This is a genomic window from uncultured Brevundimonas sp. (assembly GCF_963974615.1).
Lineage (GTDB): Bacteria > Pseudomonadota > Alphaproteobacteria > Caulobacterales > Caulobacteraceae > Brevundimonas.
Window position 1 is genome coordinate 111,932 of record NZ_CAXBDH010000009.1, and the last position, 43,160, is coordinate 155,091.

41 protein-coding genes and 1 pseudogene (1 of these 42 cut by a window edge) are annotated in these 43,160 nt (G+C 66.9%); 13 read left to right on the forward strand and 29 right to left on the reverse strand.

From position 1 onward, the window contains the following. The 3 genes in view from AAC050_RS07910 to AAC050_RS07920 are tightly spaced (each overlapping or abutting the next) and all read left to right on the forward strand, a layout consistent with a single transcriptional unit that may run on beyond the window. On the forward strand, positions 1-618 hold the 3' portion of the coding sequence (locus AAC050_RS07910) for a DNA polymerase III subunit delta' (protein ID WP_339914525.1). It extends 369 nt beyond the left edge of the window; 618 of the gene's 987 nt are visible here — the last part of the coding sequence; its start codon lies off the left edge, out of view; it ends in the stop codon at positions 616-618. Continuing rightward, positions 612-1,400 carry a TatD family hydrolase gene (locus AAC050_RS07915; RefSeq protein ID WP_339914526.1) on the forward strand — a complete coding sequence of 263 codons (789 nt, stop codon included), beginning with the start codon at positions 612-614 and terminating at the stop codon, positions 1,398-1,400. Before AAC050_RS07910 ends, AAC050_RS07915 begins: the two co-directional genes overlap by 7 nt. Next, complete coding sequence (locus AAC050_RS07920; protein ID WP_339914527.1) at positions 1,397-2,206, forward strand: MBL fold metallo-hydrolase; 810 nt, start codon at positions 1,397-1,399, stop codon at positions 2,204-2,206. The genes AAC050_RS07915 and AAC050_RS07920 overlap by 4 nt, the downstream gene beginning before the upstream one ends. 65 nt (positions 2,207-2,271) lie before the next feature. Here the strand turns inward: AAC050_RS07920 and AAC050_RS07925 are convergent, their stop codons facing one another. From AAC050_RS07925 to lipA, 15 genes are all read right to left on the reverse strand, one after another. Continuing rightward, positions 2,272-2,973: a VIT family protein gene (locus AAC050_RS07925; RefSeq protein WP_339914528.1), complete on the reverse strand. Its 702-nt coding sequence runs from the start codon at positions 2,971-2,973 to the stop codon at positions 2,272-2,274. Between the two features lie 49 nt (positions 2,974-3,022). Next, complete coding sequence (lpdA, locus tag AAC050_RS07930) at positions 3,023-4,426, reverse strand: dihydrolipoyl dehydrogenase (RefSeq protein WP_339914529.1); 1,404 nt, start codon at positions 4,424-4,426, stop codon at positions 3,023-3,025. A gap of 10 nt (positions 4,427-4,436) precedes the next feature. Beyond that, positions 4,437-5,714: a pyruvate dehydrogenase complex dihydrolipoamide acetyltransferase gene (locus AAC050_RS07935; protein ID WP_339914530.1), complete on the reverse strand. Its 1,278-nt coding sequence runs from the start codon at positions 5,712-5,714 to the stop codon at positions 4,437-4,439. Continuing rightward, positions 5,711-6,046: a DUF5076 domain-containing protein gene (locus AAC050_RS07940; RefSeq protein WP_339914531.1), complete on the reverse strand. Its 336-nt coding sequence runs from the start codon at positions 6,044-6,046 to the stop codon at positions 5,711-5,713. The genes AAC050_RS07935 and AAC050_RS07940 overlap by 4 nt, the downstream gene beginning before the upstream one ends. Beyond that, positions 6,043-7,404: a pyruvate dehydrogenase complex E1 component subunit beta gene (locus tag AAC050_RS07945; protein ID WP_339914532.1), complete on the reverse strand. Its 1,362-nt coding sequence runs from the start codon at positions 7,402-7,404 to the stop codon at positions 6,043-6,045. The genes AAC050_RS07940 and AAC050_RS07945 overlap by 4 nt, the downstream gene beginning before the upstream one ends. Continuing rightward, on the reverse strand, positions 7,401-8,432 hold the full coding sequence (pdhA, locus tag AAC050_RS07950; RefSeq protein WP_339914533.1) for a pyruvate dehydrogenase (acetyl-transferring) E1 component subunit alpha: 1,032 nt from the start codon (positions 8,430-8,432) through the stop codon (positions 7,401-7,403). Before pdhA ends, AAC050_RS07945 begins: the two co-directional genes overlap by 4 nt. 114 nt (positions 8,433-8,546) lie before the next feature. Continuing rightward, positions 8,547-8,864: a septum formation initiator family protein gene (locus AAC050_RS07955; RefSeq protein WP_339914572.1), complete on the reverse strand. Its 318-nt coding sequence runs from the start codon at positions 8,862-8,864 to the stop codon at positions 8,547-8,549. A 103-nt stretch (positions 8,865-8,967) separates the two neighbouring features. Continuing rightward, the gene (gene eno / locus AAC050_RS07960; RefSeq protein WP_339914534.1) at positions 8,968-10,245 is read right to left on the reverse strand and encodes a phosphopyruvate hydratase; all 1,278 of its coding nucleotides are present in this window, start codon (positions 10,243-10,245) and stop codon (positions 8,968-8,970) included. Between the two features lie 66 nt (positions 10,246-10,311). Continuing rightward, on the reverse strand, positions 10,312-10,896 hold the full coding sequence (locus AAC050_RS07965) for a hypothetical protein (protein ID WP_339914535.1): 585 nt from the start codon (positions 10,894-10,896) through the stop codon (positions 10,312-10,314). 96 nt (positions 10,897-10,992) lie between these two features. Beyond that, a complete protein-coding gene (gene rpmF, locus AAC050_RS07970) occupies positions 10,993-11,175 on the reverse strand; it encodes a 50S ribosomal protein L32 (protein ID WP_300445374.1) in 183 nt (60 codons plus the stop codon). 112 nt (positions 11,176-11,287) lie between these two features. Continuing rightward, on the reverse strand, positions 11,288-11,803 hold the full coding sequence (locus AAC050_RS07975; protein ID WP_339914536.1) for a GNAT family N-acetyltransferase: 516 nt from the start codon (positions 11,801-11,803) through the stop codon (positions 11,288-11,290). A 31-nt stretch (positions 11,804-11,834) separates the two neighbouring features. Next, a complete protein-coding gene (locus AAC050_RS07980; protein ID WP_339914537.1) occupies positions 11,835-12,368 on the reverse strand; it encodes a GNAT family N-acetyltransferase in 534 nt (177 codons plus the stop codon). After that, positions 12,361-13,473: an NAD(P)/FAD-dependent oxidoreductase gene (locus AAC050_RS07985; RefSeq protein WP_339914538.1), complete on the reverse strand. Its 1,113-nt coding sequence runs from the start codon at positions 13,471-13,473 to the stop codon at positions 12,361-12,363. The genes AAC050_RS07980 and AAC050_RS07985 overlap by 8 nt, the downstream gene beginning before the upstream one ends. After that, positions 13,470-13,925: a type II toxin-antitoxin system RatA family toxin gene (locus tag AAC050_RS07990; RefSeq protein WP_339914539.1), complete on the reverse strand. Its 456-nt coding sequence runs from the start codon at positions 13,923-13,925 to the stop codon at positions 13,470-13,472. Before AAC050_RS07990 ends, AAC050_RS07985 begins: the two co-directional genes overlap by 4 nt. A gap of 7 nt (positions 13,926-13,932) precedes the next feature. Continuing rightward, positions 13,933-14,895, reverse strand: a complete 963-nt coding sequence (gene lipA, locus AAC050_RS07995) for a lipoyl synthase (protein WP_339914540.1) — start codon at positions 14,893-14,895, stop codon at positions 13,933-13,935. A 183-nt stretch (positions 14,896-15,078) separates the two neighbouring features. Between lipA and AAC050_RS08000 the strand changes: the two genes are divergently transcribed. Together AAC050_RS08000 and AAC050_RS08005 are read left to right on the forward strand one after the other, a co-directional pair. Further along, complete coding sequence (locus tag AAC050_RS08000) at positions 15,079-16,635, forward strand: AMP-binding protein (RefSeq protein WP_339914541.1); 1,557 nt, start codon at positions 15,079-15,081, stop codon at positions 16,633-16,635. 27 nt (positions 16,636-16,662) lie between these two features. Continuing rightward, complete coding sequence (locus tag AAC050_RS08005) at positions 16,663-17,094, forward strand: DoxX family protein (protein ID WP_339914542.1); 432 nt, start codon at positions 16,663-16,665, stop codon at positions 17,092-17,094. On the opposite strand, the gene ygiD is transcribed toward AAC050_RS08005, so the two are convergent. The 4 genes and pseudogenes from ygiD to AAC050_RS08025 form a co-directional block, all read right to left on the reverse strand. Then, a complete protein-coding gene (gene ygiD, locus AAC050_RS08010; RefSeq protein WP_339914543.1) occupies positions 17,095-17,853 on the reverse strand; it encodes a 4,5-DOPA dioxygenase extradiol in 759 nt (252 codons plus the stop codon). Further along, a pseudogene (wrbA, locus tag AAC050_RS08015) lies at positions 17,850-18,454 on the reverse strand (NAD(P)H:quinone oxidoreductase). The gene ygiD and the pseudogene wrbA overlap by 4 nt, the downstream one beginning before the upstream one ends. 89 nt (positions 18,455-18,543) lie before the next feature. Continuing rightward, a complete protein-coding gene (locus tag AAC050_RS08020) occupies positions 18,544-19,011 on the reverse strand; it encodes a hypothetical protein (protein WP_339914544.1) in 468 nt (155 codons plus the stop codon). Continuing rightward, entirely contained in the window at positions 19,008-19,925 is a 918-nt protein-coding gene (locus AAC050_RS08025) for a D-alanyl-D-alanine carboxypeptidase family protein (RefSeq protein ID WP_339914545.1), read from the reverse strand. The genes AAC050_RS08020 and AAC050_RS08025 overlap by 4 nt, the downstream gene beginning before the upstream one ends. 94 nt (positions 19,926-20,019) lie before the next feature. Between AAC050_RS08025 and AAC050_RS08030 the strand changes: the two genes are divergently transcribed. From AAC050_RS08030 to AAC050_RS08040, 3 genes are read left to right on the forward strand one after another with little or no spacing between them, the layout of a single operon-like run. Beyond that, positions 20,020-21,390, forward strand: a complete 1,371-nt coding sequence (locus AAC050_RS08030; protein WP_339914546.1) for an MFS transporter — start codon at positions 20,020-20,022, stop codon at positions 21,388-21,390. After that, positions 21,387-22,172 (forward strand): nucleoside triphosphate pyrophosphohydrolase, encoded by a 786-nt coding sequence (gene mazG / locus AAC050_RS08035; protein WP_339914547.1) that lies wholly within the window; start codon positions 21,387-21,389, stop codon positions 22,170-22,172. Before AAC050_RS08030 ends, mazG begins: the two co-directional genes overlap by 4 nt. Beyond that, positions 22,169-22,834 (forward strand): HAD family phosphatase, encoded by a 666-nt coding sequence (locus tag AAC050_RS08040; RefSeq protein ID WP_339914548.1) that lies wholly within the window; start codon positions 22,169-22,171, stop codon positions 22,832-22,834. The genes mazG and AAC050_RS08040 overlap by 4 nt, the downstream gene beginning before the upstream one ends. Before the next feature lie 181 nt (positions 22,835-23,015). On the opposite strand, the gene hflX is transcribed toward AAC050_RS08040, so the two are convergent. The 6 genes from hflX to dusB form a co-directional block, all read right to left on the reverse strand. Further along, positions 23,016-24,344 carry a GTPase HflX gene (gene hflX, locus AAC050_RS08045; protein ID WP_339914549.1) on the reverse strand — a complete coding sequence of 443 codons (1,329 nt, stop codon included), beginning with the start codon at positions 24,342-24,344 and terminating at the stop codon, positions 23,016-23,018. Beyond that, the gene (hfq, locus tag AAC050_RS08050; protein WP_339914550.1) at positions 24,345-24,590 is read right to left on the reverse strand and encodes an RNA chaperone Hfq; all 246 of its coding nucleotides are present in this window, start codon (positions 24,588-24,590) and stop codon (positions 24,345-24,347) included. Between the two features lie 114 nt (positions 24,591-24,704). After that, the gene (locus AAC050_RS08055) at positions 24,705-25,568 is read right to left on the reverse strand and encodes a D-amino-acid transaminase (RefSeq protein WP_339914551.1); all 864 of its coding nucleotides are present in this window, start codon (positions 25,566-25,568) and stop codon (positions 24,705-24,707) included. After that, positions 25,565-26,980, reverse strand: a complete 1,416-nt coding sequence (locus AAC050_RS08060) for a sigma-54 dependent transcriptional regulator (protein WP_339914552.1) — start codon at positions 26,978-26,980, stop codon at positions 25,565-25,567. The genes AAC050_RS08055 and AAC050_RS08060 overlap by 4 nt, the downstream gene beginning before the upstream one ends. Positions 26,981-26,989: 9 nt before the next feature. Continuing rightward, positions 26,990-29,254: a PAS domain-containing sensor histidine kinase gene (locus tag AAC050_RS08065; RefSeq protein ID WP_339914553.1), complete on the reverse strand. Its 2,265-nt coding sequence runs from the start codon at positions 29,252-29,254 to the stop codon at positions 26,990-26,992. 17 nt (positions 29,255-29,271) lie between these two features. Beyond that, on the reverse strand, positions 29,272-30,327 hold the full coding sequence (dusB, locus tag AAC050_RS08070) for a tRNA dihydrouridine synthase DusB (RefSeq protein WP_339914554.1): 1,056 nt from the start codon (positions 30,325-30,327) through the stop codon (positions 29,272-29,274). Between the two features lie 64 nt (positions 30,328-30,391). Here dusB and AAC050_RS08075 point away from each other — a divergent pair, with 64 nt between their 5' ends. After that, positions 30,392-31,534 (forward strand): bifunctional 2-C-methyl-D-erythritol 4-phosphate cytidylyltransferase/2-C-methyl-D-erythritol 2,4-cyclodiphosphate synthase, encoded by a 1,143-nt coding sequence (locus AAC050_RS08075; RefSeq protein ID WP_339914555.1) that lies wholly within the window; start codon positions 30,392-30,394, stop codon positions 31,532-31,534. Between the two features lie 109 nt (positions 31,535-31,643). On the opposite strand, the gene AAC050_RS08080 is transcribed toward AAC050_RS08075, so the two are convergent. Then, positions 31,644-33,965, reverse strand: a complete 2,322-nt coding sequence (locus AAC050_RS08080; protein ID WP_339914556.1) for a fused MFS/spermidine synthase — start codon at positions 33,963-33,965, stop codon at positions 31,644-31,646. Between the two features lie 53 nt (positions 33,966-34,018). Here AAC050_RS08080 and AAC050_RS08085 point away from each other — a divergent pair, with 53 nt between their 5' ends. Beyond that, positions 34,019-34,513, forward strand: a complete 495-nt coding sequence (locus AAC050_RS08085) for a CinA family protein (protein ID WP_339914557.1) — start codon at positions 34,019-34,021, stop codon at positions 34,511-34,513. Beyond that, positions 34,510-34,758 (forward strand): sulfurtransferase TusA family protein, encoded by a 249-nt coding sequence (locus AAC050_RS08090; protein WP_339914558.1) that lies wholly within the window; start codon positions 34,510-34,512, stop codon positions 34,756-34,758. Before AAC050_RS08085 ends, AAC050_RS08090 begins: the two co-directional genes overlap by 4 nt. On the opposite strand, the gene AAC050_RS08095 is transcribed toward AAC050_RS08090, so the two are convergent. Continuing rightward, on the reverse strand, positions 34,724-35,674 hold the full coding sequence (locus AAC050_RS08095) for a YihY/virulence factor BrkB family protein (RefSeq protein ID WP_339914559.1): 951 nt from the start codon (positions 35,672-35,674) through the stop codon (positions 34,724-34,726). The two genes, AAC050_RS08090 and AAC050_RS08095, sit on opposite strands and share 35 nt — an antisense overlap. A gap of 180 nt (positions 35,675-35,854) precedes the next feature. Between AAC050_RS08095 and AAC050_RS08100 the strand changes: the two genes are divergently transcribed. Continuing rightward, positions 35,855-37,168 carry a diguanylate cyclase gene (locus AAC050_RS08100; RefSeq protein ID WP_339914560.1) on the forward strand — a complete coding sequence of 438 codons (1,314 nt, stop codon included), beginning with the start codon at positions 35,855-35,857 and terminating at the stop codon, positions 37,166-37,168. A gap of 15 nt (positions 37,169-37,183) precedes the next feature. Here AAC050_RS08100 and mfd read toward each other — a convergent pair whose 3' ends face one another. Together mfd and AAC050_RS08110 are read right to left on the reverse strand one after the other, a co-directional pair. Then, complete coding sequence (gene mfd / locus AAC050_RS08105; protein WP_339914561.1) at positions 37,184-40,633, reverse strand: transcription-repair coupling factor; 3,450 nt, start codon at positions 40,631-40,633, stop codon at positions 37,184-37,186. Further along, positions 40,633-40,935, reverse strand: a complete 303-nt coding sequence (locus AAC050_RS08110) for a succinate dehydrogenase assembly factor 2 (protein ID WP_339914562.1) — start codon at positions 40,933-40,935, stop codon at positions 40,633-40,635. Before AAC050_RS08110 ends, mfd begins: the two co-directional genes overlap by 1 nt. 84 nt (positions 40,936-41,019) lie before the next feature. Here AAC050_RS08110 and recG point away from each other — a divergent pair, with 84 nt between their 5' ends. Beyond that, positions 41,020-43,110, forward strand: a complete 2,091-nt coding sequence (gene recG / locus AAC050_RS08115) for an ATP-dependent DNA helicase RecG (protein WP_339914563.1) — start codon at positions 41,020-41,022, stop codon at positions 43,108-43,110. Positions 43,111-43,160: the final 50 nt, after the last annotated feature.

Sequence of the window (43,160 nt, forward strand, 5' to 3'; positions counted from 1 at the left end):
TTCCGGGTCGCGATCATCGATGCTGCGGATGATCTGAATATCAATGCAGCCAATGCCTTGCTGAAGGTTCTTGAGGAACCACCCGAGCGTGGAGTGCTGTTGCTGGTGACCCATGCGCCGGGTCGGCTGCTGGCTACGATCCGCTCGCGCTGCCGGCGTCTGGCCTTTCCGGTCTGGACGGTCCCGGCGCTGGAAACCCTGGTGCGCAACCGCACCGGCCTTGATCCCGAAGAGGCGGGCCGTATCGCCCGGCTGGCCAATGGCTCGCCCGGCGCGGCGCTGGATCTGGCCTCGGGCTCGACGCTGGAGGCTGACCGTCAGGCCCATGAGTGGGTCGCCGCCGCCAGCGTCGACCGGGCCGAAGTGCTGGCTGTGGCCGACCGCTTTCGCGGAGCCGAGGGGCAGGTGCGGTTCGAGGTGCTGATGGAGCGGTTGATCGCGGCGGTGAAGACCCGCGCGCTCAGCGAGGGTGTGGGGCAGGGGGCCCGCTGGGCCGAGCTGTGGACCCGGCTGTCGGAGTTGCCGGACCGGACCGCCGGGCTCAATCTGGATCGTGGTGACGTGCTGGCCGGGGCCATGGCCGATCTGGCGCGGACCAAGGCGGCCGGCGGATGCTGATCGACAGCCACGTTAACCTGCACGCGCCGCAGTTCGACGAGGACCGCGACGCAGTGATCGCCCGGGCCCGCGCCGCCGGTGTGGGTCTGATGGTCGAGATCTCGGACCGGTTGACCACTTTTGAGGCCACCCACGCGCTGGCGATGGCCCATGACGATATCTGGTGCACGGTCGGGGTCCATCCGCATGAGGCGAAGGATGCGGCTGATCTGACGGCGCAGACCCTGATCGATCTGGCGGCGCGGCCCCGGGTGGTCGGGATCGGCGAGTGCGGGCTGGACTTCCACTATGACCTGAGCCCGCGCGACATTCAGGCGGCGGTGTTCCGCCGGCATATCGCCGCCGCGCGCGAGACCGGCCTGCCGCTGGTGGTGCACACGCGCGAGGCTGACGCCGTCATGGCCGACATCCTGACCGAGGAACACGCGCGCGGGCCGTTCCGCATCCTCATGCATTGCTTCACCAGCGGTCTGGAACTGGCCGAGACGGTGGCCGGTCTCGGGGCGTGGTTCTCGGTATCCGGCATCGCCACCTTCAAGGCGGCCGAGGACGTGCGCACGGTGATCCGGGCCATGCCCGCCGACCGCATCATCGTCGAGACCGACTGTCCCTATCTGGCCCCGATGCCGCATCGCGGGCGACGCAACGAACCGGCCTATGTCAGCCACGTGCTGGACAAGCTGGCCGAGATCCGCGGCTGGAGTGCCGAAGAAGCCGACCGGCACACCACGGACGCCTTTTTCGCCCTGTTCGACCGCATTCCAAGGCCGGTGGCGGCATGAGCGGGGCCGGCGCGCTGGAGGTGGTCATCCTCGGCTGCGGCTCGTCGGGTGGCGTGCCGCGCGGTGACGGCGACTGGGGGAGTTGTGACCCGGCCGAGCCGAAAAACCGCCGCAGCCGCTGTTCGCTGCTGCTGCGCCGTCACGGACCTGACGGGGTGACCACGGTGCTGATCGACAGCTCACCGGATCTGCGCAGCCAGATGCTGGCGGCGGGCGTGACCCATGTCGACGCCGTGCTCTACACCCACGACCACGCTGACCAGACTCACGGCATCGACGATTTGCGGGTGTTCGCCATGCGGGCGCGACGGCGGCTGCCGGCCTGGATGGACACGGCGACCCACGGTGCCCTGACCGGGCGGTTTCCCTATATATTCGACAGCGTCGAGGGCTATCCGGCCATTCTGGAGGCCCGGGCGATTCCGGCGCACGGCCAGCGCTGGAGTGTCGACGGCGCGGGCGGCGAGATCCCGGTTGTGACTTTCGATCAGGCGCACGGACCGATCCGCTCGGTGGGCTACCGTATCGGGCCGGTGGCCTATTCCAGCGATGTGTCGGGTCTGGATGCCGCCGGGTTTGAGGCGGTGCGCGGGGCCGACCTCTGGATCGTCGACGCCCTGCGCTGGACGCCACACCCGACCCACGCCCATGTTGACCGAACGCTGGAGTGGATCGCGCGGTCCAGTGTGCCAAAAGCGGTTCTAACGAACCTGCATATCGATCTGGATTACAGGGTGTTGTCGGAAGTTGTTCCGGGCGGTGTCGAGGTTGCATTCGACGGCTGGAATGGCCGTTTCCAACTGTAATTCCCGGGGAAACCCGATATACAATTTCGCATAATATATCTTAGGCGATAAATAGGCCGCCGTGTTCAGGTCACGATTCCGAACAATTTACCGATGCCGGCGGTGACGCCCAGGGCCACAGCCCCCCAGAACACCACCCGCCCTACCGGACGCGCCAGTGTGGCCCCGCCGGCGCGGGCTCCGGCGGCCCCCAGCAGCGCCAGGAAGATCAGGGTGGCGACGCTGACGACCGGGATCGTCAGATCCGGCGAAGTCAGGCTAACGACGATCAGCGGGGCCGCCGCGCCCACGGCGAAGGTCGCGGCCGAGGTCCAGGCGGCCTGGATCGGCCGCGCCGTGATGATTTCCGAAATCCCCAGCTCGTCCCGCGCATGGGCCCCGAGCGCATCGGTGGCCATCAGCTGGGCCGCCACCTGGTCGGCCAGGTCCGGAGTCAGGCCGCGCATGACATAGATGCCGGCCAGTTCATGGTGCTCGGCCACGGGATCGGCAGCCAATTCCTCGGCCTCGCGGGCCAGATCGGCCTTTTCGGTGTCAGACTGGGAGCTGACCGAGACATATTCCCCGGCCGCCATTGACAGGGCCCCGGCGACCAGACCGGCGCCACCGGCGATCAGGATGGCGCTCTTGCCGGATCCGGCGGCGGCGACGCCGACAATCAGACTGGCGGTCGAGACGAGGCCGTCATTGGCCCCCAGCACTGCGGCGCGCATCCAGCCGATGCGCGACAGGAAATGGGACTCACCATGGGTATGCAGACGGCTCATGCGGGTATTCGACGTCCTGCGGCCATTTAAGGCAAGGCTTGAGGTGGCCCTAGAGGTGGATCATCCGTCCATAGGCGTCGAGCGCGGACTCATGCATCGCTTCCGACATGGTCGGGTGCGGATAGACGGTGCCGTGCAGGTCTTCCTCGGTCGCCTCCATGGTGATGGCGGTGACATAGCCCTGGATCATCTCGGTGACCTCGGCCCCGATCATATGGGCCCCGATCAGGGCCCCGGTCTTCGCGTCGAAGATGGTCTTGACGAAGCCGTCGGTGTCGCCGGCCGCGATGGCCTTGCCGTTCACCTTGAAGGGGAAGCGGCCGACCTTGACCTCGCGTTTGGCCTCGCGGGCCCCCTGCTCCGTGATCCCGACCGAGGCGATCTGGGGCTGGGAATAGGTGCAGCCGGCGATCGGCGAATGGACGTTGGGCGTCTTGAAGGCGGCGATGTGCTCGGCAGCGTGGATGCCCTCGTGCGAGGCCTTGTGCGCCAGCCACGGGGCTCCGGCGCAGTCACCGATGGCGTACAGGCCTTTGACGTTGGTCTGGCAGTGGCCGTCGATGGTGATGTGACCGCGGTCCATGGTCACGCCCAGCGCTTCCAGGCCGATGCCGTCGGTATTGGCGGTGATGCCGACCGCCGAGATGCAGACCTCGGCCTCGAGGGTCTCGGTCTTGCCGCCGGCTTCAATGGCGACCTGGACGCCCTTGCCGTTCTTCGACACCTTGGTGACCTTGGCGTCGACGCGGAATTTGAAACCACGTTTCTCGAATGATTTCTGCGCAGCTTTGGACACTTCCTCATCTTCGACAGGAAGAATGCGTGGCAGGGCCTCGACCACGGTGACGTCGACGCCGAGGGCACGATAGAAGCTGCCGAACTCGATGCCGATGGCCCCTGAACCGATAACGATGATCGATTTGGGCAGGCTCTTGGGGGCCATGGCCTCGCGATAGGCCCAGATACGCTCGCCGTCGGCCTCGAGGCCGATCTGCGGCAGGGCCCGGGCCCGGGCTCCGACCGCCAGCATGACTGTCTTCGCCTCGACCGTGCGGCTGCCACCGGCCTTGAGGGCAATGACCACCTTCGGCGCGGCGCTGCCTTTTTCAAGCTTCGCGGTCCCTTCGATGACCTCGATCTTGTTCTTCTTCATCAGATAGCCGACGCCGGCGTTCAGCTGTTTGGCCACGCCGCGCGAACGGGCGATGATGGCGTCGAAATCGAAGCCGATCTTGTCGGCCGACAGACCGAATTCCTTCAGGTGCGACAGGCTCTCGAACTTCTCGCCCGACTTGAGCAGGGCCTTGGTCGGGATACAGCCCCAGTTCAGGCAGATGCCGCCGAGGTTCTCGCGCTCGACGATGGCGACCTTCAGGCCCAGCTGGGTGGCGCGGATGGCGGCGACATAGCCGCCCGGTCCCGAGCCGATGACGATGAGATCGAATTCAGCCACGGTGTCGTCCTTACGCCAGCATCGTCACAGGGTTCTCGATCATCGCCTTGAACACCTGCAGGAATTTCGCACCGATCACCCCGTCGACGACGCGGTGATCGCAGGTCAGGGTCACGGTCATGACCGTGGCCACGGCCAGCTGCCCGTCCTTGACGATCGGGCGGGCCTCCCCTGCCCCGACGCTCATGATCGCGCCCTGCGGCTCGTTGATAATCGAGGCGAAGGATTTGATGCCGAACATGCCCAGGTTGGAGACCGAGAAGGTGCCGCCCTGGAACTCGTCCGGCTTCAGCTTGCGGTCGCGGGCCCGTTTGGCGAGGTCCTTCGACTCCGTGGCGATCTGCGACAGGGTCTTGGTCTCGGCCTTGCGGATGATCGGGGTGATCAGGCCACCGTCGATGGCCACGGCCATGGCCACATCGGCATGATGATGCAGGGCGATGCCCTCGGGCGAATAGCTGGCATTGGCTTCCGGTACGGCCTTCAGGGCCATGGCCGAGGCCTTGATGACGAAGTCGTTGACCGAGACCTTGATGCCCTCGGCTTCCAGCAGGACGTTGACCTGGACCCGGGAGGCCAGCAGGCCGTCGATGTTGCAATCGATGGTCAGGGGGAAGTGCGGCACGTCGCGGAAACTGTCGGTCAGGCGCCGGGCGATGGCCTTGCGCATGCCGTCCAGCGGCACGAGGTCGTAGCTGCCGTCCGGGATGCCCATCTGGGCCAGGGACTGGACCTTGCGCGGCTCGGCGGCCGTTGCTGAAGCTGCGGCGGGCCGGGCCCCACCCTTGCCGGCGGTCTCGACGTCGCGTTTGACGACCCGGCCGTGCGGACCGGTTCCAGTGACGGTGTTGAGGTCCAGACCGGCCTGTTCAGCCAAGCGACGGGCCAGGGGCGAGGCGAAGACGCGCGCGCCGTCGGCCCGTTTGGCGGCCGGTGCGGCCGGGGCGGCCTTGGCAGGCTCGGCCTTCGTGGGTGCCGCCTCGGTCTTTTTAGCTTTTGAGATCTCAGCCTTGGGCGCTTCGGCTTTCGGTGCCGGCGCAGCGGTTTCGCCGTCCTGCTTGAGCCGGGCGATCGGGGTGTTGACCTTCACCCCCTCGGTGCCTTCGGCCACGAGGATCTCGGTGATCTCGCCCTCGTCGACAGCCTCGACCTCCATGGTCGCCTTGTCGGTCTCGATCTCGGCCATGACGTCACCCGCCTTGACCGTGTCGCCGACCTTGACGTGCCATTTGGCCAGAACGCCCTCCTCCATGGTCGGAGACAGGGCGGGCATCAGGATGTCGGTCATTGGGTCTCCCCGGATGCCTCGACCTTGTCACCGGCCGCGGCGGCGGCGCGGATGCCGGCCGAGCGGTCGTGGGCGTCGGTCCAGGACTGACGGATGGTATTCAGCACCTCTTCCTGGTCCAGGCCGCGGCGCTCGGCATAGGCGCGCGAGAAATGCCAGGCGGCCTCGGCCAGCACGCTGCCGACCATGCGTTCATCGTTCAGGACAGGACGCAGGATCATCTGCGGGCGATCACCGCCCCACCAGATGCGGATCAGTTCGGAGACATCGTCGGTCCGGCCGCTTTCCAGCAGCTCGGGCGGGATCGGAAGGGCCTTGCTTTCAACGGTCATCGCATAACGTCCTTCACAGCCTTGATGATCTTGTCCGCGCCCGGCAGGGACAGCACTTCCAGATTGGCGGCATAGGGCAGCGGCACATCTTCCTGATGCACGCGCAGCGGCGGGGCGTCGAGATAGTCGAACGCATGTTCGATGACCCGGGCCACGACTTCGGCCCCGACGCCCATTGGACCCCAGCCTTCTTCGGCGCTGACCAGTCGGCTGGTTTTCTTGATGCTCTCGACGATGGTCTCGTGATCCAGCGGGCGCAGGGTACGCAGGTCGATGACCTCGCAGCTGATGCCTTCCCCGGCCAGGGTCTCGGCGGCCTGGAGGGCAAAGCCGACCATGCGGCTGTGGGCGGTGATGGTGACGTCGGTGCCCTCACGGCGCACCTTGGCCTTGCCGATCGGCACGACCCAGTCCTCAATCTCGGGCACGTCGAACTCGGTGCCGTACATCATCTCATGCTCGAGGAAGACGACCGGGTTGGGATCGCGGATCGCGGCCTTCAGCAGGCCCTTGGCATCTGCGGCATCATAGGGGGCGATGACCTTCAGTCCGGGCACCTGGGCGTACCAGGCGGAATAGTCCTGGCTGTGCTGGGCCCCGACGCGGCTGGCCGCGCCGTTGGGACCACGGAAGACGATGTCGGCGCGGATCTGGCCACCCGACATATACAGGGTCTTGGCCGCCGAATTGATGATGTGGTCGATGGCCTGCATGGCGAAGTTGAAGGTCATGAATTCGACGATCGGCTTCAGCCCGGCCATGGCCGCGCCGACGCCCAGACCGGCGAAGCCGTGCTCGGTGATCGGGGTGTCGACGACGCGCTTGTCGCCGAACTCCTGCAGCAGTTCGCGGCTGACCTTGTAGGCCCCCTGGTACTGGGCGACCTCCTCGCCGATCAGGAAGACGGCCTCATCGCGGCGCATCTCTTCGGCCATGGCGTCGCGCAGGGCATCGCGGACCGTGGTGCGCACCATTTTGGTGCCTTCGGGGATGTCGGCGTCGCGCAGTTCGGCCTTGGGAGCCGGTGCCGGGGCGGTGGCCTTCGTATCCGGAGTCGTCGAAGTCTTCGTCGCGCCGTCTCCGGAATCGCCGGATTTTGTCGTCGAATTCTCCACGCCGTCATCACCCGCCAGACGCGCGATCGGCGTGTTGACCTTCACGTTCTCGGCCCCCTCGGCGACGAGGATTTCCAGCACCTCGCCCTCGTCGACGGCCTCGACCTCCATCGTGGCCTTGTCGGTTTCGATCTCGGCGATGACGTCACCGGCGGAGACGGTGTCCCCGGCCTTGATGTGCCATTTGGTCAGTGTGCCCTCTTCCATCGTGGGAGACAGCGCCGGCATGAGGATGTCGGTCACGCTGAGGCCTCCACATAGACGTCGGTGTAGAGCTCGGACGGGTCCGGCTCCGGGCTTTCCTGGGCAAACTGGACCGCCTCGGCGACGATGGCCTTGACCTCGGCATCGATGGCCTTGAGCTCGTCCTCGGTGGCCTTGGCGGCGGTCAGCAGCGTCTTGATATGGTCGATCGGGTCGCGGGTCTTCTTGACCTCGTCGACCTCTTCCTTGGAGCGGTATTTGGCCGGGTCCGACATCGAGTGACCGCGATAGCGATAGGTCTTCACCTCAAGGATGAAGGGACCGCCGCCTTCACGGGCGCGCTTGACCGCCCTGGCCACCGCGTCGCGCACGGCCAGCACGTCCATGCCGTCAACCTGTTCGCCGGGAATGCCGAAGCTGGCACCGCGCTGGCTCAGGTCAGTCGTGGAGGACGAGCGCTCGATGCTCGTGCCCATGGCGTACTGGTTGTTCTCGATGATGTAGATGGCCGGCAGCTTCCACAGCTGGGCCATGTTGAAGCTCTCATAGACCTGGCCCTGGTTGGCCGCGCCGTCGCCGAAATAGATGAAGGCCACGCTGTCGTCGCCGCGGTACCGGCCGCTGAAGGCCAGGCCGGTGCCGAGCGCCACCTGCGCCCCGACGATGCCGTGACCGCCGTAGAAGCCGGTGGCGGTGTCGAACATATGCATTGACCCGCCCTTGCCCTTGGATGACCCGCCGATACGGCCGGTCAGCTCGGCCATGACCTGTTTCGGGTCCATGCCGGCGGCCAGCATATGGCCGTGGTCGCGGTAGCCGGTGATGATCTTGTCATGGCCCTGGCGCACGCTTTCCTGCACCCCGACGGCGACCGCTTCCTGGCCGATGTAGAGGTGGCAGAAGCCGCCGATCAGGCCCATGCCGTACAACTGGCCTGCCCGCTCCTCGAAGCGACGGATAAGAACCATCTCGCGATAGAAGCGCAGCAGGTCCTTTTTCGAGGCCGCAGGCGTGTTTGGAATCTTCGCAGACTTTGAATCAGTCTTGGCGGCGGGGGCTTTCGCCATCCGTCATCTCCCGGCTGGACCCCCGTATGAAGGGCCTCTTGTCGTTACGGAAAGGGGCTTTAGCAGCCTTCGTTCCCCAAAGGCAAAGTACGCCGGAGCGGCTGTAACGAAAGTTCAGGATCGGCGGGTCGGAACGGACGTCGGCGCCGTGTGGCTAACGGCGATCACATAGTCCCGGGGGTCAGCGAAACCGATCACTGCCCGGGCCCGCTCTTCCAGCAGGTCGCGGGACAGGCTGTCGGTGCGCAGATAGCGGACGCGAACCTCGAGGTCGCCGCGTTCGGCCAAGATGTGATCCAGCTGCTCTTCCCTCGCCTGCAGCAGGGCGTCACGCTGACCACCACTCAACAGGCCGCGCTGACCGGTCAGAGCCTGGACGCCCAGGTAGGCGACCATCAACAACAACAGGGCGGACAGGGTGTAGGGCTTCATCCGTTCGGGCAATGCGAACGCTCCTTCTGAGCGTGATCTCACGATTACCGATTTCTGACCGGAAATGCCTAACAAACCGTAGCTTGACCGTGGATGTTCAGCCCTATTTCAGCAGCATGCCGTCGCCGAAATAGACTCCCTGATCGCCCAGCATCTCCTCGATACGCAGCAGCTGGTTGTATTTGGCCGTACGGTCCGAGCGCGCCAGCGACCCGGTCTTGATCTGCCCGCAGTTGGTGGCCACGGCCAGGTCGGCGATGGTCGAGTCCTCGGTCTCGCCCGAACGATGGCTCATGATCGCCGTATAGCCGGCACGATGGGCCATATCCACAGCATCAAGAGTCTCGGATAACGTACCAATCTGATTGACCTTGACCAGAATTGAATTGGCCAGCCCCTCGCCGATTCCGGCCGCAAGTCGCAGAGGGTTGGTCACGAACAGGTCGTCGCCGACGATCTGGACCCGGTCGCCGAGGCGGTCGGTCAGCTGTTTCCAGCCGTCGAAATCGTCCTCGGCGCAGCCGTCCTCGATCGACACGATCGGGAAACGTTCGCACAGGTCGGCCAGATAGTTGACCATACCGTCCTGGTCGAAGGTCTTGCCCTCCCCGGCCAGCACGTATTTGCCGTCCTTGAAGAATTCCGTGGCGGCGACGTCGAGGGCCAGGTGGAAATCCTCTCCGGCCAGATAACCGGCGGCCTGACCGGCGCGGGTGATGAAGGCCAGGGCCTCTTCGGCCGAGCCGAGGTTGGGGGCGAAACCGCCCTCGTCGCCGACATTGGTGTTGTGGCCAGCATCCTTGAGCTGGGTCTTGAGGGCATGGAAGATCTCGGCTCCCATGCGCAGGGCTTCCGAGAAACTGTCGGCCCCGGTCGGCAGGATCATGAACTCCTGGATGTCGATCGGATTGTCGGCATGGGCCCCGCCGTTGATGATGTTCATCATCGGCGTCGGCAACACCCGGGCCGAGACCCCGCCCAGATAGCGGTGCAGCGGCAGGTTCGAGGAAATGGCACTGGCCTTGGCGCAGGCCAGCGACACGCCGAGAATGGCATTGGCTCCCAGACGGCCCTTGTTCTCGGTGCCGTCCAGCGCGACCAGGGCCTCGTCGATGCGGCGCTGGTCCTCGGCGTCCATGCCGGACAGGGCGTCGAAGATCTCGCCGTTGACGTTGTCGACGGCCTTGCCGACGCCCTTGCCGCCCCACATATCCTTGTCGCCGTCGCGCAGTTCGACGGCCTCATGGGCTCCGGTTGAGGCCCCCGAGGGCACGGCAGCGCGGCCGAAACTGCCGTCGTCCAGGATCACATCGACCTCGACCGTGGGGTTGCCGCGGCTGTCGAGGATCTGGCGGGCGACGATTTCGGCGATGTCGGTCATGGAAGGGCTCTGTGCAGGGAAGAGGTCCCGCGCGGTTTAGCCCAAGCTCCCGCGAATCGCCAATGGTCAGGCGCAGCCTTCGACATACTGGATCGAGGGGCCACCGACGGCGATCCCCTGGACCCGTCCGTCCTCGCCGATCTCGTAGCGCAGGCCCCGCGCCGTCGGGCCGTTATGGTCGGCCGCAGACCACACGGTGATATATTCCGCCGGGGCGTCAACATATTTATGCGGGGTGACCTGGGCGGCGGTGCCATAGGCCTGTTTGACCGCCGCGGCTGTATCGCCGATGCCCAGGCCCCGGTCGGTCTTGACGGTCGTGTTGCGACCGAGGTGGATGCTGGTCAGCACGCCGTCCTCGACCATGACGAGCAGGCCCTCGGGCGCGCGGGACGGGTGGAACATGTCACAGGATGCGGGATCGGGGCCGCCGACAGCGTCGGGATTGGCGTCTTCGTCCATGGCGGTAATGATTTCGGCCCGGGTCATGCCGATCCGCAGTGGGCCATAGCCTTCAGCCGTGAGCGGGTTTGCGGGCGTGGCGCGCGGCGGCGCGGTCTCGGAAGCCGGGGCCGCCGGGGCGGGTTCCGGCGCATTGCAGGCGGACAGGCCCAGAAGGGCGGCGGATCCAAGGACGGCGATGCGGATCATGGGCGGGTCTCCAGATTGTGTTCCGGAGCTACAACGCACGAAAACGGCGCGCGAGGACATCGCGCGCCGTCAATTCGTTTAGGCTGGTGGAAAGACCTAGTCTTCCTTGGGCGTCATCACCTGGCGACCGCGATAGGTGCCGGTCTTCAGGTCGATGTGGTGCGAGCGGCGCAGCTCGCCCGTGTCCTTGTCCTCGACATAGGGGTTGGCCCCCAGGGAGTCGTGGGCGCGGCGCATATTGCGACGCGAGGGCGATACTTTGCGCTTGGGAACAGCCATGACCGTCTCGATCTCAGGGTCGGTGCGCCGGTGAAAGCGCGAAAACAGATGCGGCGGCCCTTCGCAGAGCCGCCACGTGAGCGGGGGCTTATGCCTGAACCCGTCCGGGAGTTCAAGCCTTGCGACGCGACTCCCAGACATGGCGTTGCAGGCCGTAGTAAACGCTGTCGACCCAGGTGTCGCCGACCCTCATCGTCCGTTCGGCCTGGCCGGTTTTCACGAAGCCGAGGCGGTCGAGCAGCCGAATCGATGCGGCATTGCCGGGATCGACGTCGGCCGTCAGCACATCGAACGTCTGGTCGGCGAACATATGGTCGATCGCGGCTTTCAGGGCCTCGCTCGCCAGACCCTTGCCCCAATAGTCCGGGTGCAGGATGTAGCCGATGTCGGGCGGGGCCCAGAATCCGGCCTTGCCGATCACCTGTCCGTCGAACTCGATGACGAAATCGGGATGGTCGGGCCCGTTGGCGATCATGCTGTCGAGCCAGACCCGGGTCTGATCCGGTGTCTCGTGTGGCGGCGTCGACCACCAGCGCATGGCCTCCGGGCGGCTCATGATGGCGTGAATGGCCGCCAGATCACCCGGTTGCGCCGTTCGCAATCTCAGCCGGGAGGTGACGATTTCCATGGTCTGCGAATGGGCGTCTGCTCACAGCGGGTCAAGCCAGTGGTCTCGTCAGCACGGTGAAGGCCAGATCGTCGCGACGTGGCAGGCCAAAGCGCGGGTCGGTGGCCGGAAAGGGCCGGGTCTCGCCGGTGCGCGTATAGCCGAGCCGTTCGTACCAGGCGATCAGTTCGGCGCGCTGGATGATGACCGTCATCTCCATGCGCCCTGCACCGAACTTATCGCGCGCCGCGGCCTCGGCTGCCGCCACCAGTCGTCGGCCGAGGCCACCGCCCTGACGGGCCGGATCGACTGACAACATGCCGAGATAGGCCAGACCGTCGCCGCGATCGCTGATCTGGACGCAACCGGACAGGGCCCCGTCCTGTCGCGCCAGCAGGATCAGCTGGGCCGGATCGGCCAGGGCTGCCTCAAGCGTGGGGCGGTCGATGCGCTGGCCGTCGAGCAGGTCGGCCTCATGGGTCCAGCCGCGCCGGGCACTGTCGCCGCGATAGGCCCCATGCACCAAGGTGTGCAGCGCCGGCAGGTCGTCGGCGGTCGCCTCGGCGAAGGTCAGGGTCTCAGTCATCAAGCAGTCGTGCTGCCACCGCCTCGCCGATGGCCAGAGAACTGGTCAGGCCAGGGCTTTCGATTCCGAACAGGGCCAACAATCCGTCCAGCCCGTGGGTTTCGGAGCCGTGCAGCTGGAAGTCAGGCTGGGTCTCCCCGGCTCCGTGCAGCTTGGGCCGGATCCCGGCATAGTCGGGGCTGAGCGCCCCGTCCGGCAGACCGGGCCAGAAGCGACGGATATAGTGGGCGAAGACCTCGGCCTTGGCCGGGTCGACCGAATAGTCCTCGGTCTCGACGAACTCGAGATCGGGGCCGAACACGGCCTGACCGCCCAGGTCCTTGCGATAATGGGTGCCCAGGGCCCCGGCGATCGGTGGCGGATAGATCAGTCGCTCGAATGGCGCTTTGCCGGTCAGGCGGAAATAGACGCCCTTGCCGAAATGGCCGGCCGGAATGCGGTCGGCGGGATAGCCGTCGATGCGTGCGGCCACGGCCTGGGCCTGCAGGCCGGGGGCCGTGACCAGCAATCGGGTCGTCAGGGTCGCGCCGCCCTCTCCGCCCGCGGTGATGCGGAAGCCGCCGTCCGGCAGAGGCTCGGCTCGTTCGAATGGGGTCGAGACCACGACCGAACCACCTGCGTCCTCGATCTCGCCCTCCAGGGCCGACATATAGCCGTGGCTGTCGAACACGCCGCTTTCGGGCGACAGGATGGCGGCATGGGCATTCAGCCCCGGTTCCAGCGCCTGGGCCTGGGCTCCGCTCAGATGTTCCAGCCCCTCGACGCCATTGATCGTGGCTTGCTGGAAGATGGCCTCGATGCGGGCGACCTCGTCTTCCTGTGTTGCCACGACCAGCTTGCCGCATTTGCGATAGTCGACCTTGCGACTCTCGAGGAAATCATAGAGGGCGCGGCGACCCGCGACGCAGAACTGCGCCTTCAGTGATCCGGTCGGGTAGTAGAGACCGCCGTGGATGACTTCGGAATTACGTGAGGACACGCCCTGACCTATGTGCGGGGCCTGTTCCAGCACGAGGACGGTCAGACCCCGTTTTGCGAGGGCCCGGCCGCAGGCCAGACCGACGGCCCCGGCTCCGACCACGGTGGCATCGAAATCGAAACTCATGTCTTCGGCCCGTAGCGACGGCGGGCTTCGGCCTCGAAACTGCCGATCAGGGCCGAGACGGCGCGATTGAAATTGGCCTCGAGCATGGCGTTCAGGATCGGGGATTTGAAGGCGAAGTCGATCATGAATTCCAGCCGTGTGCCCCCGGGGTCGGCATGGAAGGTCCAGCGATTCTTCAGATACCGGAACGGGCCGCGGATCAGGCCGACCTCGACGGACGGCACGGTCCGGTCATGGCGCACCCAGGTCGAGAACCGCTCCTTCAGGAACGAAAATCCCACCTGGGCCTCGGCGTCCAGCACGGTGACCCCGGGGGCCTCTTCCCGCAAGTTCCAGACCCGCATGGCTGTGACCCAGCGCACGAAGTCGGGATAGGCACGGACGTCAGCGACCAGTCCGGCCAGCTGCTCCGGCGTATAGGGCAGGATTTTGGTGACGCGGTGGACGGCCAAGTCCGGTTCAGCGTCCGGTCTGCGCCAGACGCGCCGCCCTCAGCCGGGCGAAGTCGTTGCCGGCATGGTGCGAACTGCGGGTCAGGGGCGAGGACGACACCATCAGGAAGCCCTTGGCCCGGGCGATGGCCTCATAGGCCTTGAACTCGTCCGGGGTGACGAAACGGTCGATAGCGGCGTGTTTGCGCGTCGGCTGCAGATACTGGCCGATGGTGATGAAATCGACGCCGGCCGAGCGCATGTCGTCCATCACCTGCATCACCTCTTCGCGGGTCTCGCCGAGGCCGACCATGATGCCGGACTTGGTGAACTGGTTCGGGTCGCGTTCCTTGACCATCTGCAGCAGGCGCAGGGAGTGGAAGTAGCGGGCTCCGGGCCGGATCTTCAGATACAGCCGCGGCACGGTCTCGAGGTTGTGATTGAACACATCGGGGGTGGCGTCGATCATCACCGCGGCAGCCCCGTCCTTGCGCAGGAAGTCGGGCGTCAGGATCTCGATCGTGGTGTTCGGGGCCTGCAGCCGGATCTGGCGCACGACTTCGGCGAAATGGGCGGCCCCGCCGTCGGCGAGGTCATCCCGGTCGACGCTGGTGATGACGACATGGTTCAGACCCAGCTGGGCTACGGCCAAACCGACCTTGCCCGGCTCTTCCGGATCGAGCGGCTGCGGCAGGCCGGTCTTGACGTTGCAGAAGGCGCAGGCCCGCGTGCAGGTGTCGCCCATGATCATCAGGGTGGCGTGCTTCTGGCTCCAGCACTCGCCGATGTTGGGACAGGCCGCCTCTTCGCAGACGGTAACCAGCCCCTTGTCCTTCACGATGGCTTTGGTGGCATTGTACTGGCCCGACCCCGGGGCCTTGACCCGCAACCAGTCCGGCTTCTTCAGCACGGCGCTTTCCGGTCGGTTCTGCTTCTCCGGATGACGGAGTTCGGCAGGCGTCTTGGTCAGGGTGTCGATGAGAGTGACCATGGGTCGCGTCGATGGCTCCGGTTCCGAAGCCGCTATGTCGTCCTTCCGGCCCGCGAAGGCAAGGTATCGCCAATTTCGTGACCTCGTCCTCACGCGACGTAACAGACCTTTTCAATCCCGTGCGTCGGTTCTAGGTTCCGGACTCAACACGAGGGGACCGGAATCCCCCCAAGGAGGATGTGCTTGCGGGCAGCCCTGAACCCCGAGGCGACCGAGGAACCGATCTTCGACGCCCTCATCGCGGCGCGTGAGCGGTACGGCGATAAGGAAATTCTGGAGGACCAGGATCGCAAGCCCCTCACCTATACCGGGCTGATCCGTGCCGCCTTTGTGCTGGGACGCAAGATTGCGGCCCTGTCCGAACAGGGCGAGCGGGTCGGCATATTGCTGCCGTCCAGCATGGGTGTGGTCGTGACCTTCTACGGTCTGCATGCTTTCGGCCGGGTGCCGGTCATGCTCAATTTCACCTCGGGTGAGCGCAATCTGAAGGCGGCGATCAAGGCAGCCGGCGTCAAACGCATCCTGTCGGCCCGTCGATTTATCGCCCAGGCCAAGCTCGAGGTGCTGGTCGATGACCTGGCCACCGTGGCCGAGATCGTCTGGCTCGACGACGTTCGCGAGACCATCGGCCTGTCCGACAAGCTGTTCGGCCTGATGGCGGGGTTCTTTCCCACGCGTTTCCGGGTGCGGACCGAGGCCTCGGACCCCGGGGTGGTTCTGTTCACCTCGGGCAGTTTCGGCGCGCCCAAGGGTGTGGTGCTCAGCCAGTCCAATCTGGTGGCCAACTGCCGTCAGGTCGCCGCGCACATTCCGCTCGATCCTGACTGGGTGATGTTCAATCCCCTACCCACCTTCCACTGTTTCGGTCTGACCGGCGGGGTGCTGCTGCCCCTGCTGAACGGCATGAAGGCGTTCCAGTACCCTTCGCCGCTGCATGCCAAACAGATCGTAGAGTTGCTGCCCCAGGTGAAGACGTCGATCCTGTTCGCCACCGACACCTTCCTGAACCAGTACGCCCGCGTGGCCGGACCCGACGATTTCTCGACCCTGCAGTTCGTGGTGGCGGGAGCCGAACGTGTCCGTGACGAGACCCATCATCTGTTCAACACCAAATTCGGCGGCGTGAAGCTCCTGGAGGGTTATGGCGTGACCGAGGGATCGCCGGTCCTGGCGGTCAACCATCCCGACCGCAATCGCCCGGGTTCGGTCGGACAGATGCTGCCCGGCATTGAATGGCGCCTGGACCCTGTTGACGGCATCGATGTCGGTGGCCGGCTGTTCGTGCGGGGCCCCAATGTGATGCGGGGTTATCTGTGTCCCGACGATCCGGATACGGTCATTCCGATCGAGGGTGGCTGGCATGACACAGGCGATATCGTCGATATCGATGACGAGGGCTATGTCAGCGTGCTTGGTCGGGCCAAGCGGTTCGCCAAGATCGGCGGTGAAATGGTGTCCCTGATGGCGGTCGAGGGGCTGGCCAGCGCGGTCTGGCCCGGATCACGTCACGCGGTGGTCTCCATTCCGGACAATCGCAAGGGCGAGAAATTGGTGCTGGTCACTGATCGCCAGGAAGCCGAGAGCGGACAGCTGGTCGACTGGGCCCGCGCCCACGGCGCCCCCGATCTGGCGGTGCCCAAGAAGATCATGATCGTTGCCGAGGTGCCCGTTCTGGGTACGGGCAAGACCGACTATGTCGCGATCCAGAAGATGGTCACCACCGAGGCCCAGGCGGCCTGATCGGCCCGAAACCAGGAAGATTAGACGATGAACATCTCTGTGTTGTCGCACGCCTCTGTGTTGTCCACCCACGCCGGCAAGGCGCTGAGTCTGCTGCGCATTGTCGCCGGGTTGATGTTCATGCAGCACGGAGCCCAGAAGCTGTTCGGCTTCCCGGCCGAGGCCATGGGCCCGTTCAATCTCCTCAGCCAGATGGGCATCGGCGGGGTGCTGGAACTGGTCGGCGGGGCCCTGATCGTGCTGGGCCTGTTCACCCGCCCGGTGGCCTTCATCCTGTCCGGGATGATGGCGGTGGCCTATTTCCAGATGCACTGGCAGTTCGGTACGGCCTCACCCTTCCCGCTGGTCAATCACGGTGAGCTGGCGGCCCTGTACTGCTGGGTCTTCCTGTATCTGGTCTTCGCCGGACCGGGCGAATGGGCCGTCGACAATCAGCTGTCACGCCGCCGCCGGTTCTGATCAGCCGATCCGGAACCCGGTCATCGAGATCGATCCACCTTCGATGACGTCGGTAAGGACGGTGACCTCGTCGCCGGGGCCACGCTGGGCGGCGACATAGAGCAGCGGCAGATAGTGTTCGTCGGTCGGGACGCTGAGCCGGGCGTCCTCGCCTGCGTCGATCCAGTCGATCAGGGTGGCGGCGTCGCCCTCGAGCAAGGCCGTTCGGACCCGGTCGTTGAAACGGGTGGCCCAGTCATAGGTAGTCCCGCCGTCGCGTTTCCAGGTGCGGAGATTGTGCACGACATCGCCGGATCCGGCCACGATCACCCCTTCGTCGCGCAGCGGCCGCAGCAGGCGCGCCAGTTCATAGTGGCCTGCCGCGTCCAGTCTGCGGTCCAGGGACAGCTGGATCACCGGGACGTCGGCCTCGGGCCAGACATGGGTCAGCACTGACCAGGTGCCGTGATCCAGCCCCCAGTCGGTGTCGGCGCGGGCACCGGTCAGGGCCGACACCCGGGACGCCAGGGCCGGCGACCCGGGAGCGGGATACTGCATCGCATGCAAAGTTGGCGGAAACCCGCTAAAATCATGAATGGTTTTCGGGTTTGATTGTGTCGTCACGGCGGTGCCGTCGGTTTCCCAATGGGCCGAGACCATCACCATCCCGGCCGGTTTTCCGAGATCCCGGCCGAGATCGCGCCAGGCAGCGGCATAGGGGCCACCCAGCGCGTTCATCGGCGAACCGTGACCGAAGAAGATGGCCGGCTGTCGGGTCATCCGTGCAATTTCCTCGCGGTTTCCGCGACATAGCGACCCTGGAAGCGGGCCCCGTCCAGCTCGTTGGCGCTGGGCATACGCTTGCCGTCGCCGCCGGTGATGGTCGAGGCTCCATAAGGGGTGCCGCCGGTGATCTCGTCCAGCGTCATCTGCCCGGCCCAGGCATAGGGCAGGCCCGCGACCACCATGCCGTGGTGCAGCAGGGTCTGGATCATGCCGATCAGGGTCGTTTCATTGCCGCCGTGCTGGGTGGCGCTGGAGGTGAAGGCACTGCCGACCTTGCCGACCAGCCCCCCCCCTTGAACCAGAGGCCACCGGTCTGGTCGAGAAAGTTGCGCATCTGTGAGACGGCCGTGCCGAAGCGGGTCCCGGCCCCGATAATCACGGCGTCATAGTCGCCCAGCTCTTCGACCGTGGCGATCGGGGCGGCCTGGTCCATCTTGTAGCCGGACTTGCGCGCCAGCTCATCGGGCACGGTCTCGAGGACCCGCTTGATGTCGACCACAGCGCCATCGACCTGGCGCGCGCCCTCGGCGACGGCCTCGGCCATCGCTTCGATATGGCCGTAGGTGGAATGATAAAGAACGAGAATCTTCGGCATGGCACTCTCCGCAGCAGGTTGATGGCGTTATTCGTAACAACACCTGTTGCGGAAATAGGATGCGTCCCGAGCGGCGCAAGGGGCCGGATTCAGATTTCCATGCGTCGGGCCAGGGGGCAGACCCGGTCATAGAAGGCGCGAGAGGCTGGAACGCTCTCGCCGCGCGACAGGCGAAAGCGATGTTCGATGATCATCGCCTGCTGTTCGATGTTCAGCCGGTCCCAGTCGCAGGCCTCGTCCAGCGGATAGACGTAGGTCGACGGGCGGTCACCGGCGCGCAGTTTGCCGGTCAGCAGATTGACCCCCGCCTGGACCTGCCAGACATGGGCCAGTTCGTGCACGAAGGTGGCCTGACGATACAGCGGCCCTACGGAAAGATCCGGCGGCAGGGTCCGGCGCGGCCAGACGATCCAGTCGCGCCCGAACCAGCCCCCGGGCACGAAGGCGCGGGTTAAGGGCCAGGGTGCGGGCAGAATGCGGACCCGGGCGGGATCGAGGGCCTCGCCGAACACCTCAAGCGCCAGGGCGCTTTCATCGGCGGTCAGGCTCCGGATCACGGTTGAACCGCCCCGGCCGGCGGCCCGACCCACTCCCAGTGCCAGGGCTCATAGACATAGGGCACGAAGCCGAAGCGCCCGGCGTTGCGGACCAGCCAGCGATAGGTGGCCCCGCGGGTCATGTGCAGGCGACTGGCGGGCATGGTGGAATCGACGCCGAGGCCGATGATCTGCCCGACATAGAGATCGACAGCCGTGCCGGTGCGGTGGGGCGAGCAACTGGCGCGGCGCACCCCGTCGCAGTTGTTCTCGATGGCGCAACGCGCGGCGTCGGCCTCGGGATCGCGGAAGCCCGAGAAGATCTGCAGCAGTTCGGGATCGTCGGTCATGTCGGGCACTTCGGCCCGGGCGGCGGCGACCATGGCGCGATAGGCGTCGAGCACGTCACGGCGCAGCAGCCGGGTCAGCCGGTCAGCGTGTTCTTCTTCGGTTACCAGATAGGCCAGCTGGTTCAGCGGCGGCGGTTCAGGACAGGCCCCGCCGCCGTTGTAACGTGCCATGATGAAGGGCCGCCGCTCCTGCCACAGGCCTTTGAACACCTGGAAGGTCGGCAGGTCGAACACCCCCGTGGCCGGGATGTTGTAGCGCGCCTGAAACCCGGCCAGGGCCTCGGCGAAGGCCGGGGACCCGGCAGCGCAGGTCGTGACCAGTTCCTGCTGGATCAGCGGCAGATAGGTCTCCCAGCCCCATTCCACCTGTCCGAACGGGGCCCATTCCAGCGCGTAGACCGAGATCGCATTGGTCAGGGCCGGGCCGCCCCAGACCTCGGCGGGCCGATCACAACGGGTCGCGAGATCGCCTTCGTCCGTCGTACCGGGCGCGGCCTGAACGGGCGTGGTCAGGGCCAGTCCGACGACGGCCAGCAGAGTCAGAAGGGTCAGGCGCAACGACATCGGGGCAGCAAGCCCCAGCACGGGGTCCGGAGCAAGGCCGGAAGCCTGTCCGCCGCGTCAAAAACTGGCATGGTGAGCGCACGGCCGACTCGGGCCGGTTCGATCCTGGCTCTTCATGACCGACGCCGTCTCGTCCGCGCCCACCGCGCCCCGCCGTTCCAATGCCGTGCTGGCCGCCTTTTCGGGCCCCTGCCTGCCGCTGGCGGCGTTCGGGGTGGCCCTGCCGGTGACCCTGCCGGAATTCTACGCCACGCACGTCGGGCTGGAGCTGGGCGTGGTCGCGGGCGTGTTCATGGCGGTGCGGCTGATCGACATCCTGTTCGATCCCTTCATCGGCTGGGGCATGGACCGGACCCGGACGCGGTTCGGCCGCTATCGTCCGTGGATGGTGCTGTCGACGCCGATCCTGATGCTGTCGGCCCTGATGATGTTCGTCGTGGTCCAGCCGGGAGCCGGAGCCGCCTATCTGTTCGGCTGGCTGCTGGTGCTCTACCTCGGCTTCTCGATCGGCACCCTGGGCCAGCTGGGCTGGGCCTCGGTGCTGGCCCCGCAATATGACCAGCGCAGCCGGGTCTATGGCTGGTGGCAGGTGTTCAACATCATCGGGGTGATCCTGATCCTGGTGCTGCCGACGGTGGTGGTGAAGAGCGGCATCGGCGACTATGCCGACGGGGTCCGCATCATGGGCTGGGCCATCATGATCGCCCTGCCCGTGACCATCGGCCTGGCCATGTTCGCAGTGCCCGAGCCGGTCAATGCCGGGGCCGCACCGCACGGCGGACCGAAAGCCTATCTCGGTCTGTTCGCCAAGAAGACGGTGCGCAAGCTGCTGTTCGCCGACCTGTTGCTGGGCGTGGCGCCGGGCATCACCGGCTCGCTGCTGTTCTTCTTCTTCGGCCAGGTGAAGGGCTATGACCACACCGAGGCGTCGCTGTTCATGCTGTTCTATTTCATGGCCGGACTGGTCGGGGCCCCGTTCTGGGCCTGGCTGGCGACGAAGATCGGCAAGGACCGCGCGTTGGCGACGGCCAGCGTCATCTTCGCCGTCTTCTACATCGGGGCGACCCTGGTGCCCGGCGGCAATTTCGCGGTGACGGCCGTGGCCATGTTCATCGCCGGCCTGCCCTATGCCGCGGGCCTGTTCCTGTTGCGGGCGATGATGGCTGACGCGGGCGACGAAATCCGGCTGGACACGGGCGTCGATCGCACCGGTCTGATGTTCTCGATCCTGTCGGCCACCACCAAGATCGGTCACGTCGTGGCCCTGATCCCCTATCTGATCCTGCAGTGGGTCGGGTTCCGCGCCATCCCCGGGATCGTCGGCAACAGCGAGAGTTCGCTGCTGACGCTGCAGGTGCTGTTCATTCTGGTGCCCGGCCTGTTGCTGGCGGCGGCGGCGCTGGTGCTGAAAGGGTATCCGCTGACGCCGGCGCGACACGATGAGATCCGCAAGGCGCTGGAAGCCCGTGACGGAGCTGCCGCATGAGCCCGATCGATCGGCTGAATGGCATCATGCGGACCCTGCGCAATCCCGACGGCGGCTGTCCGTGGGACGTGGAGCAGACCTTCGCCACCATCGCCCCCTGCACCGTCGAGGAGGCCTATGAGGTGGCCGACGCCATCGAGCGCGGCGACTGGGACGATCTGAAATCCGAACTGGGCGACCTGTTGTTCCAGGTCGTCTTTCATGCCCGCATGGCCGAGGAAGCGGGGCTGTTCGTGTTCGACGATGTGGTCGAGGCCATCGCCGACAAGCTGACCCGCCGCCATCCGCATGTGTTCGGCGACGAGGACGCCAAGATGAGCGGCGCGGCCCAGAAGATGCGCTGGGAGGACATCAAGGCCGGCGAGCGCAAGGCCAGGGCCCAGCACGGGGTGCTGGACGATGTGCCGGTGGGTCTGCCGGCCCTGACCCGGGCGGTGAAACTGACCAAACGGGCGGCGCGTGTCGGCTTCGACTGGCCCTCGACCGATCAGGTGTTCGACAAGCTGCATGAGGAGGTGGCTGAGTTGCGCGCTGAGATCGCCGCCGGTGACCTCGACAAGGCCCGGGCCGAGATGGGCGACCTGCTGTTCGTCATGGCCAACCTGGCGCGCAAGCTGGGGGTCGAACCCGAGGATGCCCTGCGCGCTACCAACGCCAAATTCATCCGCCGCTTCGGGTTTATTGAAGCGGAACTGGCGAAGGAAGGGCGGTCGCCGGAGCAGTCGGACCTGGCCGAGATGGACGGGCTGTGGAACGCGGCCAAGGTGGCGGAGCGGAGGTGAGCCGGTTTGACCTGATCGTGTTCGACTACGATGGTGTGGTCGCTGACAGCGAGCTGCTCAACAACCGGGTGCTGGCCGACCTGTTGACCGAGACCGGGCTCGACACCAGTCTGGACGACGCGCTGGCGATCTATATGGGCAAACGGTGGCTGGATTGCCTGCCGCTGATCGAGAAGCGGCTCGGCGGCCCCTGCCCTGATCATGTTCACGGCGAATGGACCCGGCGCTGCCACGACCGCGCCGCGGCTGAACTGCAGCCCGTTCGGGGATTCACCGATTTCCTCGCCTCGCGTCGGGAACGGCGCTGCATCGCCTCGTCCAGCCCGCTCGGGTGGATCGAGATGGGCCTGGCCCGTTTCGGTGTGGCGCAGTCTTTCGACGGTCCCGTCTTTAGTGCCGCGGTTCACGTGACACGGGGCAAGCCTCACCCCGACCTGTTCCTGCACGCGGCTGCGGTGATGGAGGTTGACCCGTCCCGGGCCCTGGTGATCGAGGATACGCCGACCGGTGTGAAGGCCGGCGTCGCGGCCGGGATGACGGTCGTCGGACTGTGCGCAGGGGGGCATATCCGTGACGGTCATGCCGATCGTCTGCACGCTGCGGGCGCGCATCATGTGGTCGAGGACTATGCGGGCGTTACGGCGCTGCTGGATGGTCCGTAGATCGGGGTGAAGGTGGCATCGGGTCCGTCTGCGCGACGGCTAGTGCCCCTCCACCGCTTCGCGGTCCCCCTCCCCATGGAATGGGGAGGAGACGAGTTGGCCGTTCTGTCTCCTCCCTGTCGCGTAGCGATGGGGAGGGGGACCACGAAGTGGTGGAGGGGAAGCCCCCACGCACGCGCGTCTACCCGAACTGCCGCTCGAACCGGCCCAGGGCGGCCGGGTGCAGGCGCACCACGACATGGGTCCGCCCCTCGGTATCCGTCTCGCGGCCGGTGACGCGGCCGTTTTCGTAGAGCCAGGCGAGGGCCTCGCCCTGGGCGGGGAGCAGGATCAGTTCGGTCTCGGGGTCGTCGTCGATCAGGTCGGCGATGGTCTGGCGCAGGGGTTCGATCCCCTCCCCGGTCCAGGCCGAGACGGCGACGGCCTTGCCCTGGGTGCGCAGGCGTTCGGCCTGACCCAGCACGGCCTCGCGGGTCTCGGGGTCCAGCAGGTCGGTCTTGTTCCAGACCTCCAGCATGCGCCGGGTCTTGGCTTCCCCGTTAGGCCCGGGGGGCGTGGGGATCTGTTTCAGCACCGCCTCGACGTCACGGGCCTGGGCCTCGCTGTCGGGACTGGCGATATCGCGGACGTGCAGGATCAGATCGGCCTCGCCGACCTCTTCCAGCGTCGCGCGGAAGCTCTCGACCAGTTCGTGCGGCAGGTCGGAGATGAAGCCGACGGTGTCGGCGACGATGGCCGGGCGGCCCTGCGGCAGGCGGATGGTGCGCTGGGTGGTGTCGAGGGTGGCGAACAGCAGGTCTTTCGCGACCACGTCCGAACCGGTCAGCCGGTTGAACAGGGTCGATTTGCCGGCATTGGTGTAGCCGACCAGGGCCACGGTCGGGAACGGCACCTTCTTGCGCGCCTTGCGGTGCAGGCCGCGGGTGCGGCGCACCTCGTCCAGCTCGACCTTGAGCTTGACGATGCGGTCGGCGATCAGGCGCCGGTCCAGTTCGATCTGGGTCTCGCCGGGGCCGCCGGTCGAGCCGGTGCCGCCACGCTGGCGTTCGAGGTGGGTCCAGGTGCGGACCAGCCGCGACTTCTCATAGTCCAGCCGCGCCAGTTCGACCTGCAGCCGGCCTTCCTTGGTGCGGGCCCGGCGGCCGAAGATCTCGAGGATCAGGCCGGTGCGGTCGATGACCTTGGCGTCCAGCGCATTTTCCAGATTGCGCTGCTGCACCGGAGTCAGGTCGTCGTCGATGACCACGGCCTCGGCCTCGGCGGCGCGGACCAGGGCGGCCAGCTCCTCGACCTTGCCTGACCCGAACAGGGTCGCGGGCGTGATGCGGCGCAGGTTGACGATCTCCTCGGCGCGCACGTCGAGGTCCAGCGCCCGGGCCAGGCCCGCCGCCTCTTCCAGCCGTTCGCTGGCCAGACGCGGACTGTCGTCCGCGCCGGCTCCGGTGCGCTGTGGGTGAATGACGACCGCCCGGATCAGCGGGACGGTGTGATCAATGAATTTCTGGGTCAATCAGTCTTCGTCGGCCTCGGGCTCGTACATCGTGACGGGCGCAGCGGGCATGATGGTGGAAATGGCGTGTTTGTAGACCAGCTGGGACTGGCCGTCGCGGCGCAGCAGCACGCAGAAATTGTCGAACCAGGTGACGATGCCCTGAAGTTTGACGCCGTTGACGAGGAAGATGGTCAGGGGCGTCTTGGTCTTGCGCACGGTGTTGAGGAAGGTGTCCTGAAGGTTCTGGCGCTTGTCTTGAGGCATGTCAGGTTTGTCCTGTTCTTTATTGTTCGCCGGCCGGGGGAGCGGCACGGGGTCGATCAGCGTCGACCGCCCACCTTAGGCACCGTCGTCGCCGGGCTGCAACGCCACGCCCCTCTAGATGGCCTCGCGACGGGCCTGTTCAAGATAGAGGGTGCGCAGTTTTGTCGTGATCGGCCCGGGTTTGCCGTTTCCGATCTTCGTGCCGTCGATGGAGACGGCGGGCATGACGAAGGCCCCGGCGGCGGTGAAGAAGGCCTCACGGGCGCGTTTGGCCTCGTCGACGCTGAACGGCCGTTCGTCCAGCTCGATCTTTTCCTGCGCGACCAGAGCGAGGATCGCCGCGCGGGTGATGCCGCGCAGGATGTTGGCCTGGGTGTCGCGGGTGCGCAGCTTGCCGTGCTCGTCGATGATCCAGGCATTGGTCGAGGAGCCCTCGGTGACCAGCCCCATGTCGTCGACGAACCAGGCCTCATAGGCCCCGCGATCGCGGGCCGCCTGTTTGGCCAGGATGTTGGGCAGCAGGCCCACGGTCTTGATGTCGCACCGGCCCCAGCGGATGTCGGGCTGGGTGATCACGGCCACACCCTTGTCGGCCTGGGCCTCGGCCTTGACGGCGCTGATCGAGCGGGCGGTGACGATGACGCTGGGCGGGGTCCCCTCGGGCGGGAAGGGATGGTCGCGCCGGGCGGTGCCGCGGGTGATCTGCAGATAGACGATGCCGTTGCGGACCCGGTTGCGGCGCACGGTTTCCTTCAGCACCCGGGTCAGGGCGTCGCGGGTCATCGGCACCGGAATGCGCAGCTCGGTCAGGCTGCGCACCAGCCGGGTCATATGGCCGTCGAAATCGGCCAGACGGCCGTCGAACACGGACCAGACCTCATAGACGCCGTCGGCGAACTGGAAGCCCCGGTCCTCGACGTGGATCACCGCCTGTCCATGCGGCAGATAGGCTCCGTTGACATAGGCGACGCGGCTCATGTCGGATCGGGCTCCTCGACGTCGTCGCCGCCGCCGCGCGAGGGCGACACCCCGAGCGACTTCAGCTTTCTGTGCAGGGCCGAGCGTTCCATGCCGATGAAGCCGGCGGTGCGCGAAATATTGCCACCGAAGCGCATGATCTGGGCTGCCAGATATTCCCGTTCGAACACTTCCCGGGCCTCGCGAAGCGGCAGGGCGATAATGCGTTCGGTCCCCATGCTGCTGCCCGAGGTCGCGTTGTTCTCTTCGGACGGCAGCATGTCGGCGCTGATCGGTTCACTGACGTCGCCGGTGGCCAGGATCAGCAGCCGCTCGATGTTGTTGCGCAGCTGACGGACATTGCCCGGCCACGGATGGACCTGCAGCACGGCGATGGCATCGTCGCCGAGGCGACGCCGGGGCAGACCCTGGGAGCTGCACAGGGTCTCGATAAAGAATTCGATCAGCTCGACGATGTCCTCGCGGCGTTCCGACAGGGCCGGGACCCGGATCGGCACGACGTTCAGGCGGTGGAACAGGTCCTCGCGGAACCGGCCTTCGTCGATTTCCTGCTTCAGGTCGCGTGAGGTCGAGGTGATGACCCGGACATCGACCTGCACGTCCTGTTCGCCGCCGACCCGGCGGAAGCGCTGCTCGACCAGAACCCGCAGGATCCGGCTCTGGCTTTCGCGGGGCATGTCGCCGACGTCATCCAGATACAGGGTGCCGTTATGGGCCCGTTCGAACACGCCGATCTTGCGCGGGCGGCCGTCGACCCCCTCCTCGCCGAACAGTTCCAGGTCCAGCCGCTCCGGCGTCATGCCGGCGGCCGAGATGGCCACGAACTCGGCCCGCGCGCGGGCGCTGGCCTCGTGAATCTGGCGCGCGACCAATTCCTTGCCCGATCCGGGGGGACCCGAGACCAGCACCCGGCTGTTGGCCGGGGCGACCTTGGTGATCGTGGTGCGCAGTGTCTGGGCCGCGGCCGAGCGTCCGATCAGTCCGGTCGGGGTCATGACCTGGGCGCGCAGCCGCTTGTTCTCGCGCTTCAGCGATGCGGCCTCGAGGGCGCGTTCGATCACCACGACCAGCCGGTCCGACTTGAACGGCTTTTCGATGAAGTCATAGGCCCCGCGCTTCAGGGCGCTGACCGCCGTCTCGATATTGCCGTGGCCCGAGATCATCACGACCGGCAGGTCCGGATCCAGCTCCTTGATGATGTCCAGCAGTTCCAGCCCGTCGAGCCCGCCGCCCTGCATCCAGATATCCAGCAGGGCCAGCGACGGCTTGCGCGCCCGGATCGCGGCCAGGGCCTCGTCGGAATTGGAGGCCACGCGGACCGCATGGCCCTCGTCCTCAAGCAGACCGGACACCAGTTCGCGGATGTCCGCCTCGTCGTCGACAACAAGAATGTCGGCTCCCGTGGATCTCATGACGCCTCGCTATTCGGCCGCGGGAGCATGGGATGGGCGAATGGCCGCATCCCGCGCCCCGGCGGCGCCGGTCGGTTTCAGGGGAAAGATCAGGCAGACGCGTGCGCCACCCAGGTGTTCGGCGTCGGCCAGTTTCAGCTCGCCGCCATGGTCCTCGCAGATGCGCTTGACGATGGCGAGGCCGAGGCCGGTGCCCTTGTCGCGCGTGGTCACATAGGGTTCGGTCAGTCGGTCGCGGTCCTTGACCGGCAGGCCGACGCCGTCGTCCTCGATGATGAAGCTGGCGATCCCGTCCGCGATCTCGAGCTGTACGATCACGCCGGGCCCGTCCTTGTCGGTCGGCCGGGGCTCACGTTCACGGCGGGCGGCGACAGACTCGCCGGCGTTCTTGAGAATATTGGCCAGGGCCTGGCCGATCATCCGTCCGTCGCCCTGCAGGGTTGCGCGGGGCAAGGGGTCGTCCATCCCGATGATAATGTCGGGCTCGGCAACGCGCTGGGCGAAGACCGCCTCGCGCAACATTTCAGCCGGGTTTTCCGCGGTAAAGCGGGGTGTCGGCATCCGCGCGAAGGACGAGAATTCGTCGACCATGCGTCCGATGTCACCGACCTGACGGATGATGGTTTCGGTGCAACGGTCGAACACCTCGACGTCGTCGACCACCTGCGAGCGGTATTTGCGCCGTAGCCGCTCGGCCGACAGCTGGATCGGGGTCAGGGGGTTCTTGATCTCATGGGCGATGCGGCGGGCGACATCGCGCCAGGCGGCGTTGCGCTGGGCGGTGACCAGTCGGGTGATGTCGTCGAAGGTCAGCACCATCTCGCCGCCCTGCCCGCCTTCGATCCGCACGCGCAGGCGCCGGGTTTCGCCGTCGCGGGTCACGTCGATGTCTTCCTCGATGTGGGCTTCGGCCCGTTTCACGAGATCGCTCAGCTCGGGTGAGATCGAGGCCAGCGTCTTGCCGTGCACCGTCGTGGCTTCGATGCCCAGCAGCTGTACGGCGCTGTCGTTGACGGCCGATATCCGTCCCCGCCGGTCCAGGCCGACGACGCCGGCGGACACGCCCGACAGCACGGTCTCGATGAAACGACTGCGTCCCTGGGCTTCTTCGCTGGCGGCCTTCAGGGCGGCCTGCTGGGTCTGCAGGTCATCGGTCATCCGGTTGAAGGCCTGGGACAGGACGACGATCTCGCCGGGATCCCCTTCGGAATTGACCCGGGCCGTCAGGTCGCCGCCGGCGACCCGGTTGGCCGCCTTGACCAGCCGTCCGATCGGGGCCGAGATCGCCCCCGCCGCCGACATGCCCAGCCACACGGCCCCGACCAGCACCAACAGCGCCGTTTCCAGATAGCTGAGCGCGAAGGCGGCCTGGATGCGGGCGCGACTTTCCTTGGCCTCGCGGTAGCTCTGAATCGAATCATCGGCGTTACGCAATTGCGCGACCAGCCCCGGTGCCAGGGGGCGAACGACATACAGGTAGGCGTCGCCGTATTCCGGCAGGGGGATCACCGCGCGCACCACGTCCGGGTTCTCCGTGACCTGGACGGGACTTTCCTGACCGGCGGCGGCGATCTCGAAGGCTTCACGTGGCGGCGCGATATAAACGGGCGCGCCTGCCAACTCGCCGCTGGCCAGCACCTCGCCCTCACCGCTGAGGATGTAGATGGCGGGGTAGCCGAAGAGTTCCGCGATACTGCTCAAAGCGCCGGAGAACTGAATTGGACGGTCAAACAGCGGGCGGACTCCTCCCAGCTCGTCGGCGATGATGCTGACGTCGTGGTCCAGACCGCCTCCGACGTCGGCGATGTACGCCCGTCCGATCGAAGCCCCGTTCTCAACGGCACCCTGGACGTTCTGGCTGAACCACTGGTCCACGCCGCGATTGACCAGAACTCCGAATACGAGGGCGATGAGGATGGCCGGGACTACGGCCACCAGTGAAAACAGGGTGACGAACCGCAGGTGCAGCCGGGCTCCGGCCTCGCCGCGGTTATGCACCACCTGCAGCACCCGACGACCGACGACCCAGGCCAGACCGGCGATCAGCAACAGGTTGCCGGCGAGGATATACAGGATGGCCGAGCCGACGGCTGTCCGGGCCCCACCACCGCCGGCAGAACCGGGCGCGACCGCAACCAGCCAGATGGCGGCGGCGGTGATCAGCAGGGCAATGACATAGGCGACGGCAAACAGGGTGCGGCTGCGCTGACCCGACAGCCAGCCCGACAGAACCGCCGGGTGGCGCACCGCCGCCCCCGATTCCGCCACTGTCATTGATGCCGGCCTGTTCGTCATTGGAATTCAGTTTCGGCCAACTGTGGCCGATATTCAACATCGGAGTTGCTGAAATGATCCACCTCCGGTCGCCACAGGGCGGCCAGAGCCGTCTCGACCTCCGCCGGATCGTCAATTCGACAGAGCCGGGCCTTCGCCGTGCGGCGGTCTGGAGCCTCCCCGGGCCATGGGGCCTGTTCTATGTACCAGCCCAGATGTTTGCGGAACATCTTCAGCCCCAGCGGCAGACCGTAGAAGGCGACCGAGGCACGCAGGTGCTCGATAACGATGGCCAGTCGCGCCTCCCGGTCCGGTTCCTCCAGCACGGTTCCGTCGGCCAGGGCCCGTTCCAGATGGGCTGCCAGCCACGGACGGCCATAGACACCCCGTCCCAGCATCACGCCGTCGGCTCCCGACTGTGCAAGGGCGTCGCGCGCGTCCTGCGCGGTCAGGATGTCGCCGTTGACGATGACCGGGATCGCCACCGCCGCCTTGACCTCGCCCACCGCCGTCCAGTCGGCCACGCCGGTGTAGAACTGCTTGCGGGTACGGCCATGAACGGTGACGGCGCGGATGCCCAGCCCTTCGGCCCGTCGGGCCAGCTCGGCGGCGTTGCGGCTGGTGTCGTCCCAGCCCAGCCGCATCTTGACCGTGACCGGGCGGGTGGTGGCCTGGACCGCGGCCTCCATCAGCCGGCAGGCCAGGTCGGGCGTGCGCATCAGGGCCGAGCCGCAGGCCGCACCGGTGACCTCCTTGGCCGGGCAACCGAAATTCAGGTCGATGATGTCGGCCCCGGCCGCCTCGGCCATGCGCGCGCCTTCGGCCATGGCCGTCGGATCACGGCCTACCAGCTGGATCACCGTCAGTGGTAGCCCCGCGCCGACGGCGGCGCGACGCACCACATCAGGCCGGGCCCGGGCCAGTTCGGCGGCGGCCACCATCTCGGTCGCGACATAGGCCGCGCCAAGCCGCGAGGCGAGCTGCCGGAAGGGCAGATCGGTGATTCCGGTCATGGGGGCCATCAGCACCCGGCCGGGTACCGAAACGTCGCCGATCTGAAGTCCTGTGCGCATCCGCTCCCTGACACCGGTTGAGGCCCCTCTCGTCAAGGCCGAGTTGGGCGCTTAGAAGGCGGCCATGACATTTGCAGCGATCGTTGTGGCCGCCGGATCGGCCTCCCGCGCCGGAGGCGACAAGCAGTGGCGGCGTCTCGGCGGCAAGCCGGTGCTGCGCTGGTCGGTCGAGGCCCTGCTGGCGGCGGGGGCCGAGGATCTGGTCGTGGTCGTGGTCCCGGGGGCCGAAGCCGCTGCTGCCGACGCCCTTGCCGGGCTGGACGGATGGCGCACCGCGACCGGGGACGACAGTCGTGCCGGATCGGTGCGCAACGGGCTCGAGGCGCTGGGCGGTTCAGATGATCGCCCGGTGCTGGTGCATGATGCCGCCCGCCCCTTTCTTGACCGGGCCGTGATCGACCGGGTGCTCGCGGGACTGGACGGGGCCGACGGGGCCCTGCCCGCCCTGCCTGTGGCCGACAGTCTGCGCCGGGGTGACGACGGCTTCGTCAGCGGCGCGGTCGAGCGCGACGGCCTGTGGCGGGCCCAGACCCCCCAGGCCTTCCGCTATCGCACCCTGGTCGACACCTGCGCCGCCTGGACCGACACGCCCGGCCCTGCCGACGAAGCCAGCGCCGTCGAACGCGCCGGTGGTCGCGTCCGACTGGTGGCCGGCGACGCCCGTCTGATGAAACTGACCTATCCCGAGGATTTCGCCATGGCCGAAGCGATGATCGCCCGTCAGACCCGCGTCGGCCAGGGTTTCGATGCCCATCGCTGGGGTCCGGGCACCTCGGTCTGGCTGTGCGGGGTCGAAATTCCCCATGACCAGACCCTGATCGGTCATTCGGATGCTGACGCCGGACTGCACGCCCTGACCGACGCCATTCTGGGGGCCATGGGCGACGGCGACATCGGCGATCATTTCCCGCCGACCGACCCGCAGTGGAAGGGGGCCTCGTCCGATCGCTTCCTGACCCATGCGCTCGAGCGGCTGACTGCGCGCGGCGGGCAGTTGGTCAATGTCGACGTCACCCTGATCTGCGAGCGGCCCAAGGTGAAGCCGCATCGTCAGGCGATGCGCGAACGGCTGGCGACCCTGCTGGGGCTGGCGCTGGACGCGGTCAGCGTTAAGGCGACGACGACCGAGGCCATGGGATTCACCGGTCGCGGCGAGGGTCTGGCCGCCCAGGCCCTGGCGACGATCGCGCTTCCGGTCGCGCCCTAGACCATTTTTGTTTCAGGTCGATTCGACCTGAATCCAAAAAATGGTCCAGGTTCAAACTGGAGCGAAATCTGAGCCGAGCTGGACTTCGTCCAACTCAACCGATTTCGCCCTAGTTTCCGGAGGTCGCGGCGCGGGTCAGGGCTCCGAACAGGTTCACATAGTCGTCGGTCCAGGGTCGTACCGGCGTATCTGCGAGTGTTCGCCAGCCGGTACTGGCGTCAAACCCGGCCAGCCCCGCCGGGGTCGGCGAGATGACCAGCGCCTCGGTCGAGGCCTCGGCCATGACCGGTGAGTCCTGTGCCTCGATATAGATCTGGTGCCGGTTGGCGACGCCCAGTCGCCGCGCCGCCGCCGCCGCCGGCAGGGTGATGTCGAGATTGCGGTTCGACAGGTGCAACAGCACCACCCCGTCCGGTTTCAGCAGGTTGAGATAGCCCCGGATCGCCTCGACCGTCAGCAGATGGGTCGGCACGGCGTCGGATGAAAAGGCGTCGATGATCAGCAGGTCATAGGTCCCGGCCGACTCGCGGGCCATGGTCAGCCTTGCGTCGCCCAGCACGGTGCGCACCGGTCCGTCGGCGCAATGGGAGATGTAGGTGAACCACTGCGGATCGCGTGACATCCGGTCGACCATCGGATCGATCTCGAAGAAGGTCAGCCTGTCCCCGGCCCGCTTGTAGGCGGCCATGGCTCCCGAGCCCTGACCGACGACCCCGATATTGGTTCCGGGACCGCGCGACTGGATCAGCTGGGTCGCCTGTCCGATCGGGGTCGTGGTCGCATAATAGAGGGTCGGTCGGCATTCGAACGCCGCCGCCCGGGCCTGGGCCCCGTGCAGGGTGGTGCCGTGCATCAACACATGGACGTCGCCGCCCAGCCGCGGGTCGGGCACATTTGCCACCCGCATGACCCCGAAGAAGCTGCGCTCGCTGTGGCTCCAGTCATAGCTTCGGGCCATGTGCTGGGCCGACAGGGAAATCAGCGCCAGCAGGATCACATAGGCCGGCATGCGGTCGCGCAGCAGAAAGGCTCCGATCACCGCGAACATCAGGATCACCTGGGTCAGCTGCTCCATGCGCCAGCTGAGCAGCCGGTTGAAGGCCCAGGCCAGGTCCCAGTCGGCGTTGAACATGCCTGACACCAGCGGCGGCAGGCCGCACACCAGTACGGCGGCGACGAAGACGAGGACCTCCCATCGCGCCACCTCGCTGCGCTGCCAGGGGCGGGCCAGTCCGACCAGCACTAGCATCAACGGATATTCCAGGACGGTATTGAAGATCAGTGGAGCCAGCAGGGCCGTGAAGGCCCCGCCGACCACGCCGCCCAGCGACAGCAGTAGATAGAATTCGGTCAGCCGGTCGGGCGGTGGCCGTCGCGCCGCCAGTCTTTGATGGCACATCAGGCTCAGGAAGAAGAAGGCCGTCAGATGGACCGCGAACATCAGCGGCCAGGCTCCGGTGCGGAAGGCAACCACGCTCACGCACACCGCCCCGATCGCCCCGGCCAGGACCAGGGTGGTGGACAGTGGAATCCATGGCCGGGCCTGGAAGGCGATGACGAAGGTCAGCAGATACAGGGCCAGCGGGATGACCCACAGGAACGGGGCCGAGGCGACGTCAGTGGACAGGTGGGCGGTGACTCCCAGCATCAGGCTGGCCGGAGCCGCGGCCAGCAGCACATAGACCCCCTTTTCGCGCCAGGCGATCGGCGGGCTGGCGGCCAGACGGGGCGGTTCCGGCAGGGTCGCCAGACGTCGGCGACCGATCACCAGGGCCAGCCCCGCCATCAGCAGGATGAAGACACCATAGCCGGTGGACCAGCCGAGGCGCTGACCCGACAGGGTCATCAACGGCTCGATCACGACCGGATAGGCCAGCAGGGCCAGAAAACTGCCCAGGTTGGAGGCGGCATAGAGGACATAGGGGTTCTTGCCGTCGGCATGACCGGACCGGACCCGGGCGTACCAGGCCTGTAGTAGCGGAGCCGTGGCGGACAGCACCGCGAACGGGGCCCCGACCGACAGGGTCAGGGTGAGCAGCAACCAGGCGATCGGGGCCGCCGGATCCGGGCTTCCCGTCACTCCGGTCATCGCCAGCGGCAGGGACAGGGCCGCGGCCAGCATCAGGCCCAGATGCACACCGAGCTGGACCCGCATCGAGCCGATCCGCTGCAGTAGATGCGCATAGGCGTAGCCGGCCAGCAGGGCGGCCTGGAAAAACACCATTGCGGTGTTCCACACGGACGGCGACCCTCCCAGCATCGGCAGCACCAGCCGCGTCACGATGGGCTGCACCACGAACACCAGCGCGGCCGAGGTGAAGATGGTGAGGGTGAACAGCAGGGGCACCAGCCGGTCTGTGGTTTGCGCCGGCGGCTCGCGGTCGATAGCGGCTTCGGTCATCAGGGCCCCGATCTGCGATGCCGTCGACATATCGGCACCCGGGGATCAGGTTAGACCGACTCGTACCCGCTTCGGATAGGTTCATGTTCCCTGACGACATCACAGCCCAGGCCGCAACCGTCATTCGACTGGCGCAAGATCGCAATCTGATGGTCGCCACGGTGGAAAGCTGCACCGGTGGTCTGGTCGCGGCGGCCCTGACCGCGGTTCCGGGGTCCTCGGCGGCCGTCGATCGCGGCTTCGTCACCTACAGCAATGCCGCCAAGACTGATCTGGTCGGTGTCCCCGGCGCGATGCTCGCGGCCGAGGGGGCGGTCTCGGAAGCGGTGGCCCGGGCGATGGCGGCGGGCGCGATCGCCCGTTCTGACGCCGCCGTCTCGGTGGCGGTCACGGGCATCGCCGGCCCGGGTGGAGGCAGCGCCGACAAGCCCGTCGGTCTGGTGCATTTCGCCGCCGTCGGACCCTCGGGACCGATCCATGCGGTGCACCGGTTCGGCGATATCGGCCGGGAGGCGGTTAGGCTTGAAAGTGTCCGGGCCGCGCTGGCTTTGCTGGTCGACCGGCTGGAGGCCCGATGACTGATCCGGTTCACCTCACCGTCGATGCGCGCGGCCATCGATGTCCGGTGCCCAGCCTGCGGCTGCGCCGGGCCATGACCGACCTGCCGCCTAGCACGCGACTGGTGCTGCTCGCGACCGACCCGATGGCGCGAATCGACGTGCCATTTCTGATGGCCGAAAGTGGGGGCCGGGTCATCGGTATCGACGAGGACGACGGGGTTTTGACCCTTACCGTCGAGACGCCCGCCGCTCCGACAGCCTGACCACGGAGGCGGGAAGCGCTTCGGCGGGATCGATCAGCGGCGCGCTCCGCGAACGCAGCAGGATTTCGAGCTCGGTAGTGAAGGCCCCGCCGTAGAAGATGGCGTTGACGTTCCACGACAGCCAGATCAGCAGCACGACGACGGCCCCGACCGAGCCGTAGGTCGCGCCGAGCAGGGCGATCTGCTCGACATAGATGGCGCATAGCCAGGAGGAGATCGACGACATTATCGTGGCCACCAGTCCGCCCAGAATGGCCGGCGTCCAGGCCACCGGGGTCCGGTGGGACATGGCGTAGCGATAGAGCAGGGTCAGGCCGATCGCCAGGCCGCTGGCCGGCAGCAGGCCGTCAAACGGCAGACCGCTGCTCACCGCCCCCGGCCCGGCCCCCGCATGCTCGATCAGGCGCGATGTGACGACCGCACCGGACACCACGGTGAACAGGGCGAAGGCAACCAGGGCAACGAAGAAGGCCAGAAGATTGAAGCGAAAGAAGCCGTGCGGCTCGCTTTCATCATGAATAAGGTTAAGTCCTGCCAACAGAGCTTTGAAGCCCCTATGGGCGGCGTAGCCACCGACGATGAGGGCGAAGGCGCTCTGGGCCGAAACGGTGCGGGCCGATGTGTTGGCCAGGCGCTCGACCTCGGCCAGAAAGATCGACCGGGCCGCATAGGGCAGAACATCCGCCAGCGCCGCCGCCTGCTCGCTGACCTGTCCGATCGACAGCACGACCTTGTAGAAGCCGATCAGGATGGCGATGGCGGGAAAGACGGCCAGCAGGGCGAAGAAAGAGACGCCGCCGGTATAGAGCATGACGTCCCGACCCCAGCTGCGGGTGAAGGCCCGTACAGCCAGCGACCCCCAGATGCCCGGTCTGCTCCAGAACCCGGCCTCCTCGACGTTTGACTTCAAGTCCAATCTGCTTCCCGCAACAGCCCGCCGATCAGTCTAGCGGAATCCGGTGCGCGTCATAGCCGCCGCTTCATCCCCTGCCAATCGTCAAGACGGCGTTGCGTGTAGAGGGGGCGCATCGCTATGGTCCCCGCCGTCTCGTCCGGGCGCGTCTGCGGCGAAGATTCAGGGGCATGGAGACACTGATTGGGTTTCGAACCGCGTATTCTGGTCGTCGCGCCTGACGACAGTCTGGTTGCTGCGCTGTGTGAGGGGCTCGATGGCCTCGGCTGGCGCACGGTCACGGCGCGCTCTTCGGCGGCTGCCGTGGCCAGTCTCGCCGATCTGCCGGTAGAGGCGGCGATCGTTGACGCGCGGACTCCGGGGGCCGTCGACACCGTGGCGGCCCTGCGCGAGGCCGCCCTGCCCCGCCGGCTGCCGGTCATGGCGCTGGGGGGCGAGGGGCCGGAGTGGACCCGGGACGCGGCCGATATCGTCATGTCGTCGCCACCGCATGCCGTCCAGGCTGCCCTGCGCCTCGAACAGCTGGTCAGGGCTGCCGTCGCCGAAGAGGAGATGAGTCAGCGCGACGCCACCTTCGCCGCCGGCGGTGCGCCCCTGCCCGTCCTTGCGGTCGATTCGTCGCCGCTGCGGATTCTGGCGGCGGGCAAGCCCGATCACCGCTTTCTGGCCCTGTCCAACGCCCTGTCCGTTCACGGATGTGAGGTGGTGGCCGCCCCGACACCCTATACGGCCTTCGACTATCTGCATGAACGCAGTTTCGACGCCGCCATCCTGTGGGGAGCCGAGGATCACGCCCCGGCCCTGTCGATCGCCTCGGGCATGAAGCGCAATACGCGTCTCTATCATATTCCGGTGGTGCTCTATCTGCGTGGGTCCGGCGAGATAGACCTCAACGAACTGTTCAACCGCGGCTTTGCCGATGTGGCCGCCGCCGATACGCCGGAGGAGGAGACCGCAGAGCGGGTCGTTGCCCTGGCCGCCGGGCACCGCCGTCATCAGGCGATTCGCCGGACGCTGGAGGCGGCGCGCGGGTCCGGTTTGACCGATCCCGCCACCGGCCTGTTCACGCCCGAACTGTTCGCGTCCCATCTGGCCAGGATTTCCGGCGGGGCCCGCGTCCGGCGGCGTCCGTTGTCGGTCTGTGTGCTGCGCGTGGCCGAGACCGAAGCCGTCGCCAATGCCCGTGAAGGTGGCTGGCTGGCGCGCGCCCTGCCCCAGATCGGGGCCATGGTCTCGCGGCTGATCCGGACAGAAGATACCGCCGCCCGCCTGTCGGCCGATGTCTTTGCCCTGGCCCTGCCCGCGACCGAGGTTGGCGCGGCCCGTATCGCCGCCGAACGGATCGCCGCAGTAATCGGCTGTACGGCCTTCGATGCCGGAACCGATCGTTCGCCCTTCGTGGTCGAGTTCGAGGTCGGGGTCGCCGAGATCCTGACCGATGAATCGCCGGCCTCGGTACTGGACCGGGCCTCCAACGACGTCGGCAAGCGCGGCTAGAGAAACGCCCGAAGCTCAGGCCCGGGCGACCCTTGCCAGATCGGCAGTGATCCGTTCGGCGACCTTGAGGCGTTCCTCCGGCGTGTCCCAGTCGCCCTTGACCACGATCTTCTGGTCCGGCCGCAGCTTCCAGAAGGCGTGGTTCTTCTGGATCAGCCCGACCAGCCCCATCGGATTGGGGAAGGTGTTGTTGCGCAGGGTCAGCACCGCGCCCTTGGGGCCGATGTCGATGCGTTCGATACAGGCGATCTTGCAGCTGGCCTTGATGCCGACGATGCGCAGCAGTTGGCGGGCCTCGTCCGGCAGGGGGCCGAACCGGTCGATCAGCTCGGCGGCCAGGGCTTCGCGTTCCTCGCTCTGCTCGGCGTCGGACAGGCGACGGTACAGACTCAGACGCACATTCAGGTCCGGCACATAGGCTTCGGGGATGAGCACGGCGGCCCCGACGTTGATGGCCGGCGACCAGCCCCGGTCCGGGGCGTCGCCATCGCCGTTCTCGCGCAGCTCGGCCACCGCGTCCTCCAGCATCTGCTGGTACAGTTCGACCCCGACCTCGCGGATGTGGCCCGACTGTTCGTCGCCCAGAAGGTTGCCGCCGCCGCGCTGATCCAGATCGTGGCTGGCCAGCTGGAACCCGGCCCCCAGATTGTCCAGCGACTGCAGCACCTGCAGCCGCCGCTCGGCCGACAGGCTCATCGGCTTGTCCGTCGGGGTCGTCATATAGGCGAAGGCGCGGGCCTTGGAGCGTCCGATGCGGCCGCGGATCTGGTGCAGCTGGGCCAGGCCGAACATGTCGGCCCGGTGCACGATCAGGGTGTTGGCCGTGGGGATGTCGAGGCCGCTTTCGACGATGGTGGTGGACAGCAGCACGTCATAGGAGCCGTCATAGAAGGCGCTCATCACGTCTTCCAGCTGGGTCGGCGACATCTGGCCGTGCCCGACGACGAATTTCACCTCGGGCACGTGCTCGCGCAGGAACTCCTCGATCTTGGGCAGGTCCTTCAGGCGTGGCGCGACATAATAGGCCTGACCGCCGCGGTATTTCTCGCGCAGCAGGGCTTCGCGCACCAGCACCGGATCCCACGGGGTGACATAGGTCCGCACCGCCAGTCGGTCGACCGGCGGGGTGGCGATGATCGACATTTCGCGGATGCCGGACAGGGCCATCTGCAGCGTGCGCGGGATCGGTGTCGCCGTCAGGGTCAGCAGATGCACATCGGCGCGCAACGACTTCAGCTTCTCCTTGTGCTTGACTCCGAAATGCTGCTCTTCATCAACAATAACAAGGCCAAGATCACGGAACCCGACCTGATCTGACAAGACGGCGTGGGTGCCGACCACGATTTCGAAGGACCCGTCCTTCAGACCGGCGCGGGTCTCGGCGGCATCCTTGGCCGTGACCATGCGTGAGAGGTGACGGACACGAACCGGCCAACCGGCAAACCGTTCGCTGAAGGTTTTGAAATGCTGACGGGCCAGCAGGGTGGTCGGGCAGACGATGGCCACCTGCTGGCCGGTCATGGCCACGACGAAGGCGGCGCGCAGGGCCACCTCGGTCTTGCCGAAGCCGACGTCGCCGCAGATCAGCCGGTCCATCGGCGTGCCCTTGCCGAGGTCTTCCAGCACATCGCCGATGGCGTTCAGCTGGTCGTCGGTCTCCTCATAGGGGAAGCGGGCGCAGAATTCGTCGAACAGACCGTGCGGCGGGGTGATCGACTCCGAGGTCCGCATCGCGCGTTTGGCGGCCAGGGCGATCAGCCCCTCGGCCATGTCGCGCAGCCGGGCCTTGGCCCTGGACTTGCGGGACTGCCACCCTGCCCCGCCGAGCCGGTCCAGCTGGACCCCGTCGCTGTCGGTACCGTAGCGGGTCAGCAGGTCGATGTTCTCGACCGGCAGATACAGTTTGCTGTCCCCGGCATAGAGCAGCTCGAGACAGTCGTGCGGGGCCTCCTGGATATCCAGTGTCTTCAGCCCCTCATAGCGGCCGATACCGTGGTCCAGATGGACCACCAGATCACCGGTGGTCAGGGCCGAGGCTTCGGCGAGGAAGTTGGAGGCCCGGCGCTTGCGGCGCGGCCGCGCCAGCCGGTCGCCGAGGATGTCGGTTTCCGAGATCACCGCGACCTCATCGGTGACGAAGCCGTGCTCAACCGGCAGGACGCCGCGCAGCATCATCTCGCGCGGTGCGGCCTGGACATCGGCCCAGTTGCGCACGGCGATCACATGGTCGAGGCCGTGATCGGCCAGCATGGCCGCCAGTCGTTCGGACGAGCCTTCGCTCCACGAGGCGAACAGCACGCGTCGGCCCTCGGCCTTCAGCGCCCGGGCATGATCGGCCACGGCCTCGAACAGATTGACGCTGTCCTGGGCCCGCTCGGCGGCGAAGGTCCGGCCCAGCCGTCCGCCGGCATTATCTCCGCCTCCCTGCAGCGGGGAGAATCGACGCACGGCGCGTCCGGCCAGGGCGCTGTTCCAGTCGGCCTCGTCCAGATACAGGGCTGCGGGCTTCAGGGCCCGGTTGGCGGCCCCGGCCTTGCTTTTTGACGCCGCCTGCCGCGCCTCCCAAGCGTCGGCGGTCAGGGTCCAGCGTTCGGCCCGGGCCTGTTCGACCTGGTTGTCGACAAAGACGGCGGCGCTGTCCGGCAGATAGTCGAACAGGGTCTCCAGGTTCGGATAGAGCAGTGGCAGCCAGTGCTCCATGCCCTGCCGCCGCGCGCCCTCGCTGACGGCGGCGTACAGGGGATCGTCATTGCCGCTGCCGAACAGGTTCAGATAACCGGTGCGGAAGCGCGAGATGGTCTCGGTGTCGAGCAGGGCTTCGGACACCGGCGACAACGACACGGATTTCAGCTTGCCGGTGGAGCGTTGGGTTTCCGCGTCGAAGGTGCGGATCGATTCCAGTTCCGAGCCGAACATGTCCAGACGGACCGGTTCTTCGAATCCGGGCGGGAAGACGTCGATGACGCCGCCACGCACTGCATATTCGCCGCGCTCGGACACCGTTGAGGCGCGCATATAGCCGTTGGTGGTGAAATAGATCTCCAGCGCCGCCATATCGAGATCGCGACCGACCCGGGTCTCGAAACCGGCGCTGTTGGTCACGGCGCGCGGCGGGGTGCGCTGGATCGCTCCGGCCACCGTGGTCACGATCAGCAACGGCGTCCGGTCGTTCGGATCCCGGTGCGACAGCCGGGTCAGGGTGGCCATCCGCGCGGCCGAGACCGAGGACGACGGGCTCAGCCGGTCATAGGGCAGACAGTCCCAGGCGGGGAAGTCGAGGACCTCCATCTTGCCGGAGAAGAAGCGGAAAGCCTGATTGAAATCATTGGCCCGGCTGTGGTCGCGGGCGATGAACAGACCGACTCCGCCGCTCGCTGCCAGCCGTTCGGCCACGATCAGGGCATCGAGCCCTTCCGGTGCGCCACCCAGTTCGGAATCCACGCGAGGCGCCATGCCGCCGTCCATCAACCCGCGCCCTCGGCCACGACCGCGGCGACATGGTCACGCATGAAGGTCTGGAGCTTTGCCATCACCGGGCCGTCATGCTCGGTCGGAACCGGTTCTGTTCCGGTAATCCAGCCGTACAGATCGCGGTCCTCGGCCTCCATCATCGCCTCAAGGGCATCCAGCTCGGCCGTCTCCAGGGTCGGCCCCACCTGTTCGGCGAAGGGGCCCAGCACCAGGTCGGCCTCGCGGAAGCCGCGACGCCAGGCCCGGAAGGTGATCCGGCCCAGTCGTTCTTTCAGACGCGCGTTCGTATCGGCCACAAGGTTCCTTGCCCGGTCCATTCGTTTCACTGACGCGTTCAGATAGCGTTCCACGGATCGTTTCGCCAGCTATGCTGTCCCATCATGCGGCCCCAGATTCTCTTTCCCCTGTTCGCGGAGGTCTCCAGCCTGAAGGGCGTGGGGCCGCGCATCCTGCCGCTGGTGCAGAAATTGGCCGGACCGCTGGTGCGCGACGTGCTGTTTTTGAGCCCTGCGGGTCTGATCGTGCGTCGTCGCACTACGGCCGCCGCCGCCGTCGAGGGTGAGGTCGGGGTGTTCGAGGTGGTCATCGACCGGCTGATCCCGCCGCACAAGGTCGGGGTGCCGCTGAAGATGCGGGCCAGTGACGACACCGGCTTCATCCATATGATCTGGTTCGCCGGCTCGCCCCAGCATATCGACCGTCAGGCCCCGGCCGGGTCGCGTCGGCTGGTCTCGGGCAAGGTCGAACGCTTCAACGGCGAAGTCCAGATTGCCCACCCGGATTATATCCTGCCGCCGGAACAGGCTGACGAGATCCCGGGCGTCGAGCCGGTCTATCCGGCCACCGCCGGTCTGACTTCGCGGGTGGTGCGCAAACTGGTGTTCGGGGCGCTGGCCGTGGCCCCCGACCTGCCGGAATGGCAGGACCCCGCCTGGCTGGCGGCGCGCGGCTGGCCCGACTGGCACGCGGCATTGGTGGCCCTGCATGCGCCGACCGGTCTGGCCGATCTCGAACCCGACGCCCCGGCGCGCCAGCGACTGGCCTATGACGAACTGCTGGCGCACCAGCTGGCCCTGGCCCGTCGTCGCCATGCCCGACAGATCACGCCCGCCGCCCGCATCAACCCCGGCCCGGTGTCCGAGGTCCTGCTGGCCGCCCTGCCCTTCACCCTGACCGGGGCCCAGTCGACGGCCATCGCCGAAATCCGCGCCGACCTGGCCTCGGGCGAGCAGATGGGACGGCTGCTGCAGGGCGACGTCGGTTCAGGCAAGACGGCGGTGGCGGCCCTGGCCATGGCCGATGCGGCCTCGTCCGGGGTCCAGTCGGCCCTGATGGCCCCGACCGAAATCCTCGCCCGTCAGCACTGGCAGCGGCTGGCCCCGATGCTGGAAGCGGCCGGGGTCCGCTGTGTCCTGCTGACCGGACGTGACAGCGTTGCGGAACGTCGCGAGCGGCTGGATGCCCTGGCCACGGGGGCCGCCGCCGTGGCCATCGGCACCCACGCCTTGTTTCAGGACGCAGTTCGCTTCGACCGTCTGGGTCTGGCGGTGATCGACGAACAGCATCGTTTCGGCGTCAATGAACGCCAGCGGCTACAGGCCAAGGGCGATCCGCGCACCGGCGGCGTGCATCTGCTGACCATGTCGGCGACGCCGATCCCACGCACCCTCGAACTGACCCAGTACGGCGAGCTGGAGGTGTCACGCCTGACCGAAAAACCGCCCGGTCGCACCCCGGTGGCCACCGCCGTCCTGCCCCTGACCCGCATCGGCGAGGTGGCTCAACGCCTCAAGGCGGCGCTGGACAGTGGAGCCCAGGCCTACTGGATCTGTCCACTGGTGGCCGAGTCCGAGGCCAGTGATCTGGCCGCAGCCGAAGCCCGGGCCGTCGACCTGGCCCGCATCCTCGGGGTCGAGGTCGGTCTGGCCCACGGTCAGATGCCCGGACCCCGGCGCGAGGCGGTGATGGCGGAATTCGCCGACGGTCGTCTGCCGGTTCTGGTCGCCACCACGGTCGTCGAGGTCGGAGTCGACGTGCCGAATGCCTCGATCATGGTCATCGAACACGCCGACCGGTTCGGTCTGGCCCAGCTGCACCAGCTGCGTGGCCGGGTCGGGCGTGGGGCCAAGGCCAGCGCCTGTATCCTGCTGTACGGGGCTCAGGACGGCGGTCTCGGCAATACAGCGCGCGAACGGCTCGAGATCCTGCGTCGCACCGAGGACGGGTTCGAGATCGCTGAGGAAGATTTTCGTCTGCGCGGTGGTGGCGACCCCCTGGGCCTGCGCCAGAGCGGTTTTCCGGCCTATCGCTTCGCCGATCCTGTGCGGCACCGGTCCCTGATGCTGGCCGCTTCGGACGATGCCCGACTGGTGCTGGGCCGCGATCCCGAGCTGACCGGTGAGCGCGGCAAGGCGGTGCAGATCCTGGAAGCCCTGTTCGACTGGCGTATCGACCGGACGGGTGCGGACTAGATGTGAGCTCTCAATAGGTTGTCCATCCGGTCCAGGCCGGGGAAGCTGGA

Bases quoted from the DNA above. Each gene is read 5' to 3' on its own strand.
- AAC050_RS07915 (WP_339914526.1), top strand. From the start codon at position 612: ATGCTGATCGACAGCCACGTTAACCTGCACGCGCCGCAGTTCGACGAG.
- AAC050_RS07920 (WP_339914527.1), top strand. From the start codon at position 1,397: ATGAGCGGGGCCGGCGCGCTGGAGGTGGTCATCCTCGGCTGCGGCTCG.
- AAC050_RS07925 (WP_339914528.1), bottom strand. From the start codon at position 2,973: ATGAGCCGTCTGCATACCCATGGTGAGTCCCATTTCCTGTCGCGCATC.
- AAC050_RS07935 (WP_339914530.1), bottom strand. From the start codon at position 5,714: ATGACCGACATCCTGATGCCCGCCCTGTCTCCGACCATGGAGGAGGGC.
- AAC050_RS07940 (WP_339914531.1), bottom strand. From the start codon at position 6,046: ATGACCGTTGAAAGCAAGGCCCTTCCGATCCCGCCCGAGCTGCTGGAA.
- pdhA (WP_339914533.1), bottom strand. From the start codon at position 8,432: ATGGCGAAAGCCCCCGCCGCCAAGACTGATTCAAAGTCTGCGAAGATT.
- AAC050_RS07955 (WP_339914572.1), bottom strand. From the start codon at position 8,864: ATGAAGCCCTACACCCTGTCCGCCCTGTTGTTGTTGATGGTCGCCTAC.
- eno (WP_339914534.1), bottom strand. From the start codon at position 10,245: ATGACCGACATCGCCGAAATCGTCGCCCGCCAGATCCTCGACAGCCGC.
- AAC050_RS07965 (WP_339914535.1), bottom strand. From the start codon at position 10,896: ATGATCCGCATCGCCGTCCTTGGATCCGCCGCCCTTCTGGGCCTGTCC.
- rpmF (WP_300445374.1), bottom strand. From the start codon at position 11,175: ATGGCTGTTCCCAAGCGCAAAGTATCGCCCTCGCGTCGCAATATGCGC.
- AAC050_RS07975 (WP_339914536.1), bottom strand. From the start codon at position 11,803: ATGGAAATCGTCACCTCCCGGCTGAGATTGCGAACGGCGCAACCGGGT.
- AAC050_RS07980 (WP_339914537.1), bottom strand. From the start codon at position 12,368: ATGACTGAGACCCTGACCTTCGCCGAGGCGACCGCCGACGACCTGCCG.
- AAC050_RS07985 (WP_339914538.1), bottom strand. From the start codon at position 13,473: ATGAGTTTCGATTTCGATGCCACCGTGGTCGGAGCCGGGGCCGTCGGT.
- lipA (WP_339914540.1), bottom strand. From the start codon at position 14,895: ATGGTCACTCTCATCGACACCCTGACCAAGACGCCTGCCGAACTCCGT.
- AAC050_RS08005 (WP_339914542.1), top strand. From the start codon at position 16,663: ATGAACATCTCTGTGTTGTCGCACGCCTCTGTGTTGTCCACCCACGCC.
- ygiD (WP_339914543.1), bottom strand. From the start codon at position 17,853: ATGACCCGACAGCCGGCCATCTTCTTCGGTCACGGTTCGCCGATGAAC.
- AAC050_RS08030 (WP_339914546.1), top strand. From the start codon at position 20,020: ATGACCGACGCCGTCTCGTCCGCGCCCACCGCGCCCCGCCGTTCCAAT.
- mazG (WP_339914547.1), top strand. From the start codon at position 21,387: ATGAGCCCGATCGATCGGCTGAATGGCATCATGCGGACCCTGCGCAAT.
- hfq (WP_339914550.1), bottom strand. From the start codon at position 24,590: ATGCCTCAAGACAAGCGCCAGAACCTTCAGGACACCTTCCTCAACACC.
- AAC050_RS08055 (WP_339914551.1), bottom strand. From the start codon at position 25,568: ATGAGCCGCGTCGCCTATGTCAACGGAGCCTATCTGCCGCATGGACAG.
- AAC050_RS08060 (WP_339914552.1), bottom strand. From the start codon at position 26,980: ATGAGATCCACGGGAGCCGACATTCTTGTTGTCGACGACGAGGCGGAC.
- AAC050_RS08065 (WP_339914553.1), bottom strand. From the start codon at position 29,254: ATGACAGTGGCGGAATCGGGGGCGGCGGTGCGCCACCCGGCGGTTCTG.
- dusB (WP_339914554.1), bottom strand. From the start codon at position 30,327: ATGCGCACAGGACTTCAGATCGGCGACGTTTCGGTACCCGGCCGGGTG.
- AAC050_RS08075 (WP_339914555.1), top strand. From the start codon at position 30,392: ATGACATTTGCAGCGATCGTTGTGGCCGCCGGATCGGCCTCCCGCGCC.
- AAC050_RS08080 (WP_339914556.1), bottom strand. From the start codon at position 33,965: ATGTCGACGGCATCGCAGATCGGGGCCCTGATGACCGAAGCCGCTATC.
- AAC050_RS08085 (WP_339914557.1), top strand. From the start codon at position 34,019: ATGTTCCCTGACGACATCACAGCCCAGGCCGCAACCGTCATTCGACTG.
- AAC050_RS08090 (WP_339914558.1), top strand. From the start codon at position 34,510: ATGACTGATCCGGTTCACCTCACCGTCGATGCGCGCGGCCATCGATGT.
- mfd (WP_339914561.1), bottom strand. From the start codon at position 40,633: ATGGACGGCGGCATGGCGCCTCGCGTGGATTCCGAACTGGGTGGCGCA.
- recG (WP_339914563.1), top strand. From the start codon at position 41,020: ATGCGGCCCCAGATTCTCTTTCCCCTGTTCGCGGAGGTCTCCAGCCTG.